The following is a 56566-nucleotide window of genomic DNA, read 5'->3' as shown; positions in this document are numbered from 1 at the left end:
CACTCTGCCGGCGGCAAGAGCCCTGACTCGCCCGCCAAGCCGTACCCGGGCCCCACAAGAAAACAAGCAACATCGTGTACATAGCCCAAACAGCACTGGAGAGTAGAAATGGTTTGGACTTGTTGAACGGTGGTTTCGTTTTTCTTGGGACGCTTCAGACAGGTTTTGAGCTTGGTTTGAGTACGTGGGTCATAGGCGAGGTGACTGGAGTTGAGGAAAAAGGGGGTGGGGATTAAGTAGCTTTTTTACGATGCTGGAGGAGGCTTTAAGGTTTTGGGGCGCTACTCTTTTGGCTTTGGCTTTGGCTTTGGCTTTGGCTTTGGCTTTGGTTGTTGTTGTTGTTGTTGTTGTTGTTGTTGTTGTTGTTGTTGTTGTTGGCCACTTCTGGCGCCATAGCTTTCACTCCTTAAACAGGGCGTAAAAGCAGCAAACCTCATATCGCATTGAGCCATTCAGTTGGGCTCTTGAAAAGAAGGGAGCAGAGCAATGTGAGTCTGCCGGTTGGTGCAGGTGTAGGGGTGTTCGGGCGATTCAGAGTACTTGCCGCGGTCAGTTTGGGAATTCGGGATGCAAGCCCTGTGCTGTTTGAGCGGGGCGTTTGTACTTGGTCCGGGGGACCAAGTACCCCGCGAGTTCACAGGGCGCCCGGATTCCCAAACTGACAAGGGCACCGGTGCGTAGCACCGGCAAGTGCTCAGCCCGAACACCCCTACACCTGCACTAACCGGCTCCCTGCTCCTGCTCCCTTCTTTTTACGAGCTGGCTCGCTATCAAGCATTGAGTCTCCCCAAGGCAACTCCACGAAGAAAGCCTCCCCTCAGCAATACCTACGCACCTACGCAGCCCAAAAAAAACAGCCCCTGAAACCAGGGGCTGTAATTCCAACAATTACTGATCAGAGCGAATATTGTTATCCCGCACAATCTGTTCCCAGCGAGCGTTACGCTGCTGCACCCATTGGGCTGGAGAAACCTTGGATGAGTCGTAGGCTTGAATATCCAGCATCCGCAAAGTCTCGGCGGTGGACGGACGCTTCACGATATCGCTGAGCAAATCGTTCCATGCCTTGATCTTCTCTGGAGGCGAACCCTTGGTGGTGAAAACCAGATACGAGAAGCTCTCGTTAAAGTTTTCCAATCCAGGCAGCTTTGCTTCGGCCAAAGTAGGAACCTCAGGCACTAAAGGATTGCGCTTGCCGCCAGAAGTCGCCAAGGGAGTCAGCAAACCTTCCTTGATCGGACCCAGGACACCGGCAATCGTCAAAAAGCCGCTGTCCAGACGCTCGCCATACATATCATTGACCACAGCGCTATTGCTGCGATACGGAATGTGATCCAGCTTGATACCGCTATCTTGCGTCAAGGCCGACATCATCAAATGCCCAGGCGAACCCATACCGGCCGAGCCGTAATTCATGGGCTTGGCGCGGGCGCGCTCCAGAAACTCGGCAGGTGTTGTGATGCCGGTCTTGCTGGGAACCACCAGAACCTGGTCAAAAGTACCCAGCAAAGACACCAGATCCAGGGACTCCCCGATCTTGAACTTGCTGTTGACGTAAATATGCGGGTTGGCTGTAGCAACCGTATCCAGTGTCAGCAGCAAGGTATTGCCATCTGGCTTGGCCCGGCCCACTGCCTCTGCAGCAATCGTACCGGCTGCACCCGCCCGGTTCTCCACCACAATCGTTTGGCCCGTGGTTTCAGTGGCTTCGCGGGCCAACATGCGACCCAGGACATCTAGCGGGCCTCCTGCCACGGAACTGACCACAATGGTGGCCACCTCGGCACTCTGGACTGGTGTAGCCAAAGGTAAGATCAGCGCACAAATGCTTACTTTGCGCAGCAAGGAAAGGGTGGGCATAGATGTCTCCAGATAGGGGTAATTAACAGTGTTCAGCTCACGCTATCGCCAAAGGCAAGGGACTGGTTTCGCTGTGAGCCATCATGGTATCGATCAATTGACACAAAAGCGTTGTTTTTAACGCTTGCGCGTCAGGTTCATTCCACAAATTATGTTGTTCCAGCGGATCGGCTTGCAGATCGTACAGCTCGCCAATTTGACCGCCTTCATACAGGCTCAGACGGTGCTGCTGCGTGACCAGCGAACGCAGCTTGGTGCGAATAGGCGTATTGAACAGCTTGCGCTGGTTTTCCTCTTCGATCAGTACGCCTTTGCGCCATTCCACAGGCTCCTTGTGCATCACTTTCAGCAAGGAGCGACCCTGGATGCCGTTGTAGGGCAGCTGGCCGGCACGCTCCAGCACTGTAGGCGCGACGTCAATGGTAGAGCAGACCGCCTCACTTGTGCCTTGAGTTTTCGCATCCTTGGGGTCAAACCAGATAAAGGGGCTGCGAATAATGCTTTGGTAATGCACAGGGCCCTTCAGCATCAATTGATGGTCGCCCATGAAGTCGCCATGATCACTCATGAAAATGACGATGGTGTTCTCCGCCTGGCCAGTGCGCTCCAGATGGTCCAGAATGCGCCCGATCTCGGCATCAATATGCGTGATGGAACCGTAGTTCAGCGCAATCGCCTCGCGGGCCTCGCGCTCGGAACAGGCAAACAGCGTAGGAGTGTGCTTGATGGCTTTGCCTTCATCGCGCAGCTGATGCAGCAATTGCAGATGGGCAGGCAGGGGATGCGGGCCCAGGTGGAAGGAGTCGGGCAGGCTGACCTCTTCAGGCTTGTACATATCCCAGTACTGACTGTGCGGAGTGAAGGGATGATGCGGGTCCGGGAAGGAGCACTGAATAAAGAAGGGCTGTTGTTCCTGGGCATATTTGTCCAGCACAGCGCGGGTCCGTTCACCAATCCAGGCCGTGGTGCTGTACTCTTCTGGCACACGGGTACGCCAGGCCTGGCCAATGCGGCTTAACTCGTAGTCCGGAGTCGGGATGGCGTTTTCAGGGCCGGACAGGGCGGCGATTTCAGGATGTTCATCCTGCAGCCAGCGGCCATAGTCGCCCCAGACCTGATCGCCGTGATCAATGGCCAGGTCCACGTGCTCGTAGCCGTAAAAAGGTAGCTGAACACCGTGATCGGCGCGATCGCGCCACCATTGGCCACATTCCTGGCCGTAATCGTTGGTAGGCAGAGGAGGGCGAGCTTCTCCCTTGGTTGGAGGATCATCCGGCCGTGGGTAGAGCGGGGGCGTATCCGTTATATTTTGCAGGTGCGCCTTGCCGACCAAGGCTGTGCTCCAGCCTGCCTGGCGCAGTACATCGACAAAGGTGCTGGAGTCCAGTGGCAGGGGCACACCATTGTGACGGGCGCCGTGCACCGAGGGCATGCGACCAGTCATCAGGGACGCACGGTTGGGCATACAGATGGGGGTGGCGACGTAAAATCGGTCAGCACTCCAACCGCGAGCGGCTAACGCATCCAGATTGGGCGTTTTAACTTCTTTATTGCCGTAACAAGCCAAATGGTCTGCGCGGAGTTGATCCGCAATGATCAATAAAAAATTGGGTACTGACTGAGACATGAAGTGCCTATTTTGTAGCTTTGGGTATCCCCATTATGGAAGCAGTAGCCATAATGTTAAATTGAATAACTTGCAGGTATATATACCTCTTTCATATAGGTAAGTCATGAGCTGGAGTGAACGCATTCGCTTGAAGCATCTGCAGGTTTTAATTCGTTTGTGCGAAGAAAAAAGCATGAGCGATGTGGCCCGGCAGTCCAATATGACTCAGCCTGCCTTGTCAAAATGGCTCAAGGATTTTGAAGACAATATAGGCATGCCCTTGTTCGAGCGTCATGCTCGCGGCATTGAGCCTTTGCCAGCCGCCCTGGCGCTGGTTTCCCAGGCCCAGGGGGTGTTGAATCGCCTTGACCGCATGAATGCAACTCTGGAGCAATACAGGCAGGGTTTTCGCCAGCAATTTACTTTGGGTATTTCGCCCATGGTGGCTGCGGTTTATTTGCCGCAGTTGCTGGTGTATTTGCACGAGCGCGATCCACAATGCCATATCCGTATTCAAGAAGGCACGCTGGATATTTTGAGTCGTAATCTGGAACAGGGTGAACTGGATCTGGTCATTGGCCGTGTGGATGAGGCAGGCCGTAACCCGGCGATGGCGTATTTGCCTTTGGGTATGGTGCCTTTGGGGGTAGCGGCTTGCCGCAAGCATCCTTTGGCACAGCAAGATGAAGTGACCTGGGAGCAGACGCTGGAGTATCCCTGGATATTGCCACCACGAAACAGCCCGATGCGGCGCAGTTTTGAACTGGGTCTGGATGCCAAGGGCCTGCCGTATCCCACCTGCGCCATTGAGTCCGCCTACGCACATACCAATGCCCGTGTGGCGGTCAATAGCGACTTTTTAGTGCCCATGACACGCAGCATGGTGCCGGTCTACCCGGAGCTGTGTATCTTGAACCTGGACTGGAGCGACCCGCGCTTGCATGGTCAACTGGGTCTGTTGTGGCGCCCGCAGGATTCGGGCGAACCGATGTTGGAAGAGGTAATTAGCTGGATGAGTAAGCAACCTCAAGTGGTGTGATTGTAAGTCGGGGTCAGCGCGGGCTGACCCTGAAAGAACTGACAGCTTGTTTTTCAAACTCATGTAACTAAAAATTGCCGTTATGTTACTTTGTTTCTTCTTAGCGAATTGATTGATGGGAACAATTCTGGAAGGCTGGAAAAACTTGCAAGCGATCAGTATTAGCTCGGTGCGCGACACACTGAGCGGGAAATATCATTCTCGTGACTTCATTCATGCCCGAATGGAGTATTTGCGCAGCCGTGTCATTCTGGTCGGCTTGTTATTTGCTTTGTTGACCCCCCTTTGGACTTTGATGGACTGGCTGGTCTTGCCCAGTTGGCCCGCGCATTTGATGGCGATACGGGTTTTAAGCCTGGGGGGACTGATCTTGTGTGTATGGCTGGCTTTCAATGGCCACCAGCGCATTACCCGCATTTATGTTTTAAGCGGCCTGGTCTTTATTTTGCCGGCCTCTTTTTACGCCTATATGCTGCTGACCCTGTCCGGGGCCGGCCAGTACGTTGTACTGGGGTATGGCTTTATTCCTTTTCTGTTGGTGGCCACCTTAAGCATTTTTCCTTTCACTTTGCTGGAATCAGCCTTGGTGGGGGGCGCGTTAATTGCTTTGCAGGTTTTGGCCAGTGTCAGTTCGGGAACCTGGCTAAGCATGAAAGGTTTACAGGATCTTTGGCTTTTGACAGCCTTGCTGGTCGTCGCTTTAACAGCCAATTATTTCCACCTGGGACTTTTGCTGCGTTTATATCGGCAAGCCACACACGATACCTTGACCGGCTTGTTGAACCGGGGTGCGATTAGCCGTCAGCTGGGACAGGGGCCAGTGCATGAAAGGCTGCATGTGCTGATGGTGGATCTGGATCATTTCAAGCAGATCAACGATACCCACGGTCACTCGGTAGGGGATGACGTGCTGACGCGTACTGCCTCTTTATTCAAGGCGCAGCTGGGGCCGGATGATCTGGCGGCCCGTTATGGTGGCGAGGAGTTTGTGCTGATTCTGGCCGGACGTAGTGATGCACAGGCCTTGAGTTTTGCCGATCTGCTTTTGAGCCAGGTACAGGCACAAACCTTTTATAACCACGACCGCGAGGCTTTTCAGATTACGGCCAGTATGGGTTTGGCGGTATGCCAGCCCGGTCAGGTGATTGAGGATGTCCTGATGCAGGCTGACCAGCGCTTGTATCAAGCCAAGCGCGCTGGTCGTAACCAGGTGGTAGCGAGGGATTAAGCCTGCCGGGTGAAGCACAAGGAAACGGGGCCTGGAGCGTGTACCGCTCCAGGCCCCGTTTGCTATTGACGGCTTAGTAGCGCAGGGTTTGGCTATCCTGGCTGGCCTTGTCGATGTCCTGAGCGCTGATGGCATCGCTCTTGCACTTGAAGGCAGCAAACATCTCCAACTGATCCGAGTGATGGGCGCTGGCTTCGCCTTCAGGATTGATGAAACCGCTTTGACCGGGAGCCATAACCGAGCACATGCGCACGCCGGTGGGGTCCAGCACATACTGGAATCGGGCGCTGCCGGTGTTCAGATAAGGCATGATGCGGCGCTCGTGTGCAGGGTCAGACCAAGGCACCCCAATCGCATTGCGTGCGGCGAACAGCATGGATACGGCTGGAGCACGCCATTGCTGGGCTTGTGCACCCTGTGATTTCTGTAGCGAGGCAGCAGCTTGCTCCAGTGCGTCCAGCACCAGTTCCTGGGCCGGGCGACCTTGCAGGAAATCAATTGTTTGTGGCACACCAGCAGCCGGGCCCTGAATGGCATTCCAGATCAGCTTGGCGGCCGCAGCGGGCTGGGCACTGCGCGGATCATCCATGGCCGGGTACAGGCTTTGTGTGTAGGTGTTGTAGACGCTGTCAGGCAAACGACCTTTCAGGAATACGGGCACTGCGGCTTGCATCCAGGCCTGCATCACGGCTGGGGCGCTGCCTTCGTACTGTTTGCCATTGCTGGCCACGTGCAGCTTGTAGTCCCAGCCTTTCAGTTGTTCGGCAGCCTGACGTGCCAGTGCACTGGCACGTGGCAGCTTGGCAGCTTCCTGGATGATGGGGGCGAAGTAGCGCGCATTCAGATCAGAGCGGGCACCCAGGGAGTCAATGCCCCAGATTTCTTCGTCACTCAGGCGCTGCTTGGCCTGTAGCGGTGCCAGCAGTTCCTGCACACGGTCCACATAGGAGAAGTTGGAGTTGTCTGCCAGCAAGGCACCGTAAGCCTTGTTATTCCAGCTGGCGATATAGCCTTGCTGCGGGTTCAGCACTTTGGGGTTGTGATCAAAGCTCAGGAAGCCTTGCCATTCCATACTGCCGTCGCCCGCTGCAGGGAACTGGATCGCCTGATTGGCTGGGCGCTTGGGCAAGAGGCCCAAGGCTGCCGCACCGATATTGTTCTGGGTGTCGGCATAGAACCAGGTAATGGAAGCGCTGACGCGCGAGGCCTGAGCCATGAATTGATCCCAGTTCTTGGCCTTGGCCGCATGGGCCCAGCCCAGCAAGGTTTCAATTTCCCGGCCTTCCCAGGTGCGACGGTTGGCGTAGGCGGTGTTGTTCTTTTTGTCCCAACTGCTGACATAACCTTGAGCTGCGCGGTAAACGTCCAGCGTCACATCGTCCTGACCACGCACCTTGATGCGTACCTGCTTGTGCTCCATGGGGTGCCAGGCATTGTTGTACCAGTAACTATGCGGGTCACCGTCTTTCAAGCGCAATTGGTAGACGTCATTGGTGTCCAGTGAACCCACGGTGGAGCCCCAGGCAATCTGGCCATTGGTGCCGAACAAAATAGCGGGCAGAGCAACGGCCGTGCTGCCGGTCAGGTCGTAGCCGGCACCGTGCAGGCCGACGCTATAGGTAATGGACGGGGTGTACCAGCCTTGTTGCGGGCCGTTGTACAGCACGGCATGACCGTGGCTTGTCTTTTCGGGGCCCAGCAACCAGGCATTGCTGGCAGTAGGTGTGCCTGCGGCCACGGTGGGGCCCAAGGCCACGGCTTGCTTGTGCAGGTAGTCCTGCGCCGCTTGTGCGGACAGAGCCTGCAAATGCGTAGGCAAATCGGCTAGCGCTGCCTTGGCGTCAGGCTGCGGAATAATGGTGGGGGCAGTCGGGTCGTTCAGCCAGCGTAGTTGTTTGTAAAGTTGTTCGCCACGTTCCGCGCCCTGGTCTGCTTTCAGGGTTTCCAGCAGACTCAGGTTGGCCACTTCGGCCGTGCCAGCAAAGAAGCGGTTCAGAATCAGGCCCACCCAGACCATGGCAATGTCTTCAGGCTGCCACTCAGAAGGCTCAAACCCTTTGTCCAGAAACTCCTTGGGCATCAAGGTGTCGCGCTGGGCTTTCACCTCGCGAACGCGTTGGGTGAAACCAGCGGCATAGCCCTCGAACATGGCGCGGTCCTCTTTGGACAGAGCGGCCAATTGTTTGCGGATAGAGTCCGGATCGATATTATTGTGAGTGACTTTATCCAGCTCCAGGAAGTCCGGTCCCAGAACTTCTGCCACGGTTCCCCAGCCAGAGCGCTTGGCAATTTCCATCTGGTATAGACGGTCTGTAGCCACGGCATAGGCATAGCCATAGAACAGGCCATAAGTGCTGTCGGCATAGATATGAGGAGTGCCGTAGCTGTCGCGCTTGATGGTGACGCTGCGCTCACTTAAGGGGGCGCTGGCACAGGCGGCCAGCAAGACGCTGGTGGTCAACACGCCAAGAGTCAGTCGGGATGGAAAGCGACGGGGAAAAGTCAAAATCTTGTCTCCAAAAGAATAGCCTGGAAGGCTACGTTTTTTTATCTCTTGAGAATATAACGTCAAAATTCTTTAGGCATTGATATTTCCAGGTGAAACCTTCTAGAGGATTTCCCCAGTAGAAGCGGGGTTTGGGAACGAAACTTGCTGGTTCTTTGGTGAACACATTTATTGGGGAGCCTTGTTATGGAACGCATTATTGCGGCGGAATTCGATACGTTTGATCAGGCCCAACAAGCTGCGCGAGTCCTGCAGGGGCTGGGCTTGGAAAGTCAGGATCTGCAGATTTTCTACCTTAAACCAGGAGGTCAGCATGCGCAGTATCCGATTGGAGGTGACAGAACTTTGGACAAGGCTGCCCGAGGAGGTGGTTTGGGTGCCATCCTGGGTGTCGTTCTAGGGGCCGTCTTGGGGATCGCCCTGGGCTGGTGGCTATTGAGCATGACAAGCTGGCCTCAGCTGCTGTTGCTTGCCTTTGCGGCTTTGGGGGCTTACATCGGTGCCATGGTGGGCGGGATCGTGAAGCTGGGTGGCCATAAGCCTGAAAAAGAGCCTTTAAATCGTGTTTCGGGCGTCATGTTGGCGGCGCGTCTGGGGTCGGCCGAGGAAGCGGTACTAGTGCGCGAATTGCAGCGCAATGGGGGCTACGCGATTGAATGGGCCAACGGCAATTGGAGTGATGGCCAATGGCAGGACTTCAACCCAACGCGCACCCCTCAGTTATACGATTTACCCTCGGCGGGGCAGAAAGTTCACGAGACTCGCAGTGGCTGATTGCCACTTTGGCGCGGTGACTCCAGAGCAGTAGCTCATAAGCCTTTCTAGCGTTTTTAGCCGTTTGCTTCCCCTTTGCCGGATATGATGGAGCAGTTTATGAAAACCATGATTCGGCGCGTGCAGGAACCAGGCGGGGTGGTTGCGTTTTAATCTTTGGGCTTATTAAGTGTAGTCACTGTATATCGGTAATTATCTTCTTTTCAGGCTATCTACTTTTTGTGCTCATTTCTTCTTGATCTCCTTGCTGTAACGGCTTTCTGCCTGGTTTGTTGTGTTTTATGTTTAAAGTGTTCAAGGGTATATCCCTAGGTCTTGGCCGATTTACTCCAAAAAATACCATGTGTACACTTTAAATCACTAAAACAAGACAAGTTGCTGAGTCGTGTTTCGCCTCACAAGCCCACGGAGAAGACAATGAACAAGACATTTGCAGGGGTAGCACTGGCAGGAACGATGATGTTGCAAACCTTGGGGGCCACCGCTGCCGCCGAGGGGGTGATCAAGATCGGGGAGCTGAACAGCTATAAATCCCAGCCCGCGTTTTTGGGGCCCTATCGAAACGGGATGGAACTGGCGGTTGAGCAGATCAATCAGGCCGGGGGGATTCACGGCAAGCAGCTGCAATTGATCATCAAGGATGACAACTCCAATCCCGGCGATGCGGTACGTGCGGCCGAGGAATTGATCTCGCGTGAAAAAGTGGATGTGCTGACCGGGACCTTCCTGTCCAATATCGGCCTGGCCATTACCGACTTTGCCAAACACAAAAAAGTATTCTTTCTGGCCAGCGAGCCTTTGACCGACAAGATCGTCTGGGCCGATGGCAACCGCTATACCTTCCGCCTGCGCAACTCTACCTATATGCAGGTAGCCATGCTGGTGCCCGAAGCCGTCAAGCTGAACAAGAAGCGTTGGGCCATTGTGTACCCCAACTACGAGTACGGTCAGTCCGCTGTTGCCACCTTCAAGAGCTTGATGAAAGAAGCCCAGCCCGATATCGAGTTCGTGGCTGAACAGGCTACTCCTCTGGGTAAGGTCGATGCTGGTGCCGTAGTGCAGGCTTTGTCCGAAGCCAAGCCTGATGCGGTGTTCAACGTGCTGTTTGCGTCCGACCTGGCTCGTTTGGTTCGTGCCGGTAATCAGCGCCAGTTCTTCAGCCCTGCCTTGCCGGTAGTCAGCATGTTGACTGGCGAGCCGGAGTACCTGGACCCCTTGGGTGAAGAAACGCCAGAAGGCTGGATTGTGACAGGCTACCCCTGGTACGCCATCGACACGCCCGAGCACAATGCCTTCCTGAAAGCCTATCAGGACAAGTACAAAGAGCACCCACGCCTGGGCACGATTATTGGCTACAGCACCATTGTGTCGATTGCCGCCGGTATTGAAAAAGCCGGTTCTACCGACACGGAAGCCATGATCAAAGCCTTCCGTGGTCTGGATGTGGTCACACCTTTCGGCCCCATCACTTACCGTACGCAAGATCAGCAATCCACCCAGGGGGCGTATGTGGGTGTGCTGGCCAAGCAAGACGGCAAGGGCATCATGACCAATATCCGTTACGCCGATGGCAAAGATGTACAGCCTACGGATGAGCAAGTCAGCCAGTGGCGTCCTGCCGCGGCCAATCAATAATTCCAGGAACGCAGTATTTCGTAGATCGGCGCGCCCTCTGGCGCGCCACTTCTGACGCGAGGCAGTAATGGCCTTATCGGGTTTATGGGTGCAGTTCCTTAACGGGCTGGCCGAGGCATCGTCTTTGTTCCTGGTGGCGGCGGGTTTGTCCCTGATCTTCGGGGTGACACGCATCGTCAACTTTGCACACGGTTCCCTGTATATGCTGGGCATCTACATGGCGTACTCCACCGTGCAGTTCATGGGGGGCTCGGCGCTGGGGTTCTGGGCAGGCTTGATTGTGGCGGCCTTGCTGGTCGGCGCTTTGGGAGCCTTGCTGGAGATCGTGCTGCTGCGGCGTATTTATAAAGCGCCCGAGCTGTTCCAGTTATTGGCCACTTTTGCCCTGGTGCTGGTGATTAATGATGGCGCTTTGGCCGTGTGGGGGCCGGAAGATCTGTTGGGGCCGCTGGCTCCGGGTTTGAACGGTTCTATTTCCATTGCAGGGCGCTTCTTCCCGGTCTATGACCTGGTGCTGATCGTGATCGGTCCGGTAGTGCTGGGCTTGCTGTGGCTCTTGCTGACCCGTACCCGATGGGGTGTGCTGGTGCGCGCCGCGACCCACGACAGACAGATGCTGGGTGCGCTGGGCGTGAATCAGGCCTGGCTGTTTACGGGTGTCTTTGCCTTGGGTGCCTTCCTGGCGGGTTTGGGTGGTGCTGTGCAATTGCCGCGTCAGCCCGCCAATCTGCTGCTGGACTTGAGCGTGATTGGGGATGCCTTTGTGATTGTGGTGGTCGGTGGCATGGGCTCCATCCCCGGCGCTTACGTGGCTGCCCTGATCGTCGCTGAATTGAAAGCCCTGTGTATTGCGCTGGGCACGGTCACCTTCTTTGGGGTGGACTTTGCCTTTCCGAAGTTGACGCTGGTGGTGGAGTTCATCTTCATGGCCGTGGTGCTGGTGTTCCGGCCCTGGGGCTTGTTTGGACGTGCTCAAGCCGTCAGCCGTAACTCGGCCCCTATCGAAGCGCCTCTTCGTGCTGGTAGTGGAGCGTTCCAGGTCATGGTGCTGGTGGTTCTGGGTGTGATGGCAGCCTTGCCTTTGATGAGCGACTGGTTCCCGTATGCGCCCGTGCTGGCTCTGGATATTCTGGTTTTGTCCCTGTTCTCCTTGAGCCTGCATTTCATGATGGGGCCAGGGGGCATGAACTCCTTTGGTCATGCTGCTTACTTTGGTCTAGGCGCTTATGCGGCTGCCCTGTTGTTCAAGGCGGCGGCCTTGTCCATGGGCTGGTCCCTGGTTCTGGCTCCAGCTGTCGCAGGCTTGGGGGCGCTGATCTTTGGCTGGTTCTGCGTGCGTCTGTCCGGTGTTTACCTGGCTATGCTGACCCTGGCTTTCGCACAGATTATCTGGTCGATTGTGTATCAGTGGGACAGCTTTACGGGTGGCTCCAATGGCGTGGTCGGTATCTGGCCTGCGGAGTGGCTGTCGGGTGATCGCTACTATTACTTTGCCTTGCTGCTGGTGGTGGCAGCGGCCTTCCTGTTGCGTCGCATCTTGTTCTCCCCCTTTGGTTACGCCATGCGTGCCAGCCGGGATTCGGCCTTGCGGGCTGAGGCCATTGGTATCCCCGTCAAGCGTGTGCAGTGGCTGACCTTTATTCTGGCAGGTACGTTTGCCGGTCTGGCCGGTGCCTTGTTTGTCTTTTCCAAAGGTAGCGTCTCGCCTGAAGTGATTGCAGTGAACAAGTCCGTGGATGGCTTGGTCATGGTCTTGCTAGGTGGTTTGCAAACTCTGGTTGGGCCAGTGGTGGGTGCAGCCGTATTCACGTTGCTGCAGGACTTCTTCCTGGGCATCACGCAGTATTGGCGTGCCTTGTTCGGTGGCGTGATTTTGCTGCTGGTTCTGGCTTTCCCGCAGGGTATTGCCGGCTTTTTCAAACGCTGGGCACATCGCCGCGTAGCACCGGAGGCATCGTCATGAGTTTGCTGCAAGTACGAGGTCTTAAAAAAGCGTTTGGCGGCAATCTGGCCGTAGACGGTATCGAGTTTGATGTGCAGGCCGGAGAGTTTCTGGCCTTGATCGGCCCCAATGGGGCTGGCAAAACCACCACCTTCAATATGGTGGGCGGGCAATTGACGCCTACAGCCGGGTCAGTGCGTTTGGGCGATCAGGAACTGGTAGGGCTGGCCCCGCGCAAGATTGCTGCCTTGGGGGTGGGCCGTACCTTTCAGATCGCCGCAACTTTTGCGTCCCTGACGGTGGTGGAAAACGTGCAGATGGCCTTGCTGGCACATCAGAAGAAACTGTTTTCCTTCTGGCGTCGGGCGGCTCAGTTCGAACGGGCTCGTGCGCTGGATTTGCTGGATCAGGTGGGTATGCTGGCGCAGGCTGAACGCCCTTGTAGCGAGCTGGCTTACGGGGACGTGAAGCGGGTGGAGCTGGCGATTGCATTGGCCAACGATCCCCGTCTTTTGCTGATGGATGAGCCCACGGCAGGCATGGCACCCAAAGAGCGTAATGAGTTGATGCGCCTGACCAAAAAGCTGGTGATCGAACGCAATATGGGTGTGCTCTTTACCGAGCACAGCATGGACGTGGTGTTCGAGCACTCGGACCGCATGTTGGTGCTGGCCCGTGGTCGGCTGGTGGCAGAAGGGGATGCGGACTATATCCGTCAGCATCCCAAGGTGCAGGAGGTGTACTTTGGTACAGGCAAAACATTCGAGAACAAGGAGCCAGCATGACGCAGGATTTAGTAGCCGGTTCTGAGCGGGTTGCCACAGGCGTGGCCGACAAGCAGCCTTTGCTAAGTGTGGATGGCTTGAATGCCTGGTACGGTGCCGCGCATATCTTGTTTGACCTGTCACTGACCGTGCAACGTGGTGAAGTGGTCGCCTTGATGGGGCGTAACGGTGCGGGCAAGTCCACTACCTTGAAATCCATTATGGGTTTGGTGGAGCGCTGCGACGGTCATATTGAATTCATGGGCCAGGCCATTCACGACAAGCAGCCCTTTGAAATCGCACGTGCGGGTTTGGGCTTTGTGCCCGAAGACCGGCGTATCTTTACCGACCTGAGCGTCACGGAAAATCTGGAAGTGGGACGTCAGCCAGCACGGCGCTGGCCCGATGGTACAGCAGCTCCCCACTGGCAGCCCGAGCGCTTGTACAGCCTGTTTCCGAATCTGGGTCAAATGCAGGACAGGCCCGGTGGGCAGATGAGCGGGGGCGAGCAACAAATGCTGACCGTCGCGCGTACCTTGATGGGCAATCCTTATTTAGTCTTGCTGGACGAACCATCCGAGGGTGTGGCTCCCGTGATTGTGGAGCAGATGGTGCACATGATTCTGGAGCTGAAGCAGGCCGGTGTCAGCATCTTGCTGTCCGAGCAGAATTTGCACTTTGCCGAGCTGGTGTCGGATCGGGCTTATGTGCTGGAAAAGGGGCAAATACGGTACAGTGGCGCCATGCAGGAATTAAGTGCCAACGAGCAAGTGCGGCGCACTTACCTGTCCGTCTAACTTCGGGCCTCCCAGTATTGGAGGCCAGACCGGCTCCAGGAGAACACCATGGCAGATGCACGTCCCAATCCTCAGGCAGTGATTGATTTCTGGATTGAATCAGGGCCAGAGAAATGGTTTCGCAAGTCCGATGACTTTGACCGGGAATTTCGCGAACGGTTTTTGGACTGGCACGAACGTGCTGCCAGGGGCGAGCTGGATGATTGGGCACAGACGGCAGAAGGAGCCTATGCCTTGCTGATTCTGCTGGATCAGTTTCCGCGCAACTCTTTTCGCAATACCACGCGCATGTATGCGACCGATGAGAAGGGGTTGGCGATTGCCAAGGAGATGGTGGCCAAGGGGCTGGATAAACAGATTCCGGTGGAGCGTCGGGTGTTTTGCTACTTGCCATATTCCCATGCAGAGAACCTGGCCGATCAGCAAGAGGCCGTGCGTCTGAATCAGGAAATTGGCCGTCCCTGGCTGGACCACGCTGAGGAGCATCTGGATGTGGTGGAGCGCTTTGGTCGCTTCCCGCACCGTAATTCGATCCTGGGGCGTACTACCACGGCGGAAGAGCAGAAGTTCCTGGAGGCCGGTGGTTTTTCCGGCTGATGGGTTTTGAGTCCGGGCCAGGCTGGGATCTTGGGCTTGGCCTGGGCCAAGTCTGAAGGCGATGCACCATGAAACAGAGGCGGCCAAGTGAAAACTTGAAGCCGCCTTTGGTTCGTTTACCCCTTATCTAAACACTATCTGCGGACCAGCCCGGTCTACAAGTGTCCCTTTTGCTCCCGTATGGTTGCAATCTTGTCTTTCAGTCCTGTCCAGGCTGGTTTGTCCGGAGCAAAACGCGCCCGCATATAGTTGAGCAAATCTTCCATCTGCTCGTCATTCATGCTGTTCTTGAAACCGGGCATGGAGCCCAGAGCAGGCTGTGCCGGACGGGTAATGCCGTGCATCAATACCTGAATCGTATTGTCCGGATGCTCGCTGTGCAGATTGCTGTTCAAGGCCAGGGACGGGCGGGCACCAAATAGCACCGGCCCACCGCGCGGGTCGTGACAGACAGCACAAGCGCCGTTGAACAGGTTTTCACCCGGCATCAACATCACTTCCTTATTGCTGCGGCTGTTCTGCTCCAAAAGCGCGGCCTGGGCGGCGTGCGTTTGTTCTTGTTCGCTCTCGACCGGGTTCAGGCTGCTTAGATAATGCGCCATGGCGCGGACATCGGATTCAGGCAGTTCTGCCAAACCCGCCACGACCGGTCCCATTGGTCCTGCTGCCACGCCATGACGGGGCGAATAGCCGGTACGCAAGTACTGGTATAGCTCCTGCTCTGTCCAGGGGATGGGGGCTTTGGACAAGCTATTGAGTGCAGGCGCTTCCCAGTTGTCCGCAAAACCACCGGCCAGGAAATTCGCTTCACCCCCTTTCTCGGCACCCAGCATATTGCGCGGGCTATGGCAGGCCGCACAGTGTCCGCTGCTGTTAACCAGATACGCGCCCCGATTCCATTGCACGGTTTGCGTGGGGTCCGGCACGTAGGCATTCGGATCACGGTGAAACAGCAGGTTCCAGCCCGCTACCAAAGGCCGCATATTCATGGGGAAGGGCAGTTTGGTTTCAGGCACTTCGGATTTCACCGGCTCTTGCGTCATCAAGTAGGCATAGAGGGACTGCATGTCCTCATCGCTGATCTTGGCAAAGGCCGTGTAAGGGAAGGCCGGGTACAGGTGGCGACCGTCCTGATGAATACCTTCGCGCATGGCACGTTCAAAGGCTTTGTAGCTCCAGCTGCCTATGCCGGTTTCTTTGTCCGGGGTGATGTTGGTGGTATAGATCGTGCCAAACGGCGTATCCAAACCCAGACCGCCCGCATTGGGTGTGCCGCCTTCAGCGGTGTGGCAGACCATGCAGTCGCCCGCAATCGCAACCAGGCGGCCGCGTTCGATGGCCAGCTCTGAAAAGATGGAGGTATCCACTTGGCCGACCGGTGCAATGGCAGGTCGCCAGGGCAGGGCACTCAAGACTGTGCCGGTGGCGACCGCGGCCAAGGCACCCCACCAGGCTTTGCGTTTTTTGCTGCTGCCTGTCTTATCGGCCTGATAGCCCAGTGTCAAAGACTGTTCGCTAAAGGGCGCACTGGTCAGGCGTATGCCACTGGCATTGAAAATTGCATTGGCAATGGCGGCAGCGGCAGGCAGTTCCACGCCCTGATTCCAGGCCAAAGGCTGGCCTACGGCAGACTCCCGTTTGACCAGTTGAACGGCTGGCTTGTCGGCTGTTCCTCTGACGGGACGGTCGCTGCTACCTTCGCCACCTTTGCCCACGCCGTTGTTTAGCAGTTGCTGTGCCCAACGGCCTAGTCGGTCGGCCAAGGCGGGTGCAGACTCTGGGGCCTGCTCGGCATTGCCCAGTTCGGTGCTGTCGTGGCCAATGGTCAGCTTGTCTATGCTGAGTGTGCCTTGGCGGGTATCGACGCTGACATCGACAGCCCAGGCGGACCACTGCTCGCGTGCAGCTTGCCCGGGGACGTGTTCAACAATATGGCTGTAGGCCAGCCCGCGACCCTTGCGTAAAGGGCCTTGATGGGCGGGCAAGGGTTCGGACCAGTCCGACTGTTCGGCAACCCGTTGCAGCAGATCTCGACCTTGGGGACTACTGACTTGTTCCAGTCGTGCCGCCAAGGGGTCCAGTCCCAGGCTGTGGCAGTCTTGATCGAACTGCGACTCTTGAGCAAAGATCGTGGCCTGGGCCAGGCTGTCGGGGTCGCTGCTGGCGGCCGCGCCATCATAGTTAGGTGTAGGGGCGGAGAAGTAATCACTTTTTACGGCCGGGCCGCTGCTGGGCAAACCTGGCTGACCGCAAAGAATGGCCGCCAGAGAAGGGCGCGCACCGGACAAGGTATTCAGTTGCCAGCGGGTGGCCCGCAAATGGGCATTCAGATCGTTTGGCTCTGCAGTGCCTTTAAAGACACTCAGGCGAATGATGTCTGCACTGTGGCTGGCACGAACTTGTACGGCCTGGGGGCGCCCAAAGGCCATGACTGCCGCATCCATGGCACAGTCGTAAGCATCGGCCTGATTGCCGGCAATATCCTGCAAATGGATCTGTTCGCTGGGCAGGCCGCTCAAGGCTTGCAGCTCAATCAGCAGGGCCGCGGGGCGCTGCGTATGCGCCCAAACATAAAGCTGTTTGTCGTGATAACAGGCACGGGCCCAGGCAGTTTCCTGATGCTCGGCGGCAGATTGCCATTCATAGCTTTGATCGGGGGTGCTAAGCGTAGCAGCAACTTCCTCATTCGCTGGAAGCGTAGCCTGGTTTGCCGCTACGGGCGTAGCCCAACGTGCATCCAGCAAAGCAGCGCCTTGTTGAGCCTGTTCGGCTTGTACCGCCAGCACACCCAGAAAATTGCCCATATGCACACAGGCCACGACACCAGGCACTTGCAGGGCGGCCTGCTGGTTTACGGTCTGTAATTCAGCACCCAGATACTGCCCGTTCTCGTACGACCAGTAAGGAGGCCGCACAACAGCGCCATGCAGCAGGCTGGTGCCAGCAGGCAGTTCCGGCCATAACGCTCGGGAAAGGTCTTGTACTGAATGACTCATTGCCGGGCCTTTGCGACGCGTACAGCGGCTTGCATGATTTCTACGTGTGTGCCACAACGGCACAGGTTATAGCGCAGCTCGTCCCGAATTTGCTCTTCGGTGGCTTGCGGATTGCGTTCCAGAAGGGCCTGCACAGTCATGACCATGCCATTGAGGCAATAGCCGCATTGTGCGGCCTGGCAGTCAATAAATGCCTGCTGAACATCATTAGGCTGGCCGTTCCGGGCCAAGCCTTCCAAGGTAGTGATCTGACGGTTTTCTACCAGGCTGACAGGCACAACACAGGAGCGGGCGGCCACACCATCGACCAGCACCGTACAGGCGCCACATTCACCCAGGCCACAGCCGAATTTGGGGCCATTCAGTTCCAGGTCGTTACGCAATACATAAAGCAGCGGCGTATCGGGTTCCACCTCGATGATGTGGGTCTCTTGATTGACCCGCAAAGTATGCGGGCGAGTACAAGGGTTCATGGGTTTCACCTTTGGTAGATCGCACCTTGTTGTCGGACAGCGTGTGCGGTGCTTTTATCAGCTCGGTATTGATATGCTTAAATTAAGTGTATACACTTTAATTTATCGAGTAAATAGATTCTACTACTCCCTTGAGGTATCAATCAAAGCCCTCTTGGGAAGCCGTTCGAAATTCGGTCTAATCTTATTTAATATAGGGTTTACACTGATTATTAAGCCCTTGATTTTCTCTTTATAGTAGTTGCGATAAATGGGTTGAAGCGCACTGCATTTGTTTTTATTAGGGCGTGTACGCTAGTAATCAATGTTTTGCCAGGGGGCGTTTCAGGCAGGTTTTCAGGGATGGAGCCCTGATGGCCGGTTTCCAGCCCCTTATATAAAGCCCAGCCAGGAGAGTGTGATGTCTTACGATGCGCCGCGCCACCAGCAGCAAGACTTGCTCAGGGCGTCTGGCACCTTGCTGATTTTAGCGGCACCGGCGCGGCCTCCCAAGCCTTCGCCCGGCCAGCCCGGCGTGGTGTCCGAGTATTTGCAGGCGCACGACGATGTCTTTGTCGCCGTGTCCGAACAGGGCTGGGTGCGCGCTTTTAATGGGCACGTGGATCTGGGTACCGGCATTCAAACTGCACTGAGTCAGATTGTGGCCGACGAGCTGGATGTGCCCATGGCACGCGTGCAAATGGTGCTGGGTCATACCGATGCGGTGCCCAATCAAGGCCCCACCATCGCCAGTGCTTCCATTCAGATTCATGCTGTGCCGCTGCGTAAGGCGGCGGCTCAGGCACGTCAATTGCTGCTGGCACAGGCCGCAGAACGCTGGACACTGCCTGCCGAACAATTACGCGTGGAAGACGGTACCATCATTGCCCCGGACGGGCGTAGCCTGACGTACTGGCAATTGCTGGAGGGTCTGGAACTGCGGGCCTATCTGGATAAAGAAACTCCCACCAAACCGGCCGAACAATTGCGCATTGTAGGGACAGCCCAGGCGCGTGTCGATATTCCGGGCAAGGTCGCAGGGCAGTGGGTGTATGTGCACGATGTGCGCGTGCCCGGTATGTTGCATGGCCGCGTTGTGCGTCCTCCTTATATAGGGCGTGATAGCGGCGACTTCATCGGTCGCAGTCTGGAATCCGTGGACGAGGAGTCCATCCGTCATATTGGCGACGATGTGCGAGTCGTGGTGATTGGCGACTTTATTGGTGTGGTCGCGCGTCGTGAAGAACACGCTATGCGTGCTGCCCGCGAATTGAAAGTGCGCTGGAAAGCGATTCCTCCGCTGGAGGATATGAGCAATCTGGAGCAGCTGATTCGTCGTCAGCCCATGACAGAGCGTTTGCTGGCCGATAAAGGGCCGGGTTTTGACGAGCTGCCGCCAGAAAGCAAACGCTTGAAGCGTAGCTATGTCTGGCCTTTTCAACTCCATGCCTCTATTGGTCCGTCTTGCGCGGTGGCGGACTATCAGCCCGGTCATAGCCGGATCTGGTCAGGCTCGCAGAACCCGCATATGTTGCGCGTTCATTTGAGCCAGTTGCTGGACGAGGACGAGGCCGGTCTGGAGATCATCCGTCACGAAGCGGCCGGTTGCTATGGCCGTAATTGTGCTGACGATGTGTGTGCGGATGCCTTGCTCTTGTCCCGAGCCGTAGGTGCGCCGGTGCGTGTGCAACTGACGCGAGAACAAGAGCACGGCTGGGAGCCTAAAGGCGCTGCTCAGTTGATGGATGTCGAAGGCTCCATTGATGCCCAAGGGCAACTGCGTCATTACGATTTTGTGACCCATTACCCCTCCAATGATGCGCCGAACCTGGCGCTCTTGTTGACGGGGCGGGAGTCGGCGGCCCCCCGTCAGTTGGAAATGGGGGATCGCACGGCAGTACCGCCTTACAGCTATCCCAAGCAGCGTATTGTGTGTCAGGACATGCCCGCGATTGTGCGCGCTTCCTGGTTGCGCGGCGTGTCGGCCATGCCCAACTCTTTTGCGCATGACTGCTTTCTGGATGAGCTGGCAGTGGAAGCGGGTGTGGACCCCTTGACCTATCGCCTGCGTTATCTGGATCAGGATGAACGGGCTCAGGAACTGCTGCAGGCGGTGGCGGATAAGGGGCACTGGCAGATTGGGCAGCGTGGTTCGCGCGGGCAGCCGGATGAGCAGGGCTATTTGTATGGCCGTGGTCTTTCGTATGCCCGTTATATACACAGCAAGTTCCCTGGTTTCGGGGCGGCCTGGTCAGCCTGGTTACTGGATTTGCGGGTCCATATAGAAACGGGCGTGATCGACGTGCAGAAGATTTATGTGGGTCAGGATACCGGGCAGATGGTGAACCCGGCCGGTGTGCGTCACCAGATTCACGGCAATGTGATTCAGTCCTTGAGCCGCACGTTGTATGAACAGGTGCGCTTTAACGCACAGGGCGTAGTCAGTGCGGAGTGGGGTGCCTATCCCATTGTGGATTTCCCGCGTATCCCGCCCATAGAGGTGATTTTGATGGACAGGCAGTCCGAGCCGCCTATGGGGTCGGGCGAATCCGCCTCCGTACCCTGTGCCTCGGCCATTGCCAATGCTTTGTTTGATGCAACTGGCCGACGTTTTCGGCAGGTGCCTTTTACACCGGATGTGGTCCGGGCCGCGCTGGCTGCTACGCCTCAAATGGCCTAGGCAGCAGCAGTTTTCATGGGTCGGGCTTAGGGCCTGACGGTTTCAATCCAAGGACAGATTAATGAGTACCTTTCTTTACGGCGGCCATGTTCATGCCAATGGCATTCGTCAGCATTACTTGCGTTACGGTGGTTCCAGCGAGGGTCGCGATCAGCGCCCAGCCGTCATCATTGTTCCTGGTATCACCAGTCCGGCTGTGACCTGGGGCTTTGTGGGCGAGCAGTTCGGCAAGCACTTTGATACCTACATTCAGGACGTACGTGGTCGCGGCTTGAGCGAAGCGGCTGAAGGTATGGATTACAGCCTGGATGCGCAGGCGGATGACTTGATTGCACTGGCTCAGGCGCTGGGCCTGAAGGACTACATCGTGGTCGGTCACTCCATGGGTGCCCGCATTGGTTTGCGTGCCGCTCACAAGAACAGCGATGGCCTGAACCGTCTGGTGATGGTTGATCCGCCAGTGTCCGGCCCAGGTCGTCGCGCTTATCCCTCCAAGTTGCCCTGGTACGTGGATTCCATGGCGATGGCTCGCAAGGGTTGCACGGCTGAGGATATGCGTGCCTTCTGCCCGACCTGGACGCAAGAGCAGTTGCAGTTGCGTGCCCAGTGGCTGCACACCTGCCACGAGCCTGCGATTCTGGCCAGCTTTGAAGGTTTCCACACCGACGATATTCATGTCGATTTCCCGCACTTGAACGTCCCCGCCTTGCTGATGACAGCAGAGCGTGGTGACGTGGTGCGTGATGAAGATGTGGCCGAGATTCAGCAACTGGCCCCTGGCGTTCAGCACGTTCGCGTGCCTGATGCCGGTCACATGATTCCTTGGGATAACGAAGCAGGCTTTTACGAAGCTTTCGGTGACTTCCTGGGCCAGCGCTTGGTGTGATGTTGAAAGGGCCGCATGGGCGGCCCGTCGTGATGCAAAGGTTCCGCGTCAGTGTCGGAACCTTTCACAAGGAGAGACAAGATGGCAGTTAGTGATTACCAACTTATCGAGGCATGGCAAGAAGTGCTACGCCTGTCCAAGCTGCAGGCCGGTCAAACCGTGACCTTGCTGACCAGCTCGACCACGCACCCGCAAACCATGCAGTGTGCGCAGATTGCCGCTCAGTCCATGGGTGCAATTGTGAATCGCCTGGACTTGTTGCCGGTCAACGCGGAAAAAGCCTTGAGCCGTGACTCGCTGGCCTACCTGGGTACGACCCCGCTGACGGGTAACGAAGCAGCGATTGCAGCCCTGAAGGCTAGTGATCTGGTGCTGGACTTGATGACCCTGTTGTTCTCGCCCGAGCAGATCGACATTCTGAAGTCGGGCACGAAGATTCTGCTGGCCGTGGAGCCACCAGAAATTCTGGTTCGCACGGTGCCAACGGAAGCGGATCGTACACGCGTGACTGCGGCGGCCGCTTTGATCAAGGCCGCCAAGGAAATGAGTATTACCTCTCCTGCCGGTACGAACCTGCGTTGCCCGCTGGGTGAATTCCCTGCGATTCGTGAATACGGTTTTGTGGATGAGCCCGGTCGTTGGGACCACTGGCCCAGCGGTTTTGTGCTGACCTGGCCGAACGAGCTGGGCACTAACGGCACCATCGTGATCGACAAGGGCGACATCCTGTTGCCACAGAAGAAATACTCTACCGAGCAGATCATTCTGACCGTGGAAAACGGCTATGCCACCAAGATTGAAGGTGGTATCGAAGCCGAGCTGCTGGACGAATACATGAAGACCTTCAACGATCCCGAAGGTTATGCCATTTCCCACATTGGTTGGGGTTTGCAGCCGCGCGCTCACTGGTCCACCTTGGGTCTGTACTCGCGTGAGAACACCATTGGCATGGATGCGCGTGCGTTCGAGGGTAACTTCCTGTTCTCCCTGGGCCCGAACAATGAAGCTGGCGGCAAGCGCACAACCGCATGCCACATTGATATTCCTTTGCGCAATTGCACGGTCAGCCTGGATGGCCGCGCTGTCGTGCGTGACGGCAAAGTACTGGACGGAGGCGTTGGTGAGTACGAATGAAGGAGCGGTGTACGCTCAACAAGGGTTTGGGTCGACATTGGAGCCTAAAGCTCCTTACGGTTTGTTGATTATTGATCTGGTGAATGGCTTTGCGGATCCTGCCGTGTTTGGTGGCGGCAATATCCCTGAAGCCATCGAGAACACGCAGAAGTTGTTGGCAACGGCGCGTGAACAGGGCTGGCCGGTGGCTCACACCCGCATTGTGTATGCCGATGATGGCGCTGATAACAATATCTTCAGCATCAAAGTCCCCGGCATGCTGGGTCTGACCGAAGACGCGCACAACAGCCACATCGTGCCGGAACTGGCTCCTGTGCCCGGTGAGTTCATCGTTCGCAAGAACGTGCCTTCGGCCTTCTTTGGTACGCCCTTGGCGGCGTGGCTAACGCAACGTGGTGTGCAAACACTGCTGGTTGCCGGTGCTGTCACCAGTGGTTGTGTGCGTTCCAGCGTGGTCGATGCGATGCAACTGGGTTTCCGTCCCTTGGTGGTATCGGATTGCGTGGGCGACCGTGCGATTGGCCCTCACGAGGCGAACCTGTTCGATATGCGTCAGAAGTACGCCACCGTGGCAACGCGTGAAGAAGCGATGAAGTTGATCGGACTTTGATCGAGTATCGGTAGTCTGCCGCTTGGGGGCAGGCTGTCGGACCTGTGCCCCTGGGAGTCGAACGACTCTCGGGGGCTTTTTTATAGTTGCTGTTCAGGTCCGTGTGAGGCCATCTGTTTTTAAAACGCCCAGCGCAGATTCATCTGTCCTTGCAGCGATGAATACCCGCCGCCGAACTGTGAACTGATGCTGGTGCCAATCGACAGACGCTCACTGCGTTGCCAGGTCAGGCCAGTTCGCAGGCTCATCGTGTCGCGGGGCAGTACGCTATTGCGGGTATTGAACGTCGTATCCGTGGATGCAATGGCGAAACGGGCAGCTTGAGTCAGGTCGCGATCCAGCCATTCGTGATTCCAGCCAATGTCAACGTTCACGGCCAAGTTGCTGCCATCAGCCAGGGCGCGCTTCCATTCCGCCGTCAGCCCCAGGCTGGAGCGCAGGGCGTCTACGCGCTTGCTGTCCAGGTGAAGTCGAGTGGCCGCATTGCCAGATTCGTCGACCGATGGGCGGGACACCAGGGCATAGTTCATGCTGGCAAAGGGTCCGACAGAAAAGGATGGGTTCAACTGCCACAGGTAGCCTGTGCCGGCGTCAATCGACAGATTGCGTCCTGTCCAGTCAGACGAGTGCGTGGCCTGGTAGTCTCCAATGGCAATTTGCCTGCGCATATCGGCTTGTTCCAGACCCAGGCGCAGCCCGCTGAATGCAAAAAGACCTTCCCGAGCACCGGGGCGGTATTGCAGATGGGCTGCAAGGCCGAACGCGGTGGCTTTGCTCTTGCCGGAGTACGGGGCATCCGGCTTGACCGACAGGTCTGAAATATCCAGCTGCGCTCCCACGGCGAAGTCGGGGGCCGTTTCCAGGGCGCGTCCAGCTCCAACGATCAGGCCATAGCTGTTGGCATCGTAGCCAAGCATGGACCCGCGCGTGTTTTGATCGCCACTGGCACCGAATACCAAGGCGTAGCCCTGCCAGTCAGTACCGGGCCGCAGCATACTTTGGCTCAGGCCTTGGCGGGCGGTTTGCATGATCGAGCGCTCATGCATCAGGGAACCGGCCATTGCAGCGCTGTAGCCTGCCGGTGAGATCTGGTCCAGGGCGGCGGATATTTGTGAACCGTCGGTAGCGGAGAAGTCGAGCGTCTGGAACAGGCCTTGTGTGGCTGCTGGCCCGGCGGCGGCTAGTTTGAACAAGGCTTGGCCGGCTTCTTGCTGGTTCTCGTCGCGGCCATACTGGCTATAGGCATTGTTGGCTCGCGTGGCCGACAAGCGATAGCGTTCATTACCCAAGGGAGCTGCGTCAAATTGCAAGGTGGGCGATACGGAAGCGATTTGAGTGGTGCCGAAGCTGCCGCTGTAGCTGGTTGCTTCAACAAACGAGCCTGTGTCGACGGACCAGGAGTTTTGATACCAGTCGGCGGCAGGCGTCAGTTGCAGCGTGCCGGCCAGGTCAGCATGGCCACTGACGGCAAGGGTGTCGTGGCCGCCTTTGCCATCAAACTCGGCTAACAGGCGGCCCGTTGCTGTTTGTTGAAAGTCGCCATTTACATTGATACGCCCGATGGAGTTGCCAGGCGCCAGGGTGCCAGCATTAATCAGAGCATTGCCGCTGGCCAGATCGAAGCTGGCATTCCCGCCCAAGGTTGCCGCTTCCTTGATGGTGGCGCTGTGAACCTGCAAGGTGCCGTTCAGTTGCGTTGTGCCGCCGTCAAATGACAGGGCCAGATTGTCTTTGCCGGTGATGTTGCCGGCGTAGCTCAAGTGGAATGTGGCATCGGGCTGATTAATGCTGCGGCCCATCTTGTTGGCAGCCTGACCAAAGGACAGCGTAGTCAGACGCAGCTTGTTGTTGTCGTCGCGTTCTGCATAATGCGACACTATATCGCCTTCAATTTGTGCGCCTTGCATCAGGTTGATGCGCCCAACGTAGGCATTGTCAGAGATCAGGATGGCCGCTTCTTGACCTGCAACTCGCCCGCTGATGTCGGCTTGTTGAACCAGGGGGCCGTTCAGTTCGGGGAGCAGGGCTTCATTGCTGCCCTCGCTGCTACGGATGTAGGATCCACGTCGCTCGGTCTCGTTGCCTAGTGAGTTGGTGCCAAAATCGAAACGCAGGCCTACACCCTGAGGGCCAGTAGCCTGGATATCGCCACGATGAACCAATGCGTGTCCGCGTCCGTAGGCAAATTGAATGCCTCGCCCGTTCAAGCCATCTGCGTAGATTCTGACGCCTGGGTCGATGACAAGGGTGTTGTTCTCGCCATCGACCCGTATGCCTGCACCGCCTGATCCTGCTGCCAGCAGGTCAGCGGCTTGTCGGACCTGATTATTGCTGCCATAGATATGCAGGCCCAAGCCTAAAGTGGATTGGTTGTACTGACCTGGAAGGTAGTGGGTGCCCTGGGCATTGCGGGCAAAGAAGCCTTGTGTGTTCACCAGTTCCAGGCCATCGCCGTAGATTGAGCGCCCGAAGAAGTTGGCCCGGTCAATGGTGTAGCCCAGGTCTTGCAGAACGGCCAGTTCAGCTTCCATGAAGCCCGAATAGTTACGGAAATTCTGGTGGCTCATGACGCTGTTTCGAAGTTCGATGTGGCTCATGAAGTTGTCATCTACGTCGCCGTTTTCCCCCAGTATCTTGACGGGCACGCCCTGCAGGCCTCCAGCCAGGACTTGCTCGATATTGGCACCGACCAGGAAACCCTTGTCCTGGCGCAGATCGAAGGCATCAGGGTCGTAAGAGGTGTTGCAGCCATTGCACAGAACTTTCTGTCCTGCCTGTGCTGGATTACCGTTGTCGTCCCTTAGCAGTTGCGTCCAGCTACTCAGCTGGCTTGCGAAATACGGTTGTATGTCCTGTTTATTGCCTCTGTTTTCTACGCTGCTCAAAATACCCAGCCCATGAGCAACCTCGTGAATGGTCGTCAGGAGTACGCTGTCTTTACCGGTCTGGGGTGTTTGTGTAAACGCCGGACTTGTTGCGTAGTCGTCTGTGCCCAGGCCAAACAAACCATGTCCACCTAACGGTAGCGAGCCGGCGGCAGGCGACAGGCCGAAGATATTTTGCTGCATTTGCGTGAACGGACTTTGGCCGTCATTGGCTTCGGGTGAGCCACCGTAGGCGTTGCCCGACACATTACTCGTACCGATATTGACGATGGTTGGGGGATTGTTACCTTGGGTCTGGAGTATTTCAGCCCAATAGCCCAAGCCGTCAACGATCTCGTTTTTGTAAGCTTCATGACCTTGCCAGCTCCAGGAGGACGTAGTGCCCTCGTCGTCGAATGGACCATCGTCAATTTCAAAAAAACGCGCGATAAAGACGGGGCGTCCCGAGGCGTTTTCTATGATTCTGTCTTCCAGGGCTTGAGCAGACAGTGGGGCAATGACAAGCGCCAGGGCGGCACACAGTTTTGTTGGTTTCATTGTTAAGCAGGTGTTGAAAGCGCGAGATATTGTTTGCACTGGATGGCCCCTGAGGTAGAGGAAACAGTTTGATTAGAGTTGGGCGTTCATTATTGCTGCATCGGGGCAGGGCTGATGAAGGGTGTTACCTTGGCCTGTGTCGGAAAAATATAGCAGACGGTGTCAAATTGATATTGTTGGTTTTAAACCCTTGGTCTTGGTTTTTAAACGGCGTGTATCTGCTTTTTTGAGCTTTGAGCTTTGAGTTTTGGGTTTAAGGGTTGCGGGTTGCCGGGGAGTCGTTTTTTTTGGGGTGGCTTTCTTCTGGACGTGCCGTTTGGGCTTTGCGTGAGGCCGGTGGATGGTTTTCTTGTGCGGCCCGGGTACGGCTTGTCTTGGCGGGTCCCTTGCCCACGCTGCGTGTGGGTGCCCTTGTCAGAGTGCCGGGGCGGGCGGGTCGTGAACTCGGAGCGCGGTTTGTCCCCCGGACAAACCGCAAGCGTGCTCCTCAAACAGCACGCCCCTTGCATCCCACCCCAGCACTCTGCCGGCGGCAAGAGCCCTGACTCGCCCGCCAAGCCATACCCGGGCCGCACAAGAAAACATGTGACACTGCTTAAAGCCCAAACGGCACTGGGGCGGAGGAAAAGAAACGAGGAGGGTGGGAATTGGAGGGGAAAGTAGTCAGATAGTCAGGAGCGAGTCTGCCTGCCAAGGCCAGGATTGGGAAACTGAGGAGGCCGCAATAGTGACGCTGCTAAGAGATGATATTTGCTGGTGGCCGGGTATCTGAATAGAGGATGCTGGGGGCTGCTAATTTTGGAGAGCTGTTCGGCTCAGTGTTCCCACGGGTTGAGGAGGGTGACAGGGGTACCTTTGAAGTCTTTGGTGTTGCGCGTGACGACGGTCATGTTGTGAACCAGGGCTGTTGCCGCGATCAAGGCGTCCCGTTCGCCCTTCTTGTTTGGAACATGCAATTGGGCACATTGTCGTGCTACCGCTGCATCAATGTTCAAGGTGGCTTGGGAGAATGCGGGTAGCACCTGATTTTCAAACCAATTGCGCAATATGGTTCCCTGGGCGGCATCTTCCCGCTCTTTGCTCAGGATGCCTTGTTCCAGTTCCAGGACGGTAATGACGGATATGTACAGGGTGGCGGCGTTGACGCTGTGAATCCAGGCGGTGACATTTGCATCGGCTTTGCCTGATTTCATTTTCCGTATTTCGGAGACGACGTTGGTGTCCAGAAGGTACATGGTCAGAAATCAACGGGGCGAGTGTTGATGTTGCTATGAGCAGGTTCAAAGTCGATGTCGGCGTCATCGTCTGACATGGCCAATTCATCAATGATGTTGCGGCGCTGCTCGGTCAGTTGCAGGTAATTCTGGAATGTCATTAGCACGTGTGAGGGGCGGCCACGATCGGTAATGATGACGGGACCATTGCTCGCGGCTTTTTTGGCCTCACTGGTGGCCTGGTTGAATTCTCGGCTTGAAAGAGTGGTGATAGTCATGATGCACCCTCCTGCGGTTTGTGAATGTAGTTATGTTACTACATTGGGTGCTGCTTGGTTTCTTCGTGCTTGTTTCTATCAATAAATTTATCCTGTAGGCAGGGGCGTGAAAAGACATGGTGTGACAGAGAAGTCACGTGAGACTGGAGAGGTGAATCAATGGCAGGGCAGCAGCATGTATCTGGGGTGACGGGCATTATTCTGGCGGCAGGCTTGGGGCGGCGGTTTGACCCGTCGGGCCAGCAGTTGAAGCTGTTGGCCAAGACTGAAGAGGGCAGAACGATGGTGCGCTGTGTCTGTGAGACGGCCTTGTCTGTGCTCGATGAAGTGCTGCTTGTTTGTGATGTTCATGAGCAGATTTTGCGTCAGGAGCTGGGTGACTTGCCGATCGGCTTCGTTCAGGCACCTGATGCTATCCGCGGCATGGGCGTCAGTTTGAAGGCCGGGATACAGGCGTGCAGTCCCCGTTATGGCTATGTGGTTTTGCTGGCGGACATGCCTTGGTTGCGGCCAAGCACCGTAGCGGCAGTGGCCCAGGCTGTGCAGGATGGGGCCGGAATTGTACGCCCCGTTTTTAATGGCCAGCCTGGCAATCCGGTTGGCTTTGGATTGGAGTGGCATCAACCGCTTTTGGAGCTAGCAGACGAGCAGGGTGCGCGCGACTTGTTGCAAGCCAACAAGGATCAGACCTTGTTTGTGCCTTTAGTGGATGAGGGGATCTTGCGCGATGTGGACACCCCCGGTGATTTGGGGATGTCCCAAGCATCCAATTAGCCGTGACCGCGCTGTTTGGCGATCTGCTGGCGCTCCAGACGGCCGATGTAGTGTTGAATTGCCATCTGCGTGGAGGCAGAAAGATCAATGAAGGTACAGCCCAAACGTTGAATCTGTTTGCCATTAGGCAGTTGCTGCGTTTCCGTACGCGCTACTTGTAGCGCCACAACAAAAGAACCGGCTTGCGGCAGTTCCAGCAGGGATTCGGTTTTATGCGTGCCGATCACCTCTGCCAGGGTTTGCGATTCGTCCACCAAAGACAAGCCGCCACCACTGATGTCGTGCAGCAGAAAGCTTTTGGACTCGTTATTCAAGCGCAAGATCACCATGGCCGGTTCGCTGACGGGTACGTTGACGCGGAAGAACTCACGTCGCTGCAAGCGGCGAATGGATTCGGGAATCGGGATCGCCAAGGCTGGCTGACCTTCGTAGGACACGACCTCTGGGGTGGGGCCCTGAAACGTCACCTTGATCTTGTCCAGCGAGGTCTCGAAATGGGTGTGTTCGGACTGCAGCAGATTGCGGGTTTTTTCTTCTTTGTTGGCGGTATCAATCACCACCACGTTATTGTCCAGATCAATATCCAGAATGGTGGTGACAATCCGGTCATTGCCCTGATTGGCTTCCATGTGCAGTAACAGGCCCCCTTTTTCGATAGCCCGTAAAACACGCAGAATTTCAAACTTGGACTGGATCTGATACGGATCGTCTTCGGTGGGAGGGAGCGTAGAAGTCATGGGTAGGGCGGCAAAAAGAGATCGGTAAGTGACTGTAAGGGATTGTATGCGCCAGAGTAACACTCTGGGCGCGCTTTGGCGTGTGAAGTCAGCTAGTTAACAGCCTAAGTATTTAGGCTTGGTTTAAATGATGCAGGGCGCAACGTGCTGCTGCCAAATCCCACGCAGCCGAGCCTACTGATTTGAAGAACAAGGGCTTGTCTTTGGGGGCTGGGGTACGCAGCGCCTGGTGAATGCTGTGGACTTGCTCCCAGTCCACGCCGGCCTGGATCAGGTCGCCTGCTTCCTGGCGGGCGCCGGCGACATCATCGGCATATAGACGGCTGGCCAGCAAGGTGTGGGCCTCGAACTCGGCCATATCTGGTTGAAAGGCTCCCAAGCCAATCAGCAAGCGATCAAGGCGTGCGGGTTCGTGATACACGGGTGTCAGGCTGGAGGTCAGGGCGATCAGTACATCCGTTTTTTCCGGAACAGCCGTGGTGGCCTGGACCCGGTCCCCGAATCTGGCTTGCAAGGATGTGGCCACAGCCTGTGCACGGTCTGGGTTACGGCCCGTCAGGGTGACGCGTGCTTTGGGGTACAGCGTCATGATGGCATCGCAATGCGCGACAGCCTGTTGTCCGTACCCCAGCAAAGTGATGTGCTCCGGCCCTTGGGGCCACAGGGCTTGAATACCCAGCATGGATACCGCTGCAGTACGGCGTTCGGATAGGGTGGGTGCATCCAGAATCAGTAGCGGCAAACCGTTCTGGGCGTCGTAGACGCTGACCAGGCCCTGGATACTGCCCAGTTCCTGCTGCTGGTTGTCCAGCATCACATTAGCCAGTTTATGAACACCTATATCGTGTGAAACCGCTGGCATGGACAGCATTTGCCCCGTTTGGGGATAGTCCAGAACCTGACGGGTTGGGGCGACGATAGTGCCAGCAGCATACTGGGCCATGGCCTTGCCTAGCTGGGCGACCAGTTCAGGATAAGGCAGGGCACGAGCAGTCTCTTCAGAGGACAGGACGGTATAGGAAGCTTGCGTCATTCCAGGGTCTCCATGGAGTCGGTCTGTGGGGGATGCCGGACTATTGAGAAACCAGTGTAGCGTAGGCCCAGCTCAGGGCAATAGGGCCTTTCCGCCAGTGATCTATTGACCCACCTTGACAATTAATCCGCCCCGCCTGGCGGCCTGTCGCGGCATAATGAGGCCTGATATCAGCACCTGCCCACGCGCGGGGCCGTGCATTGGGGAGAAAAATAATGAGTTTGCTTAATTCTGTTGTGTCGGCCTTGTCGGCTACGGATTCCAAATCCAAAGAGCAGGGCGCTTTGTTGCCCGCCCTGATTCAAGTCATCAGCAGCTATCCAGGCGGTTTGAGCGGCCTGATCGAGCGTTTTCGCTCGGGTGGTTTTGGTGATGTGGTGTCGTCCTGGATTTCGCAGGGCAGCAATCAGGAAATCGGCCAGCAGGATTTGCTGGGCGTGATGGGGCAACCGGCCATCAAGCAATTGGTGGACCTGTCGGGTTTGAATCAGCAAAGCGTGCTGGATAATCTGAAGATCATGCTGCCGTCCCTGATCAATCAAGCCAGCCCCAACGGTCAGTTTGACCCATCCCACATTACCGATGCCAGCAGCCTGCTGGGTGGTTTGACGCAGTTGTTTCGCAAGTCCTGATTCACTTGCGTCCGTGACGCGGTCTGCCTGAAGGCCGAATTACCAAGAATGAAAAAAGCCTGGAGTCGGTGCAATACCGATTCCAGGCTTTTTTAGCTTGATGCAGAAAAACCTGTACAGCAATTCCGGCCTGTACAGGTTTTTTGGTCTTAGCCGCGTGCTGCTGCTTCCAGAGCTTGTTCCAGATCGGCCAGAATGTCGTCGATGTGCTCCAGACCAATGGACAGACGCACCATGTCTTCGCTCACGCCCACAGCGGCCAGTTCTTCGGCATTGAGCTGACGGTGAGTTGTGCTGGCAGGGTGGCAAGCCAGGGATTTGGCATCACCAATATTGACCAGACGCAGCACCAGGTTCAGCGCGTCGATAAAGCGAGTACCGGCTTCAATGCCGCCTTTGATACCAAAGGACAAAATCGCCGCAGGCTTGCCACCCATATAGCGCTTGGCCAGTTCATGATCCGGATGGTCAGGCAAACCGGCGTACTTCACCCAAGACACTTGTGGGTGCTTGTTCAGATACTGGGCCACTTTCAGGGCGTTTTCTGTATGACGCTCCATGCGCAGAGGCAGGGTTTCGATGCCTTGCAGGATCTGGAAGGCGCTCAAGGGGGCCAGGGCAGCGCCGGTATTGCGCAGCGGAGCCACGCGGCAGCGGCCGATGAAGGCGGCTGGGCCAAAGGCTTCGGTATAGACCACGCCGTGGTAGGACGGGTCAGGCGTATTCAGGATGGCAAAGCGATCTTTGTGCTCGGCCCAGGGGAACTTACCGGAGTCCACGACCATGCCCGCAATGGTGGTGCCGTGACCGCCCATGTATTTGGTCAGCGAGTGCACGACAATGTCGGCACCGTGCTCGATAGGACGGCACAGGGCAGGCGAGGCTACGGTATTGTCTACAATCAGGGGTACGCCATGACGGTGAGCGGCATCGGCCAGTGCACGGATATCGATGATGTTGCCAGCCGGGTTGCCGATGGTTTCGCAGAATACGGCACGAGTGCGGTCGTCGATCAGGGCTTCCAGTGCTTCGATATCATTGGGTTGGGCAAATTTGACGGTAATGCCCTGGCGCGGGAAGGAGTGCGCGAACAGGTTGTAGGTGCCGCCGTACAGTTTACTGACGGACACAATGTTGTCGCCGGCCTCTGCAATCGTTTGGATAGCATACGTGATGGCTGCCATGCCAGAGGCTACTGCCAAGCCCGCAATCCCGCCTTCCAATGCTGCAACACGCTCTTCAAGCACGGCATTGGTGGGGTTCATGATGCGGGTGTAAATATTGCCGGGCACCTTCAGGTCAAACAGATCCGCGCCGTGTTGCGTGTTGTCGAAAGCGTAGGAAGTGGTCTGGTAAATCGGAACAGCAACGGCTTTTGTGGTCGGGTCTGGCTGGTAGCCAGCATGAATGGCAAGAGTCTCTAGTTTCATGGTTAATTCTGGAATTGATGATCAAGTGGCTTATATAAGACAAAGCAAGCATAACCCCTGTATGTAGAGAAAAGCATCTAAGGGCGCAGACATTAATACTATGCCTTTATTTCTTTTGGTAATAATGGCGAATTACTGACAACAGGCTCTGCTTTTTAAAGTGCGGGTGGATATTTCTTATTTTCGTTACTTCGCAATGGCCCGACATGGGTTAGCATTTCGTATCCGGGCAGATGGCGTGTTGCATCCTGCCCCGAGGTCCTAGAGGCTTACATGAAAGTATGGTTTAAGCGGGGCTTATTCAGCCTCGTCGTTTTAGCTATTGTCACGGTGGTAGGCGGGGCGATTTTCCTGCTGACATTCAATCCCAATTCGTACAAGCAGAAGCTGGCTGACATCGTCCAGCAAAAGTATCAGCGTACGCTCAAGATTGACGGTGATATCGAACTTTCTTTATTTCCCCGCATTGGCCTGTCCGTGCAGGGGCTGTCCCTGTCTGACCGTAATTCGGAAGATCCTTTCGCTTCTTTGGAAAGCGCCCGGTTTGCGGTGGCCTTGTGGCCTTTGATCAATAACCGCCTGGTAGTGGACCACGTTGCTGTTACCGGCTTCAAAGCCTGGATTGTGCGCGATGAAGAAGGCAAGCTGAATTTTGACGACTTGCTGCAAGCCCCGCCGGCTGGCCCTCACCTTCCCCTTGCCCGCTCGGGCGTATCCTTGTTGCCCGCAGCACAAGCTGCCGAGGCTCCTCAGACAGCCGAGCCTGCACCCGAATCCTTGCCTGTTCCTGAATTGATTGCCAAGCGCTCGGGCAGTGAAACGGATTTCCAGATTGATATTGCAGGTCTGAGCCTGAAGGGTGGTGAGATTCATTACTTCAGCAAACGCAGCAATGTAATTGGCCGTTTGTTGCAGCTGGAAGTGAACACGGGCCGCATGACGTTTGGTCAGCCTTTTGATGTAGCTTTCAAGAGCCGCTTGTCGGGGGACTATCCCGTGGCGGATGGTGTGCTGGAAGGGCAAGGGCAACTGAGTCTGGACCCTGCTTCCAAATCCTACGGTGCGCAAAAGCTGAACTTGAGTTTTATCGGTGATCTGGACCAGCTGCAGGCACAAAGCCTGACACTTAAGGGCAATGTGGCCTACAAGTCGGCCCAACGCCAGTTCAGCGCCACCAATCTGGATACCCAATTGCAAGGTCAGTGGTTGGGCGCTTACCCGGTCAGCGATCTGAATGCCACGCTAAATACGCCCAAGATGGAAATCGACAGCGTCAGCGACCTGGTGTCTTTCGAGAAGCTGGCGCTGCGTGTTCGTGGCAAAAATGAAGATCAGAATCTGGATCTGGCCCTGGATGTGCCTCGTATCCAGGTATCGCCTGCCCAGGCTGAAGGCTCGCCTGTCGTTGCCAGCCTGAAAGTCAGCGGCCCCAAGGTCCTGGGTTTGGGTTTGACGCTGCAAGGCTTGTCCGGTAATAGCCAGGAATTGATATTTGAGCAGGCCAAGCTGGACGGCGCCATCAAGCAAGGCAGCCGTGTGGCGCAATTGAAGGCCAGTTCTCCCATGCAGTGGCAACCATCGAATGAGTGGCTGCGTCTGCCCGAGATTCAAGCCAATATCCGCGTGGAAGACGAGGCCGACGCAGGTAGCCGCTTCGAGATGCCGCTGACGGGCCAGGCAGACCTGAACAAAGGCAAACAAGAATACAGTGCGCAGCTAAGCAGTAGCACCGAGCAGGCTCAAGGCAGTCTGGATGTAAGCTTGCAAGATAAGGGTAAAGGGCCGTTGCTGAACGCGGTACTCAAAGCGGACAAGCTGGACCTGGACGAACTGCGTTCGATTTTCTGGGTGACAGCCCCCGAAGTGGTGACCCCACCGGAGCCGGAGCCAGAGGCTGAAGTGCCGGAAGCCGCTGCCGAGCAGGAGCCGGGCGCAGAGGAAGCTGAACAAGTCGAGCAGCCCAAGGCAGAGCAGGCAGAGGCGGCTCCCGCAGCCGAAGAAGTGGTTGAGGAAGCTTCCTCTTACGCTTGGCTGGATACGCTCAGCTTTGATCTGCGTTTTGAAATCGAAAAGCTGCGCAGCCTGGGTGTGGTGATGGATCAGGTGAAAGCTCAGGTCAAGAACCAGGGCCAGTTGATCAATTTGTCGCAGTTCAATGCGCAGGCGTATGAAGGTCAGCTTCAGGCCAAGGCCAAGGTTGAGCCCGGCAAGCGCTTCGAATTGGGCCTGAAGCTGCAGCAAATGCAGGTCGGTTCGCTCTTGCTGGATGCGTTCGGCAATGACTACCTGGCAGGCAAGGGCAATGTGGATCTGAACCTGAAGGCTCAAGGTGCCACAAGCCAGGAGCGTCTGAATGCTCTGGAAGGCGGCCTGACGGTCGATTTGCATGACGGCAGCTGGCGCAGCGTTGATCTGGACCAGAGCGTGCGCGATATCAACGAAGCCGTGCGCAATGCCTTTGGCGGTCAGATTCCTTTGCTGCTGCCCCAGTCCGATCCTTTGCGCCGCACGGTGTTGAACCGTTTGCAGGGCAGTCTGGATATCAAGAAAGGGCAAGCGACTTTCCGTAATTTACGGGCCACCACCCCGATTCTGACGGTGACAGCGGCTAAAGGCGCCACGCTGGACCTGGTAAATCAGCAAGCAGATGTGACTTTGCAGGCTCGCCTGAACCACAACAATCTGGCCGTGGAAGAGCGCAAGTCCTTCCAGGACCTGCGCAATGTGCTGATTCCTATCCATATCTCCGGCCCCTGGACAGGGCTGTCCTACCAGATTCAGTGGAAAGACATTGCCAGCAACTCCATCAAGAAGGCACTGCAAGACGGTTTGCTGGATTTGTTGAGCCAGCAAGCGTCAGAAGCTAAAGCAGAGTCCACCCCCGATGTGAAGTCCGAGGTGAAGCAGATCATCAAGGAAGAGTTGGGGGCCAAGGTTCCACAAACCGTGGGCGAAGCCATGAAGCAGTGGTTCAAGCCATGAGCACAAGTTCAGCGTTAAGTTCGCCTGACCAGACGGTTTGCCTGTTGCAAGGCGGCCCGTCCCTTAGTGACGGCAAGGCACTGGCCTGCAAGGGGCGATGGGTGCTGGGGAACGATCAGGGGCAGGTTCTGGCCGCCGATGCGCTGCCTGCTTTGGCCGAGCTCAGTATGGAACTGCGTTTTGGCCAGCTGGTGTTGCGCGCTCCCGGTATGTTGCGCCTGGATATTGAAGTGGATGTTATTGAAGACGATCCGGATTCCTTTTCCCTGTGGCAGGAAAATGGGCAATCCGTGCAATTGGTAGACGAAGGGGATTTGCCTGCCCAGTGGTTCAGCCGCTATACAGGCCAGTCGCTGCGTCTGTTAAAGCGTTTGCCCCAGGCTGAGTAAGCTGTCTGCGCGGTGATCCATATAGAACAAGCCCTGCTCATGGCAGGGCTTTTTTTATTCTATTTATGTCGTAGGTTCGGACTGTAGCCGGTGATAGCGGGCAAGCAGCGTTTCCTGGCTTTCCTGGTGCCGGGGGTGAACCTCGATACATTCGACCGGGCACACTACCACACACTGCGGCTCATCAAAGTGGCCGACGCATTCTGTACACAGGTTGGGATTGATCTCGTAGATCTCCTCGCCCATGTAAATAGCCAGGTTAGGGCACTGCGGCTCACAAACGTCGCAGTTAATGCATTCTTCAGTAATGTGCAGTGCCATAGCGCAGTGTCCTGATAAGCGTGGTCCTTGGATTTGACCAGTCGGTCACCCTACAGTGTAGTACGGACCGCTGCGCAGGGCGAGTTCAGGTGGCTGAAACTGTTTGCTGATTGCGTTCCTTGGCTTTGGTTTGTAGCCAACGCTCCACGGACGGGAACACAAATTTGCCTACATCACCGCCCAAAATGGCAATTTCGCGCACGATGGTGCCGGAGATGAACTGGTACTGATCCGAAGGAGTCATGAACATGGTCTCGACTTCGGGCAGCAGGTGACGGTTCATGCCCGCCATTTGAAATTCGTACTCAAAATCGGACACGGCGCGCAGGCCACGTACGATAACGCGACCATTTTGTTCGCGTACAAAGTCCTTGAGCAGGCCGGAAAAGCTTTTCACTTCCACGTTTGGATAGTGGCTGAGCACTTCGGAGGCGATCTCAACACGCTCTTCAACGGTGAAGAAAGGGCGCTTGTTCTGGCTGGAGGCCACACCGACCACAACGTGATCGAAAAGGTTGGCGGCTCGCCGGACCAAGTCTTCATGGCCTCGTGTCAGGGGGTCGAAGGTGCCGGGGTAAACAGCTGTGATCATGGTGCATCCGCGTAAGTGGTTCAAGTTGGCAGGTCGGAGTCCGGGGGGAGCGGTGCAGGCGTCCCGGAAAATTCGGCATTATTGACTGTTTTTTGCATCGCAGCAAATCGCAACAAATGATAATGTACCTGCCCTGCCTTATCCTGTCGTAGTATCCCGTATTGATCTGGGGCTTGTATAGGGGTTTCGGACTCAATGTAAACCAGTGCGTCCGGTGCCAGCACATTGGGCAGCAAGGGCCAGATACGTTCCATCCAGTCCTGCGCAAAGGGCGGGTCTATGAAGACCAGATCGTAGCGCATCTGGCTGCGCTCCAGAATATGGAGGGCGTCGCCCGCATGGATACGGACGTGGTCTGCCTTGAGTTTGGTACGCAGGCTGCGCAAATTGCTGACAGCGGGTCCGTGGCGTTCCACCATTTGTACAAAGGCGACACCGCGCGAGGCCGCTTCAAAGCCCAGGGCTCCGCTACCGGCAAACAGATCCAGCACGTTCTTGTCGCTGAATTGACCGCCCCAGAAGTGGTTAAGCCAGTTAAACAGCGTTTCGCGCACACGATCCGGGGTGGGCCGCAGACCGGGTGCATCGACGACTGAAATCGGTGTGCGGCGGTAATCACCACCTACAATACGGACAGCATGTTTTCTCATTAGCGCTTTGATCGGATAATGTGGTCATTCAACAGAATTTTCTAGTGTAAATCGTATGTTCAGTTTTTTTAAAAGAAAGAAGGCCAAGCCAGAGCCACAAGTCACTCAAACGGAGCTGACCGAGCCGCTTTCTCCTGCCCCGTCTCAGCCCCAGGCTGACGCGGCAGATGCATCCCCCGCTGTATCGCAGGAGCAAAGCACGCCGGTTCAAACGCCGGTGGCCTCGCCTGCTGTGGCTTTGGATAGCCAGGCAGCCAGCCAGGCTGAACATCGCGCTGCTTCCGAGTCTACGCCCACGCAGCCAGAGGTGCCACAACCGGCCCCGGCCAGTGTCCCGACCCCAGAGCCTGCCCGTGTCCACGAGCCGCAAGTGCAGCCTGTACCTGAACCCGTTCGTATTCCCGAGCCGGAGGTGCAGCCTGTGCCGGAGCCAAGCCGTGCTCCGGAGCCCGAGGTGCAGCCGATTCCCGCGCCGGTACCGCAACCGGAACCCGAGATACAGCCGACTCCTGAACCGGAGCCAGAGATTGTTCCAGTTCCTGCGCCACAGCCTGACCCAGCACCTGCCCCGACGCCAGAGCCAGAAGCCGCCGCACCTGTGGTGAAAACTTCCTGGATGGCACGCTTGAAACAGGGCTTGTCGCGTACCGGTCAGAGCTTGAGCAGCCTGTTCGTCGGTGCCAAGGTTGATGAAACGCTGTTCGAGGAACTGGAAGACGCCTTGCTGATGGCAGACGCGGGTGTTGAGGCTACCGAGAAACTGATTACCGCTTTGCGTGCTCGTGTTCGTAAGGAAAAAATCAGTGATGCAACCCAAGTCAAACAAGCCCTGTGCGACATCCTGACCGATCATTTGAAGCCCCTGGAGAAATCCTTTCCTCTGGAATCGAGCAAACCACTGGTAGTCATGATTGCCGGGGTGAATGGTGCAGGTAAAACCACGTCTATCGGTAAGTTGGCCCACACCTTCCAGGAGCAGGGCGCAAAAGTCTTGTTGGCCGCCGGTGATACCTTCCGTGCTGCCGCTCGTGAACAGCTGATTGAGTGGGGCACCCGCAATAACGTCAGTGTTATTGCTCAGGACGGTGGTGACCCCGCCGCGGTGGCGTTTGATGCTGTGCATGCAGGGCGTGCCCGCGATATGGGCGTGGTCATGGTGGATACCGCCGGCCGCTTGCCAACCCAGCTTCACCTGATGGAAGAGCTCAAGAAGATCAAGCGCGTCATCGGCAAGGCCGATGGTCAGGCTCCTCATGAAATTCTCTTGGTTGTGGACGGCAATACCGGCCAGAACGCCATTTCGCAGATCCGTGCCTTTGATGCAGCCTTGGGTCTGACTGGCCTGGTTGTGACCAAGCTGGACGGCACGGCCAAAGGCGGTACGCTGGCTGCCGTTGCTGCCTGTGCGCAAGGCGTACGTCCTATTCCGGTTTACTGGATTGGCGTGGGCGAGGGCATGCAGGATCTGCAGGCCTTTGTGGCCCGTGAGTTTGCGTCGGCCTTGTTGGGCATGACCGCTTAAATCCAAGTTTGGCTGTCAAAAAAGCGGCGATGTCTTTACAGGCATCGCCGTTTTTTTATTCCTGGGCCTTCCAGGAAAAGAGCGCTACGTAGTGGCAAGCAAAGGCTCAGTGCACAGTGGGCTTTTCAGTACTTTTGGCGTTCAGCGTCGCAGAAGCTCTGTTTGCGGCTGATGCTGATCCAAGGCATTGAGCGCATGCTGTGCATGGGCGGCACGACCTTGGCGGGCATGCGTCAGCCAGTCCCGCGCAAACTGCGCTTGCTCGGGGTTGGCCGCATGTTGGGCATACCAATCCAGCGCCACGTCCACGTCGGTGACTGCACCAATCAAGGCCTGACATTCGCGCAGCACTTTGTGCAGCCCTTGCTTGTCGGCTGCGCTGGGCAAAAACTCCAGGCAGTAACGCAAGCTCTTGATCCGGTTACGCAAACGATGCTGCTTGTCCTGGCTGATCTGCGCAAAGCGTTGGCTGCGTAGTTGAATTGTCTGGAACCAGCGGCTGATACGGGCTTCGATCAAATGTTCGGGCTGAGGCACACCATTCAGTTCCAGCGTAGGGCCGCAAATCAGGCTTTGCAGATTACTTAACAGCAGGGACTGAAACTCGGCTGCACTGGCCAGTTGGACCGGGTCGTGCTCCAGATGGGCAGGAGTAGGCTCAGGTGCGGGGCCGGGCATTCCCGCTTGCAGCAGCAAGGGGGTGATTTCCAGGTGTACCAGGTCATGGTCGCGTGCCTGACCAAACAGACCAAAATAATGTGTCAGGCGCGTATTGGCATACCCTTCGCTAGCCGATAGCCACATTTTGAACAGCTTGCGGCAGGAGCGCAGACGGCGCAGACCCACGCGCATCAAGGCCAGATAGTCGGCCTGACGGGAAGAGTCCGGACGTATGCCATCCACGCCGGCCAGCAAGGCGGCATTGCGAATGACCTGCTCCAGGCTCATGGTGGCACTCAGGCTATAAAACTGTTCCAGATCTTCGGTGTCAACAAAATGCGGTTTGGGCAGGTCGTAGGCTTTGCGGGTCAGGGCCGCAGCTACCTGTTCGGGCGTCAGATCCAGACTTTCCGATTTGGCCCGGCGGCGGTCCGCCAGACTGGCCAGGGCATCACCACGCTCGGACTTGCTGCGCATCTCCAGAATCAGGCCATGTTTGTACAGCCAGCGCTGGCCAACCTCAAACATGGTCAGGCTCTCGCCCTTGATCAGCTCAATTTCCAGCTCGTTGACCAGCAGCTTCAAACCATTGGATTCGATATGACCCGCATCGTAGGCTAGCTCCAGTTCAGACTGGCCTTGCTTGATCAGGGCCAGCTCGCGCTGGATGCGGGTTTGATAACGGGCTTGGATTTGATCCGCGTAACGAGCCAGCGCAGCGTGGGCGGGTGTGTCCTGATACAGGCTCAGGTCCAGTTCCGGGCCGGGACGGGGGTGATTGATTTCAATGCGGGACAGGGTATCAGGACCGGGCAGTTTGACGGTCTGAACCCATTGCTCGCCTTCCTTGCGCAGACGCAAGGCGATACTCGAGCGCGCCAAATCGCGTTCGGGCGTATCAAAGTAAATGGCATTTAAGGTAATGCTACCCGTGCGTACGGCGTCAAAGGCGGTCAATAAACCGGGACGGGCACTCTCGGGTACAAAAAATTTCAATTCTTGTTCTAGCACAGCATCGCACTCGAGAAATCACCCACAACAGGTGGGCGGATAAAACGATTATTTTGCATGTAAACCAGCCAAACTTGAAGTGTCGACACCCGTATAAGTGTGTGTAGTCATGTCAAGTTTTATAAAGGGGGAGTGCCTAGTGGCTCGCGCCAGCCCAACTGGTGTGAAATGCTGTTGGCGCACTGTCGCAACTGAGCCAGGATGGGGCTGTTGATACTGGCATCAAACAGCGTACTGGGGCCCAGACTGGTCAGGGCCAGCACAATCTGGCCGGAGTGATCAAATACGGGGACGGACAGGGCATCAATACCGGGCAAGGGGTTGCCCAGTGCCTGTGCCACGCCTTGTTCACGGATTTTTTCCAGCATGGCAGCCAGTTCTTTGGGGCTGGGGCGCAGCGGACTGATACTGGTGACAACCGCGCTGTCACCTGCCTCGCGCTCAATGTAGTGGCGCGCCACTTCAGGGGGCAGCCAGGCGGCAAAGACGTGGCCGGTGGCCGTGTGCAGCATGGACATGACCGTGCCGCAGCGCATGTTCACATGGACCGGGTAGCTGGCCTCGCTGATATGAACCATGGTGGGTCCGTGTGAGCCCAGCACCGCCAAGCCCAGGGTGTGCCCAATGCGCGAGGCCCAGGCTTGAACCAGGGGCAGGGCAATCTTCACCGGGTTCTGGCTTTGCAAGCTGACCAAACCCATCTGCAAGGCAAACGGCCCCAGCTCGTACAGGCCGGTAGCCGGAGCCTGCTGCACCAGTCCTACGTTGGTAAAGCTGACCAGATACGGGTGGGCTTTGGCCGAACTCATCCCAGCCTGCGTGGCCAGATCTCGCAACATCATGGGTTGTCCGCTATCTACCAGCACTTTCAACAGGCCAAAACCCGTTTCAATGGATTGGATACGGCGACGCTTTTCGTCCAGAGCAGGCAAAATGGGTTCGGTCATAGGGGTTTGGGGCGGTTTGGCACGGTCTTCAAGTGTACCGACTAATGAAGCTGCCCGCCGGGCCTTGGGTGTCGTAAAATGGCCTTAATTATTATCTGTCTGAGCAAAGAGCACGATGAATCAAGAAATTCAGTCCGACGCTGGTCAACTGGGCGCCAGTCCAATCGCTCCCGTTCCAGAGATTGTTGAAGAGCTGCGCGCCGGTCGCATGGTTATTCTGGTTGACGAAGAGGACCGCGAAAACGAAGGCGATCTGGTCATGGCCGCCGAATTCGTAAATGCCGAGGCGATCAACTTCATGGTGACGCATGGCCGCGGTCTGGTTTGCCTGACGCTGACCGAAGAGCGCTGCCGTCAGCTGGACCTGCCTTTGATGGCCACCCGCAACGGTACCCGCTTTGGCACCAACTTCACGGTGTCGATTGAAGCGGCTGAGGGCGTGGAGACCGGCATTTCCGCTGCTGACCGCGCCCGTACTGTGCAAGCGGCCGTGGCCCGTGATGCACGTCCGATTGATCTGGTGCAGCCTGGCCACATTTTTCCCTTGAAGGCGGCCAAAGGTGGTGTGCTGGTGCGTGCCGGTCACACCGAAGCGGGCTGCGATTTGACGGCGATGGCAGGCTTGACCCCGGCTGCTGTCATTTGTGAAGTGCTCAATCCTGATGGCACCATGGCGCGCTTGCCCGATTTGTTGGTGTTCGCCCGCGAACACGGCATCAAGGTTGGCACCATTGCGGACCTGATCCAGTACCGCAGCGAACACGAGTCCATGATCGAGCGTTTGCACAAGAAGTCCGTCAAGACTCCTTATGGCGAATTTGAATGCCACGCTTACCGCGATCTGTCTTCCGGTGGCTTGCATCTGGCACTGGTGCACGGTGAAATCAGCCCGGAAGTGGAAACCCTGGTGCGTGTACATGAACCGACTACCGTGCTGGATGTTCTGATCGAGGGGGATGTGGGCCACAGTTGGACCCTGCCCACTGCGTTGCGTACCGTGGCCAAATCCGACAGCGGTGTTGTCTTGCTGATGAACTGCCAGAGCTCCGAAGAAGAGAGTTTCGAGCAGATTCAGGCTTGGGCTGCAGACAGCCCGGCCCAGGCGCCACGCGGTCGCCCTAGCCGCAACGATCTGCGCACCTACGGAATTGGTGCACAAATTTTGCGTGACCTCAATGTTGGTAAAGCCCGTTTGATGTCGCGACCACGTAAAATGCCAAGCATGGCCGGGTTTGCATTGACCGTGACGGGTTACCATAGCGAACCAGACTCTCAATCCTAAGCGGAGCTTCCAACATGAATCCTTACATTGTTACCCCTGACCTGAATGGGGAAGGTCTGCACATTGGTATTGTGCGTGCGCGTTTTAATGAATCCATCGGTCTGACCGAGTTGGAAGCCTGCTTGAAAGAGCTGGAAGCTTTGGGTGTAGACGAGCGCGACGTGACCGTTCTGTCCGTCCCCGGCGCGCTGGAACTGGGCATCACCCTGGGCCAGATGGCTGAAACCGGCGAATTTGATGCCCTGATCGCTCTGGGTGCTGTTATCCGCGGTGACACCTACCACTTTGAAGTGGTCAGCAATGAAAGCGCTTCGGCCATTACTCAAGTCTCCCTGGCAACCGGTATTCCTGTTGCCAACGGTGTACTGACCACCAACACAGATGAACAAGCCGAGATTCGCGCTGCTGAAAAAGGTCGCGATTGCGCCCGTACAGCGGTCGAGCTGGGCAATCTTATCGCCGTCCTCGAACCCGAGCTGGACGACGATGAGGACGAAGATTACGAGGACGAAGATCTTGACGACGACAAATAAAGTCCCGGCCAGCAAGGCCAACGGACGATCCGCGCGCCGCCGCTCGCGCGAATTTGCCCTGCAGGGCATCTACTCCTGGCTGTTGCGAGGTGCTGATGGCCTGCAGGAAGCCACCTCCATCGACGCCCATATCCGGGGCGACGAGGAGTTTGGCGAAGCCGACGCAGCCTGGTTCAAAACCTTGCTGTTCGGCGTCATGCGCGAAGCCCCTGTGCTGCGCGAACGCTTTTTGCCGTATGTGGATCGTCCTTTGGAAGAGCTCTCTCCCATCGAACACGGCATCTTGCTGATTGGCAGCTACGAACTGGTGCATCACGTTGAAGTGCCTTACCGCGTAGCCATTAACGAAGCCGTTGAACTGGCCAAGTCCTTTGGCGGTACCGACGGTTTCAAATTCGTGAACGGCGTGCTGGACAAACTGGCCGCCGACGTACGCGCACCTGAAGTTGCCAAGCAGGCCCGCCGCTAAAACGGGGCGTGCCGTGCTGAACGAGTTCGGTCTTATCCAGCAGTATTTCAATCGTCCCGCTCCCGAAGGCTATTTGGGAGTGGGCGACGACTGCGCCCTTTTTACTCCAACACCCGGCTGGCAACTGGCCAGCAGCGTGGATCTATTGATCGAAGGGCAACATTTCTTTCCCGATGTGGACCCCTTTCTCTTGGGGCACAAGGCGCTGGCCGTGAACCTGTCGGACCTGGGCGCCATGGGGGCCAAGCCACGAGCCTGCCTTCTGGCTTTGTCCATGCCCGAAGTCCGGCCCGAGTGGCTGGCCGCATTCTCCAAAGGTTTGTTTGAACTGGCCGACCAGGCGCAATGCCCCTTGATCGGTGGCGATACCACGCGCAGCAAGCAGGGGGTGGTCATCAGCATTACGGTGCTGGGTGAAGTCCCAGCGGGACAGGCCTTGCAACGCAGCGCGGCTCAAGCTGGTGACGACATCTGGTTGACGGGTACCTTGGGGGCGGCAGACATTGCCTTGCGCCTCCTGCAGGGTCGACTGGCCGCGGACCCGGATCGTCTGGCTGCCAGCCGCCCAGCCTTGGAACAGCCCTGGCCGCCTTATCGCCTGGGCCATGCCCTGGCAGGTTTGGCTCATGCTGCCATTGATGTGTCTGATGGCCTGGTTCAAGACCTGGGTCATATCGCCAAAGCCAGCCAATGTGCCGCCCATCTGGATTGGGACGCCTTGCCGCTGGATCTTTCCTTAAAGGGTTTGCCTGCCGAGCTGCAACGCGAAGCGGTTCTGGTTGGTGGTGACGTTTTTCAATTGTGTTTTACGGGGGCTCCCCAACAACGGGAGTCCATCATGGCGCTGGCCCAGCGCGAAGGCGTGCAGCTTAGCCGTATTGGCTCCATGCACGCTGGTAGCGGGGTGTACGTGCGTGATCAACAGGGTCTGCATCCTGCCCCTGCCCAGGGCGGTTTCGATCATTTTGGTGGCTGAGTCTGTGTCATGAGCACATTTCCTGATCCTTCCTTGAATCCCATTCAACGTCCTACCCTGGATTGGGTGGTGAAAAAGCCTTGGCGCCTGATTGCCTTTGGCGGCGGTACCGGCGTATTGCGTCCGGGGCCGGGTACCTGGGGCACGGTGCTGGCCTGGGTCTTGTGGGTCTTGGGTCTGCATGTGCTGACCGACACGCAAATGGCCATTTTCTTGCCGCTCACCTTTTTCATTGGCTGCTGGGCTTGCCACCGCACGGGCTACGACCTGGGCGTGTCCGATCACAGCGGCATGAATTGGGATGAGATGGTCGCCTTCTGGCTGGTGCTGTGGCTGATTCCGCAGACCTGGCTGGCACAGGGCATCGCATTCGTTTTATTTCGTTTCTTTGATATTCTCAAACCACCGCCAATCCGCTATTTTGATCGTCGTCTGCATAATGGTTTTGGCGTTATGTGGGACGATCTCCTGGCGGCAGGCTATACCTTGTTGCTGATGGCTGTCTTGGTACGTTTTGGAGTTTTCTCATGAGCGATTACGAGCACGGCAATGCCGCCCTGGCCCTGGGGCGAGCCCTTAAAGATCGCGGCTGGATGGTGGCCTGCGCCGAGTCATGTACGGGTGGCCTGCTGGCTGCTGCCCTGACGGACCTGCCCGGCTCCAGCGCCTGGTTCGAGCGCGGTCTGGTCACTTACAGCAATAAGGCCAAGGTTCAGGAACTGGGCGTGAACCAGGACACCCTGGATCGTTTTGGCGCGGTCAGCGAGGAAACCGCCATGGAAATGGCGGCGGGTGCGCTGGAAGCCACTGCAGATGCGGAACTGGCTATTGCCACGACCGGCATTGCCGGTCCGGATGGAGCCACGGCGGGCAAGCCGGTTGGCCTGGTGTGCTTCGGTTTTGCACAGCGCCGGGGTGATGGCATTGTGACCCGCGCCTCTGCTCGTATCTTTGATGGAGACCGGGCCCAAATCCGTCAGCTGGCCGTGGAATACGCCTTGGCCAGTGCGCTGACCATGCTCAATCCCGCCTGATTGCTCAGGCCGGCAACATCAAACCCAGCTGCCTGGCGCTCGAACGTAGTTCGGGCAGGCAGCGCTGGATCAATTTCTCTTCCGTATCCTGCCAGTCCTTGATGCTGATGCTCATCCCGGCCACGACGCGCCCGCTGGCACTGCGCACGGGTACGCCAATGGCCGTTAGACCCAGTTCCAGTTCTTCCTTGATCAAGGAATAATCCTTTTCCTGTACCTGCTTTAATTCGCGCAGCAAAGCCTCGCGAGTATGGGCGGTGTATTGCGTCATGATCTTGAAGGGAGCCAGCTCCAGGTAGGCATCCAGCCTGCTTTGCGGCAACTGCGACAGCATCATTCGCCCGATAGAGGTGCAGTGAGCAGGCAGGCGGCTACCCAAGCCTAAAGACACAGTCAGTACACGCTGTCGTTGGGCGCGAGCCAGATACAGAATTTCGTCTCCATCCAGCAAGGCCAGTGCACAGGTTTCACCGACGCGGTCACTCAGGTCGTCCAGTATGGGCTGGGCCAGACTGACGATGGAGGTCGAAGAAAAGTAGGCATGGCCCAGCTGCAAAATCGCCGGACGCAGCTTCCAGAATGGACCTTCCTGCTCTGCATAGCCCAGGGCTTGCAGCGTGTAGAGGCAGCGCTGCACCACCGCCCGTGCCAGACCCGTTTTCAGGGCAATTTCTGCGGCCCGCAATGGCCGTCTTCTATCTGAAAAAGCCGTAATCACCTGCAGGCCACGGGCTAACGATTGCATGTAATCCGGGTCGCCTTTGTAGCTGCTGGTGGCGGGGCCTGTTTCTTTATTTGTTGTCATGGCTCAGGAAGTGGCAAGGTCTAGTTTTGTTCGATTAGCGAACTTGATGGGATTAGCAAGAATTATCGATGATAAATTGTAAAAAAAACAAGACTTAGCAATTTAATAATCAAGTTCGATTATCGGACAAAATAAGTTTGGAGTGATTCATGAAAAAAATTCTAGCCCGTAAAGTGGCTCCTCTTCTGGCCGGAATGGGTTTGTTGTTTTGTTCCTTGGGCGCGCAAGCCGCGTATCCGGACAAGCCTATCCGTCTGGTTGTGCCCTTTACGCCGGGCGGTGTGACTGACGTGATTGCCCGAGGTGTCGCGCAGCAACTGTCCAAGGATCTGGGCCAGATCATCATTGTGGAAAACAAGCCCGGCGCCAGCGGCATTATCGCCACGGACTTCGTCGCGAAGTCTGCTCCCGATGGCTATACCGTCTTGCTGGCCGCGGTTGGTCAGGCCGTGGTGAACAACCATCTCTACAAGAAACTGCCTTACGATCCGGCGCAGGATCTGGCCGCTGTTTCTCTGGTGGCGGAAGGGCAGAACGTGCTGGTGGTGAACGCCAAGCAAAGCCCATTCAATACGGGCGAGGAGCTGATCAATCATGCTCGCGCCAAGCCCGACGATCTGACTTACGCTTCCTTTGGTAATGGCTCGTCCTCGCACCTGTCGGCCGCCGCCTTTACCACGATGGCCAATATCGACGTCATCCACGCTCCTTACCGTGGCAGCGCACCTGCCATGACTGATCTGCTGGGTGGCCACATCTCCTTCATGTTCGACAGCATGGGCACCGCAATTACGCACATCAACGCCAATACTGTACGTCCCCTGGCTGTGTCCGGTCCGGAGCGTTCCTCCTTGTTGCCAGAGGTTCCAACCTTTGCAGAGCTGGGCCTGGATCAGGGCTATAACGTGACAGCCTGGTTTGGTTTCCACGTCAGCAGCGGCACGCCTACTGAAATTATTGATCGCCTGAGCCAGGCCATGAAAACCGTCAGCGAGAACAGCGAGTTTGTTGAAACCTTCCGTCGTCAGGGCGTGGACATCATTTCCTCCACCCCTGCCGAGTACGCCGAGTTCCTGCGTCAGGAAGACGAGAAATTGGGCAGCCTGATCAAGCAAGCCAATATCACGCTGGACTAATTGTTTTTGAATGGAGCACTGTAACGTGAGCGATCAGCACGCCTCGCAGGCGACGCGTCCTGCCCCTTTGGATGGCATCCGGGTTCTGGATCTGACACGCATTCTGGCTGGCCCATGGTGCACACAGAACCTGGCCGACCTGGGGGCCAATGTCTACAAGATAGAGCGACCCGAAACCGGCGACGATACCCGCGCCTGGGGCCCGCCCTTTTTGCAGACACCTGAAAAGGAAGATACGGCTGAAGCGGCCTATTACTTGTCGGCCAACCGTAACAAGCAGTCGATCAGCCTGGATATTGCCAGCCAGGAAGGGGCGGATGTGGTGCGTGCCATGGCACGGGAATGCGACATTCTGGTGGAGAACTTCAAGGTGGGTGGTCTGGCTAAATACGGCCTGGACTACGCCAGCTTGAAAGAGATCAACCCTCGCCTGATTTATTGCTCGATTACCGGCTTTGGTCAGACAGGCCCTTATGCCGAGCGTCCGGGTTATGACTTCATGATCCAGGCCATGGGCGGCATGATGAGTCTGACGGGCGAACGTGATGACAAGCCCGGCGGTGGTCCTCAGAAAGCGGGGGTTGCCGTCGCGGACTTGATGACGGGCATGTATGCCACCAGCAGCATTCTGGCCGCCTTGTTTGAACGCTCACGCAGTGGTTTGGGGCAGCATATTGACATTGCCTTGCTGGACTGTCAGGTAGCCATGCTGGCGAATCAGAACATGAACTATCTGGTCAGTGGGCAGGCACCGAAGCGGGCCGGTAATGCACACCAGAATCTGGTGCCGTATCAGGTGTTCCCGACGGCAGATGGCCACATCATTGTGGCTATCGGCAATAACCGTCAGTTCGCGGCTTATTGCGAAGCAATTGGGCACCCGGAAATTGTTGAGGATTCGCGTTTCAACATTAACAGTCAGCGGGTCAAGCACCGGGATGAGCTGGAGCAGATTCTGAGCGCCGCGATGCAACAGCATCCTAGCGCTTACTGGCTGGAAACGCTGGACAAGATTGGCGTGCCAGCCGGGCCTATCAATGATCTACATGGTGTGTTCTCGCACCCGCAGGTTCGGGCCCGGAATATGCGTATCGAGCTGGACCACAGCCAGGCTGGCAAGGTCAGCATGACGGCCAGTCCCATGCGCTTTTCAGATAGTCCGGTGTCCTACCGTATGGCTCCGCCACAATTGGGCGAGCATACCGAGCAGGCGCTGGAGAGTTTGCTGGGAGCGGATAACCCGGAGCTGAAGCAGTGGCGCAACCGGAACCAGGCGTGACTAGGGTCAAAAGCCAAAGCAAAACCAGAATTTGAACCAGTGTCAGCGTCGAGGCGCAGGCCTAGTTTAGCGTTTGGACTTGTGGCAGAAGTAGTGTCTGATTGACACCGCCCCTGCTACCTGAAATACCGGTCAGACCCTGGCCTAGGCCTCGTGACTCAGTAGGGGGGGAAGCTGCTCCCACGCTTAAGGCTCAACTGAGCCTGAGCGGGTCCTATCGGTCATAGCTTAATAAATAAGAAGCCCCACTCACTTTGGATTGAATCCAAGTGAGTGGGGCTTTCTTGTATCTACACTAATTGCTGTCGCTGTCGCTGTCGCTGTCGCTGTCGCTGTCGCTGTCGCTGTCGCTGTCGCGATCCCCGGGCTTGTTCGACAAGCCGGGAGGGCCATCAATCAACGCTGCTTGTTGCGCGCATCATTAATCGCATTGCGCGTAGCAATCGCTGCAGCTTGTGCCGCATCACGCCAGTCATCGCCTCGGCTGGCGTACAGAATGGCACGCGAAGAGTTGATCATCATGCCGTTACCTTGCGAGTCCATACCAGCAGCAACGGTGGCGACCACATCGCCACCTTGTGCGCCAATGCCGGGCACCAGCAAAGGCATATCGCCAATACGGGCACGTACCTTGCCAATTTCCTCGGGGAAGGTTGCGCCCACCACCAAAGCACATTGGCCGTTCGTATTCCATTTCTCTGCCACCAGGCTGGCTACGTGCAGGTACAGCGGCGTACCGTCGGCCATTTCCATGAATTGCAGGTCCGAGCCACCAGGGTTGGAGGTGCGGCACAGCACGATCACGCCCTTGTCCTTGTGCTCCAGGTACGGCTCTACCGAATCAAAGCCCATGTAGGGGCTGACGGTGACGGCATCTGCGCGATAGCGCTCAAAGGCTTCGCGTGCGTACTGCTCGGCTGTCGAACCCACGTCCCCACGCTTGGCATCCAGAACGATGGGCAGGTGAGGGTAACGGCTGCGAATGTAGTCGCACAGGTCTTGCAACTGATCCTCGGCACCCTGAGCGGCAAAGTAGGCAATCTGTGGCTTGATGCCACAGGTGTAGTCGGCGGTGACGTCCACAATCGCTTTGCAGAACTCATAAATCGCGCCGGGTTTGCTGGCCAGCTCCAAAGGCAGGCGGGCAGGGTCTGGGTCCAGACCCACCATCAGCATGGATTGGTTGTCCGTCCAGGCACGGTTCAGTTTTTCTATGAATGTCATGGGAATCAGGAAAGTAAACGGCTATACAAAAAGCTGAGCCAGACGGCACCAGCAAAAATAAGGGACAGCAGCACGGCAGCACTGGCCAGATCCTTGGCCCGCCCGATCAAGGGGTGGTGCTCCAGGGTAATCGTGTCGGCCAGGGCCTCCAGGGCCGAGTTCAGCAGCTCCACCACCAGCACAAAGACCAGTGTGCCCAGCAGGACCAGAATCTCCGCCGGGGTTTGCCCCAGCCAGAATGCCAGTGGCGTCAGGATGACAGCCAGCGCCAGTTCCTGGCGAAAGGCAGCTTCATGGCGCAGGGCAGCGGCCAGGCCCTGGCTGGAGTAGCGCAGGGCATTGAACAGGCGGCCAACACCGCCTTTGCTTTTGAATGGAGAGTCTGACATGAGGGACGCTGCAGATTGAAGTGCCCTGATTATAGGGGTTTGCTTGGGCGAAAAAAAACCGGATAGAAAAATCCATCCGGTTTTTGTACTAAAAGCGTGGCGATCAGGGCAGAAGTGATCAATTTCCGCCCGGATCGGGGTGCTGATAAGTGGCTTAGAAGCCGCCCATACCACCCATGCCGCCCATGCCACCCATGTCAGGCATGGCTGGAGCAGGTTTGTCTTCCACGATTTCGGTCACGGCCACTTCGGTGGTCAGCAACAGGCTGGCGATCGAAGCTGCGTTTTGCAGGGCAGTGCGAGTCACCTTGGTTGGGTCCAGAACGCCTTGCTCGACCAGGTCACCGTATTCGCCAGTAGCAGCGTTGTAACCGTAGGTGCCGGTGCCGCTGGCCACTTGGTTAACAACCACGCTGGCTTCTTCGCCGGCGTTGGAAACGATGGTGCGCAAAGGAGCTTCGATAGCACGCAGGATCAGCTTGATACCGGCGTCTTGGTCGGTGTTGTCGCCTTTCAGTTGGGCAACAGCTGCGCGGGCACGAATCAGTGCAACGCCACCGCCAGGAACGATACCTTCTTCGACGGCTGCGCGAGTAGCGTGCAGGGCGTCTTCAACGCGGGCTTTCTTCTCTTTCATTTCGACTTCGGTGGCAGCGCCAACGCGAATCACGGCAACACCGCCAGCCAGCTTGGCCACGCGCTCTTGCAGTTTTTCACGGTCGTAGTCGGAAGTGGACTCGTCGATCTGAACGCGGATTTGTTTCACGCGAGCTTCGATGTCGGTGCCGTTGCCGGCGCCGTCGATGATCGTGGTGTTTTCTTTGGCCACTTCAATGCGCTTGGCCTGACCCAGGTCGTCCAGAGTCGCTTTTTCCAGGGACATACCGGTTTCTTCGGAGATCACGGTACCGCCAGTCAGGATAGCGATGTCTTCCAGCATGGCTTTGCGACGATCGCCAAAGCCAGGAGCTTTAACGGCGGTAGTCTTCAGAATGCCACGGATGTTGTTCACAACCAGAGTAGCCAGGGCTTCGCCTTCCACGTCTTCAGCAACGATCAGCAAAGGACGGCTGGTCTTGGCAACTTGCTCCAGTACGGGCAGCAGGTCACGGATGTTGGAGATTTTCTTGTCGAAAATCAGAACAAACGGATCGTCCAGAACAGCAACTTGCTTGTCAGCGTTGTTGATGAAGTAAGGGGACAGGTAGCCGCGGTCAAACTGCATACCTTCGACCACGTCCAGTTCGTTTTCCAGGGATTTGCCGTCTTCAACGGTAATCACGCCTTCTTTGCCCACTTTGTCCATGGCATTGGCGATGATCTCACCAATGGAGTGGTCGCTGTTGGCGGAAATGGAACCGACCTGAGCAATTTCTTTGCTGGTGGTGCAAGGACGGGACAGTTGACGCAGTTCGTCAACCACAACGCCAACGGCCTTGTCGATACCGCGCTTCAGGTCCATTGGGTTGATGCCAGCGGCAACAAACTTCAGGCCTTCTTCAACGATGGCTTGGGCCAGCACAGTAGCGGTAGTAGTACCGTCACCGGCGTTGTCGGAAGTTTTGGAAGCAACTTCTTTAACCAGTTGAGCACCGATGTTCTCGAACTTGTCTTTCAGTTCGATTTCTTTGGCAACGGACACACCGTCTTTAGTAACGGTAGGAGCGCCGAAAGAGCGGTCCAGAACAACGTTACGGCCTTTGGGGCCCATGGTGGTCTTAACAGCGTTGGCCAGAACGTTGACGCCGCGCACGATGCGGGTACGTGCGTCGTCGCCGAAGTAAACTTGTTTTGCGGTCATGGTTTGAATCCTATTGAATTTTCGTTGGCGGTACTTATTCGATCACGGCGAAGATTTCTTCTTCGCGGATCACCAGCAGCTCTTCGCCGTCGATCTTGACGGCCTGGCCGGAGTATTTGCCAAACAGAACTTTGTCGCCGACCTTCAGATCCAGCGCCAGAACCTTGCCGTCCTCGGTTTTCTTACCGGGGCCAACGGCCAGGATTTCGCCTTGATCGGGCTTTTCAGTCGCGCTCTCGGGGATAACGATACCGGAAGCGGTGGTGCGTTCGTTGTCCAGACGCTTGACGATCACACGATCGTTCAAAGGACGCAGTGCCATGGAGAAACTCCTGTTTAAAGATGACTTTAGTTGTTGGTCCGATTGTGGGGGCGAGGCGTTTTAGCACTCAACCCCTTCGAGTGCTAATTATAGGGACGACTTTTCTAATTTCAAGAGCACCAGGGTCAGGCTGTTACATATTTGTCCTGGGGCGTGAAGTAGGGGGGAGGGAAACGCCGGGTTCTGGTGCGTGTCTGGACTTGGACTCACATTAATAAGGCAAGCTCAGTTAAGCTGGGCGCTTTCGATCATGAGCGGTCGGGCATGATTGAACGCCAGGCTTTCTTTTGTCTAAAGAGATTTCCACGAAAACCAGCGCAATGTCCAACTTCAACCTATTCAATGTCTTTCTCCAACGCTGGGGGGCTCAGGCCGCTGGCAAGCCTTTCAGCACCGCGACCAGCGATCTGATGCCCGTGCGGCTGACCGGGAAGTTGGAGGGGCAGCCGGCGATGATCAAAATCACACGAGATCTTGATGAGCGCATCGGCGGCCAAGTGCTGCAATGGTGGGCTGGCGATGGCGCGGCGCATGTATATGCGCTGGACCCAGACTCTGGAGCGTTGCTGATGGAGCGTGCAACGGGCTCCAGGGACTTATTGCGCATGGCTTTAGAAGGGGAAGATGATGCAGCGACGACCTGTATCTGCCGTGCCCTTGAGCAATTGCATTTAAACCGACCTTCGGCCCCACCTGACAATTTGCGCCCCCTGAGCGATTTTTTTGAATCGCTGGCACCGATGGCGCAGCAAGAGGGCGGTCTGATGGCTGAATGCGCACTAGTGGCCAATGAGCTGCTGCGTGATCAGCGTGATCAGGTCGTTCTGCACGGTGATGCGCACCATAGCAACATTCTCGATTTCGATCAGCGTGGATGGTTGGCAATAGATCCCAAGCGCGTCACTGGTGAGCGCTATTACGACTATGTAAATGTGCTGTGCAACCCTGATCTTAAAACGAGCACCGATCCAGCGCGCTTTGCACGGCAGTTGTCGGTAGTCATCGAGGTTGCAGGGCTGGAGCGTCAACGCTTGCTCAGATGGGTCATGGCGCATGCGGCCTTGTCAGCTGCCTGGTTTCTGGAGGATGGATTGCGCACCGAAGCCAATAAAGAGTTGGCCGTTGCGGCGCTGGCTCGACGGGCCTTAGCTTGAGGGGTTCATCACTATTTCATTACCCGTACTCAAGGCGATCAGCTTGCTCATGGTGTTGAAGTTGCGTGTCGTCGCAACGACCTTGAGCTTTCTCTCGATGAAATTATTGTTGGCTTTCAGGTCTCGATACCGGGTTGCGCACACAATATAGGCGATGTCATCAATGACGCGGACCTGATCCGGTGCGTGCTCCAGGGCGTGGAAGGCATGCAGCAAGACGCTATCTGCTGGGGAGCGCAGCAGGGTGAAATATAGCTGGCTGGGGCTTTCGTCCTTGAAAGGATTGTTCGCCATCACCCGCATGAAATAAGTCGGTGTTCGGGCGATAACCTGAATATCTCCGCCCAGCTTGTTCTTGATAGTGTGGTGAACCAGTTGCTCCAACTCCGGCTGTTCCAGCTCTGTGGACACAATCACATTGCCGCTTTGTATATAAGTCCGGACCTCTTTCAGACCCGCTGCTTCCAGGGCTGCGCGTAGTGGTGCCATCAAGACCTTGTTCTTGCCGGTGGGCATGACGCCGCGCAATAAAAGAATCTGTGTATTCATGGTGTGTGCTGGCCGTGAAGTTGGGGTGTTGCCGTGCAGGCGGGAGTTTCAGTGCGCCATTTTATGCTGTGTTAAAAAACAGTAGTGAGTTTAGTTTTCAAGGCTCGTCAGTCTGCACTGTGTGAGCATCACGGCTGGTTGGTGCAGATGTGGCGTCGGCGGTTTGGCGGTAATACGGACCCGGGCGCATGACGCCTTCGTGAGGAGCCTCATCAAAAAAACAGGCCGATTTCCCTAGGAATTCGGCCTGTTTCTTGTTGGGCTGATGGCATTTGGATGTGGCGAGTTATTCAGCCTGGTGCAGTAGCCTGCAGATTGCTTAATCCGTCTTTACGTCGTTTAAGCCCGTTTGCCCAAATCCGGTGCCGGTGTCGTTGGCAGCAAAGGATCAATCGCACGACACAGAGCCAGCAACTGATCATCTGCACCGATATCGGCCTCAATCAATATCCCCACTGGCAGACCACCCGACAGGCCGATAGGCAAGGAAATGCCCGGTGCGCCCAGGTTCGAACCCAGGTCGGTACGCGAGATGTAAGTGTTGAAGGTAGGTACTGCCTTGCCGTTCATCATGGTGGTTTCATCATCGCCAATCGGGCAGGCGGTCAGCGGGCTGGTCGGGAAGATCAAGCCACTGACATTGGACTGGCGCAGCAGGTCTGCATAGGCCTGTTGCATCAGGGGGCGGTCTACATTCAGCGCTTCTTCGTAGGCTTCCTGGCTGATGGTGTAGTCGCCCGTAATGGCGTCGAAAATCTCTTTCACATCGGGGCTGTGAATGCCAGCAATCAACTCGTCCAAGCTAATGTCGTACTTGTTTTCGGCCAGGTACAAAGGCAGGTTCTGCAAGGTTTCATACAGCACAATCGGCATGCCGACGCGGGCATTGATCTTCAGAACCGGAGACAGGTCTACATCGACCAGCGTGACACCGGCTTTTTGCAAATCATCCAGAAATGCCAGGGTCACGTCGGCCACACCGGCATCCATATCCTTCCAGAAGCTGTCACGGGGTACGCCCAGACGCAGTTCCTTCAAGGAAGGAGTGGCAATCACAGTAGGGGCCTTCTGGCAGAGCAGGCTGTCCAGCAAGCTGATGTCAGCCAGACTGCGAGTCATGGGGCCTGCTGTATCGCGGGTAGGGGACAAAGGCACAATGCCCTGGCCTGAATAACGGCCCACTGTAGGACGGAAACCGTACAGGCCGCAAAGCGCGGCAGGTAAACGCACCGAAGCGCCCGTATCCGTGCCCAGGCCAGCCGGGAACTGACGAGCTGCCACAACCGTTGCAGTGCCACCGGAAGAGCCGCCGGGAATACGGCTTGGATCATAAGGGTTGCGACTGGGGCCCGTAGTGGCGTTATTGGTCGTAATCCCAAAAGCCAGTTCGTGCATCACGGACTTGGCGGGCAGCACGGCACCGGCCTTGCGCAATTGTGCGACTACATCTGCATCTTTCAGCGGCACGCGACCTTGCAGGGCGCCGGTGCTGGACGTGGTGGGCATGTCC

The 56566-nt window shown here is 56.7% G+C and carries 50 protein-coding genes (1 of these 50 only partly in view); 27 read left to right on the top strand and 23 right to left on the bottom strand.

The window, feature by feature from the left end:
• Positions 1-250 precede the first annotated feature (250 nt).
• Positions 251-421 (top strand): hypothetical protein, encoded by a 171-nt coding sequence (locus OSH04_RS14215; RefSeq protein ID WP_266108728.1) that lies wholly within the window; start codon positions 251-253, stop codon positions 419-421.
• A 467-nt stretch (positions 422-888) separates the two neighbouring features.
• Here OSH04_RS14215 and OSH04_RS14210 read toward each other — a convergent pair whose 3' ends face one another.
• Together OSH04_RS14210 and OSH04_RS14205 are read right to left on the bottom strand one after the other, a co-directional pair.
• Entirely contained in the window at positions 889-1860 is a 972-nt protein-coding gene (locus tag OSH04_RS14210; RefSeq protein ID WP_266108727.1) for a Bug family tripartite tricarboxylate transporter substrate binding protein, read from the bottom strand.
• A gap of 37 nt (positions 1861-1897) precedes the next feature.
• The gene (locus OSH04_RS14205) at positions 1898-3487 is read right to left on the bottom strand and encodes a sulfatase family protein (RefSeq protein WP_266108726.1); all 1590 of its coding nucleotides are present in this window, start codon (positions 3485-3487) and stop codon (positions 1898-1900) included.
• A 106-nt stretch (positions 3488-3593) separates the two neighbouring features.
• Between OSH04_RS14205 and OSH04_RS14200 the strand changes: the two genes are divergently transcribed.
• Both OSH04_RS14200 and OSH04_RS14195 read left to right on the top strand, forming a co-directional pair.
• Positions 3594-4508 (top strand): LysR family transcriptional regulator, encoded by a 915-nt coding sequence (locus OSH04_RS14200; protein ID WP_009464011.1) that lies wholly within the window; start codon positions 3594-3596, stop codon positions 4506-4508.
• A 115-nt stretch (positions 4509-4623) separates the two neighbouring features.
• Positions 4624-5736, top strand: a complete 1113-nt coding sequence (locus OSH04_RS14195; protein WP_009464009.1) for a GGDEF domain-containing protein — start codon at positions 4624-4626, stop codon at positions 5734-5736.
• A gap of 73 nt (positions 5737-5809) precedes the next feature.
• On the opposite strand, the gene OSH04_RS14190 is transcribed toward OSH04_RS14195, so the two are convergent.
• Positions 5810-8242: a penicillin acylase family protein gene (locus tag OSH04_RS14190; protein ID WP_083054511.1), complete on the bottom strand. Its 2433-nt coding sequence runs from the start codon at positions 8240-8242 to the stop codon at positions 5810-5812.
• Between the two features lie 186 nt (positions 8243-8428).
• Here OSH04_RS14190 and OSH04_RS14185 point away from each other — a divergent pair, with 186 nt between their 5' ends.
• The 6 genes from OSH04_RS14185 to OSH04_RS14160 all read left to right on the top strand — a co-directional run bounded on the left by OSH04_RS14185 (position 8429) and on the right by OSH04_RS14160 (position 14751).
• Positions 8429-9016: a hypothetical protein gene (locus tag OSH04_RS14185; RefSeq protein WP_009464005.1), complete on the top strand. Its 588-nt coding sequence runs from the start codon at positions 8429-8431 to the stop codon at positions 9014-9016.
• A 417-nt stretch (positions 9017-9433) separates the two neighbouring features.
• Entirely contained in the window at positions 9434-10651 is a 1218-nt protein-coding gene (locus OSH04_RS14180; RefSeq protein WP_115634371.1) for an ABC transporter substrate-binding protein, read from the top strand.
• 67 nt (positions 10652-10718) lie between these two features.
• Positions 10719-12614: an ABC transporter permease gene (locus tag OSH04_RS14175; protein ID WP_247966469.1), complete on the top strand. Its 1896-nt coding sequence runs from the start codon at positions 10719-10721 to the stop codon at positions 12612-12614.
• Positions 12611-13378, top strand: a complete 768-nt coding sequence (locus OSH04_RS14170) for an ABC transporter ATP-binding protein (protein WP_035273692.1) — start codon at positions 12611-12613, stop codon at positions 13376-13378. The genes OSH04_RS14175 and OSH04_RS14170 overlap by 4 nt, the downstream gene beginning before the upstream one ends.
• Positions 13375-14154: an ABC transporter ATP-binding protein gene (locus tag OSH04_RS14165; RefSeq protein ID WP_266108724.1), complete on the top strand. Its 780-nt coding sequence runs from the start codon at positions 13375-13377 to the stop codon at positions 14152-14154. The genes OSH04_RS14170 and OSH04_RS14165 overlap by 4 nt, the downstream gene beginning before the upstream one ends.
• Positions 14155-14202: 48 nt before the next feature.
• The gene (locus OSH04_RS14160) at positions 14203-14751 is read left to right on the top strand and encodes a DUF924 family protein (protein ID WP_254002223.1); all 549 of its coding nucleotides are present in this window, start codon (positions 14203-14205) and stop codon (positions 14749-14751) included.
• 155 nt (positions 14752-14906) lie between these two features.
• Here OSH04_RS14160 and OSH04_RS14155 read toward each other — a convergent pair whose 3' ends face one another.
• Together OSH04_RS14155 and OSH04_RS14150 are read right to left on the bottom strand one after the other, a co-directional pair.
• Positions 14907-17747: a c-type cytochrome gene (locus OSH04_RS14155; RefSeq protein ID WP_266108722.1), complete on the bottom strand. Its 2841-nt coding sequence runs from the start codon at positions 17745-17747 to the stop codon at positions 14907-14909.
• Positions 17744-18220 (bottom strand): (2Fe-2S)-binding protein, encoded by a 477-nt coding sequence (locus OSH04_RS14150; RefSeq protein ID WP_035273699.1) that lies wholly within the window; start codon positions 18218-18220, stop codon positions 17744-17746. The genes OSH04_RS14155 and OSH04_RS14150 overlap by 4 nt, the downstream gene beginning before the upstream one ends.
• A gap of 400 nt (positions 18221-18620) precedes the next feature.
• On the opposite strand from OSH04_RS14150, the gene OSH04_RS14145 reads away from it, so the two are divergent.
• The 4 genes from OSH04_RS14145 to OSH04_RS14130 all read left to right on the top strand — a co-directional run bounded on the left by OSH04_RS14145 (position 18621) and on the right by OSH04_RS14130 (position 23509).
• The gene (locus tag OSH04_RS14145; RefSeq protein ID WP_266108721.1) at positions 18621-20879 is read left to right on the top strand and encodes a xanthine dehydrogenase family protein molybdopterin-binding subunit; all 2259 of its coding nucleotides are present in this window, start codon (positions 18621-18623) and stop codon (positions 20877-20879) included.
• A 61-nt stretch (positions 20880-20940) separates the two neighbouring features.
• Positions 20941-21765: an alpha/beta fold hydrolase gene (locus OSH04_RS14140; RefSeq protein WP_266108720.1), complete on the top strand. Its 825-nt coding sequence runs from the start codon at positions 20941-20943 to the stop codon at positions 21763-21765.
• Between the two features lie 81 nt (positions 21766-21846).
• Positions 21847-22899: a M29 family metallopeptidase gene (locus OSH04_RS14135; protein ID WP_226349805.1), complete on the top strand. Its 1053-nt coding sequence runs from the start codon at positions 21847-21849 to the stop codon at positions 22897-22899.
• 7 nt (positions 22900-22906) lie between these two features.
• Positions 22907-23509, top strand: coding sequence for an N-carbamoylsarcosine amidohydrolase (locus tag OSH04_RS14130; RefSeq protein WP_009454755.1), 603 nt, complete (start codon positions 22907-22909; stop codon positions 23507-23509).
• A 119-nt stretch (positions 23510-23628) separates the two neighbouring features.
• On the opposite strand, the gene OSH04_RS14125 is transcribed toward OSH04_RS14130, so the two are convergent.
• The 3 genes from OSH04_RS14125 to OSH04_RS14115 all read right to left on the bottom strand — a co-directional run bounded on the left by OSH04_RS14125 (position 23629) and on the right by OSH04_RS14115 (position 28423).
• Entirely contained in the window at positions 23629-26931 is a 3303-nt protein-coding gene (locus OSH04_RS14125) for an autotransporter outer membrane beta-barrel domain-containing protein (RefSeq protein WP_266108719.1), read from the bottom strand.
• 815 nt (positions 26932-27746) lie between these two features.
• The gene (locus OSH04_RS14120) at positions 27747-28166 is read right to left on the bottom strand and encodes a type II toxin-antitoxin system VapC family toxin (protein WP_266108718.1); all 420 of its coding nucleotides are present in this window, start codon (positions 28164-28166) and stop codon (positions 27747-27749) included.
• 2 nt (positions 28167-28168) lie between these two features.
• Positions 28169-28423 carry a type II toxin-antitoxin system prevent-host-death family antitoxin gene (locus OSH04_RS14115; RefSeq protein WP_083054489.1) on the bottom strand — a complete coding sequence of 85 codons (255 nt, stop codon included), beginning with the start codon at positions 28421-28423 and terminating at the stop codon, positions 28169-28171.
• 159 nt (positions 28424-28582) lie between these two features.
• Here OSH04_RS14115 and OSH04_RS14110 point away from each other — a divergent pair, with 159 nt between their 5' ends.
• Positions 28583-29197 (top strand): nucleotidyltransferase family protein, encoded by a 615-nt coding sequence (locus OSH04_RS14110; RefSeq protein WP_266108717.1) that lies wholly within the window; start codon positions 28583-28585, stop codon positions 29195-29197.
• On the opposite strand, the gene OSH04_RS14105 is transcribed toward OSH04_RS14110, so the two are convergent.
• Positions 29194-29934: a flagellar brake protein gene (locus tag OSH04_RS14105; RefSeq protein ID WP_035273382.1), complete on the bottom strand. Its 741-nt coding sequence runs from the start codon at positions 29932-29934 to the stop codon at positions 29194-29196. The two genes, OSH04_RS14110 and OSH04_RS14105, sit on opposite strands and share 4 nt — an antisense overlap.
• A gap of 112 nt (positions 29935-30046) precedes the next feature.
• A complete protein-coding gene (locus OSH04_RS14100; protein ID WP_083054485.1) occupies positions 30047-30967 on the bottom strand; it encodes a delta(1)-pyrroline-2-carboxylate reductase family protein in 921 nt (306 codons plus the stop codon).
• A 215-nt stretch (positions 30968-31182) separates the two neighbouring features.
• Here OSH04_RS14100 and OSH04_RS14095 point away from each other — a divergent pair, with 215 nt between their 5' ends.
• Positions 31183-31599 (top strand): YidB family protein, encoded by a 417-nt coding sequence (locus OSH04_RS14095; protein ID WP_022983226.1) that lies wholly within the window; start codon positions 31183-31185, stop codon positions 31597-31599.
• Between the two features lie 149 nt (positions 31600-31748).
• Here OSH04_RS14095 and OSH04_RS14090 read toward each other — a convergent pair whose 3' ends face one another.
• A complete protein-coding gene (locus OSH04_RS14090) occupies positions 31749-33029 on the bottom strand; it encodes a bifunctional O-acetylhomoserine aminocarboxypropyltransferase/cysteine synthase (RefSeq protein WP_060186600.1) in 1281 nt (426 codons plus the stop codon).
• Between the two features lie 273 nt (positions 33030-33302).
• Here OSH04_RS14090 and OSH04_RS14085 point away from each other — a divergent pair, with 273 nt between their 5' ends.
• Together OSH04_RS14085 and OSH04_RS14080 are read left to right on the top strand one after the other, a co-directional pair.
• The gene (locus OSH04_RS14085) at positions 33303-36011 is read left to right on the top strand and encodes an AsmA family protein (RefSeq protein ID WP_115634359.1); all 2709 of its coding nucleotides are present in this window, start codon (positions 33303-33305) and stop codon (positions 36009-36011) included.
• Complete coding sequence (locus tag OSH04_RS14080; RefSeq protein ID WP_115634358.1) at positions 36008-36400, top strand: MOSC N-terminal beta barrel domain-containing protein; 393 nt, start codon at positions 36008-36010, stop codon at positions 36398-36400. Before OSH04_RS14085 ends, OSH04_RS14080 begins: the two co-directional genes overlap by 4 nt.
• Before the next feature lie 63 nt (positions 36401-36463).
• Here the strand turns inward: OSH04_RS14080 and OSH04_RS14075 are convergent, their stop codons facing one another.
• From OSH04_RS14075 to rsmD, 3 genes are all read right to left on the bottom strand, one after another.
• The gene (locus OSH04_RS14075; protein WP_266108716.1) at positions 36464-36721 is read right to left on the bottom strand and encodes a YfhL family 4Fe-4S dicluster ferredoxin; all 258 of its coding nucleotides are present in this window, start codon (positions 36719-36721) and stop codon (positions 36464-36466) included.
• Between the two features lie 85 nt (positions 36722-36806).
• Positions 36807-37313 carry a pantetheine-phosphate adenylyltransferase gene (gene coaD, locus OSH04_RS14070; protein ID WP_009454773.1) on the bottom strand — a complete coding sequence of 169 codons (507 nt, stop codon included), beginning with the start codon at positions 37311-37313 and terminating at the stop codon, positions 36807-36809.
• A 20-nt stretch (positions 37314-37333) separates the two neighbouring features.
• Positions 37334-37963 carry a 16S rRNA (guanine(966)-N(2))-methyltransferase RsmD gene (rsmD, locus tag OSH04_RS14065; protein WP_009454775.1) on the bottom strand — a complete coding sequence of 210 codons (630 nt, stop codon included), beginning with the start codon at positions 37961-37963 and terminating at the stop codon, positions 37334-37336.
• Positions 37964-38018: 55 nt separating this feature from the next.
• Here rsmD and ftsY point away from each other — a divergent pair, with 55 nt between their 5' ends.
• Positions 38019-39485, top strand: a complete 1467-nt coding sequence (gene ftsY / locus OSH04_RS14060) for a signal recognition particle-docking protein FtsY (protein WP_266108715.1) — start codon at positions 38019-38021, stop codon at positions 39483-39485.
• Between the two features lie 141 nt (positions 39486-39626).
• Here the strand turns inward: ftsY and OSH04_RS14055 are convergent, their stop codons facing one another.
• Both OSH04_RS14055 and OSH04_RS14050 read right to left on the bottom strand, forming a co-directional pair.
• A complete protein-coding gene (locus OSH04_RS14055) occupies positions 39627-41141 on the bottom strand; it encodes a CYTH and CHAD domain-containing protein (protein WP_266108714.1) in 1515 nt (504 codons plus the stop codon).
• Between the two features lie 134 nt (positions 41142-41275).
• Positions 41276-42103: an IclR family transcriptional regulator gene (locus OSH04_RS14050; RefSeq protein ID WP_042488803.1), complete on the bottom strand. Its 828-nt coding sequence runs from the start codon at positions 42101-42103 to the stop codon at positions 41276-41278.
• Positions 42104-42218: 115 nt separating this feature from the next.
• Between OSH04_RS14050 and ribBA the strand changes: the two genes are divergently transcribed.
• The 6 genes from ribBA to OSH04_RS14020 are packed head-to-tail and all read left to right on the top strand — an operon-like array spanning position 42219 to position 46397.
• Positions 42219-43385 carry a bifunctional 3,4-dihydroxy-2-butanone-4-phosphate synthase/GTP cyclohydrolase II gene (gene ribBA / locus OSH04_RS14045; protein ID WP_009454780.1) on the top strand — a complete coding sequence of 389 codons (1167 nt, stop codon included), beginning with the start codon at positions 42219-42221 and terminating at the stop codon, positions 43383-43385.
• A 14-nt stretch (positions 43386-43399) separates the two neighbouring features.
• Positions 43400-43918, top strand: coding sequence for a 6,7-dimethyl-8-ribityllumazine synthase (gene ribH, locus OSH04_RS14040; RefSeq protein WP_009454781.1), 519 nt, complete (start codon positions 43400-43402; stop codon positions 43916-43918).
• Positions 43872-44387 (top strand): transcription antitermination factor NusB, encoded by a 516-nt coding sequence (gene nusB, locus OSH04_RS14035; RefSeq protein WP_042488795.1) that lies wholly within the window; start codon positions 43872-43874, stop codon positions 44385-44387. The genes ribH and nusB overlap by 47 nt, the downstream gene beginning before the upstream one ends.
• A gap of 13 nt (positions 44388-44400) precedes the next feature.
• Positions 44401-45363: a thiamine-phosphate kinase gene (thiL, locus tag OSH04_RS14030; RefSeq protein WP_266108713.1), complete on the top strand. Its 963-nt coding sequence runs from the start codon at positions 44401-44403 to the stop codon at positions 45361-45363.
• 9 nt (positions 45364-45372) lie between these two features.
• Complete coding sequence (locus tag OSH04_RS14025; protein WP_009454786.1) at positions 45373-45894, top strand: phosphatidylglycerophosphatase A family protein; 522 nt, start codon at positions 45373-45375, stop codon at positions 45892-45894.
• Complete coding sequence (locus OSH04_RS14020) at positions 45891-46397, top strand: CinA family protein (protein ID WP_266108712.1); 507 nt, start codon at positions 45891-45893, stop codon at positions 46395-46397. The genes OSH04_RS14025 and OSH04_RS14020 overlap by 4 nt, the downstream gene beginning before the upstream one ends.
• A gap of 4 nt (positions 46398-46401) precedes the next feature.
• On the opposite strand, the gene OSH04_RS14015 is transcribed toward OSH04_RS14020, so the two are convergent.
• The gene (locus OSH04_RS14015; protein WP_022983221.1) at positions 46402-47202 is read right to left on the bottom strand and encodes an IclR family transcriptional regulator domain-containing protein; all 801 of its coding nucleotides are present in this window, start codon (positions 47200-47202) and stop codon (positions 46402-46404) included.
• 149 nt (positions 47203-47351) lie between these two features.
• On the opposite strand from OSH04_RS14015, the gene OSH04_RS14010 reads away from it, so the two are divergent.
• On the top strand, positions 47352-48338 hold the full coding sequence (locus tag OSH04_RS14010; RefSeq protein ID WP_115634356.1) for a Bug family tripartite tricarboxylate transporter substrate binding protein: 987 nt from the start codon (positions 47352-47354) through the stop codon (positions 48336-48338).
• A gap of 25 nt (positions 48339-48363) precedes the next feature.
• Entirely contained in the window at positions 48364-49617 is a 1254-nt protein-coding gene (locus tag OSH04_RS14005) for a CaiB/BaiF CoA transferase family protein (RefSeq protein ID WP_258866241.1), read from the top strand.
• 396 nt (positions 49618-50013) lie between these two features.
• Here the strand turns inward: OSH04_RS14005 and pyrF are convergent, their stop codons facing one another.
• The 4 genes from pyrF to OSH04_RS13985 all read right to left on the bottom strand — a co-directional run bounded on the left by pyrF (position 50014) and on the right by OSH04_RS13985 (position 53353).
• A complete protein-coding gene (gene pyrF / locus OSH04_RS14000) occupies positions 50014-50841 on the bottom strand; it encodes an orotidine-5'-phosphate decarboxylase (RefSeq protein WP_026485466.1) in 828 nt (275 codons plus the stop codon).
• A 5-nt stretch (positions 50842-50846) separates the two neighbouring features.
• A complete protein-coding gene (locus tag OSH04_RS13995; RefSeq protein WP_009454798.1) occupies positions 50847-51230 on the bottom strand; it encodes a diacylglycerol kinase in 384 nt (127 codons plus the stop codon).
• 154 nt (positions 51231-51384) lie between these two features.
• Positions 51385-53031, bottom strand: coding sequence for a chaperonin GroEL (gene groL / locus OSH04_RS13990; RefSeq protein WP_026485468.1), 1647 nt, complete (start codon positions 53029-53031; stop codon positions 51385-51387).
• Between the two features lie 34 nt (positions 53032-53065).
• Positions 53066-53353: a co-chaperone GroES gene (locus OSH04_RS13985; RefSeq protein ID WP_009454802.1), complete on the bottom strand. Its 288-nt coding sequence runs from the start codon at positions 53351-53353 to the stop codon at positions 53066-53068.
• Positions 53354-53673: 320 nt separating this feature from the next.
• On the opposite strand from OSH04_RS13985, the gene OSH04_RS13980 reads away from it, so the two are divergent.
• Entirely contained in the window at positions 53674-54507 is an 834-nt protein-coding gene (locus OSH04_RS13980; protein ID WP_266108710.1) for an aminoglycoside phosphotransferase family protein, read from the top strand.
• On the opposite strand, the gene OSH04_RS13975 is transcribed toward OSH04_RS13980, so the two are convergent.
• Both OSH04_RS13975 and iaaH read right to left on the bottom strand, forming a co-directional pair.
• Positions 54499-55056, bottom strand: coding sequence for a DUF1697 domain-containing protein (locus tag OSH04_RS13975; RefSeq protein ID WP_266108709.1), 558 nt, complete (start codon positions 55054-55056; stop codon positions 54499-54501). The two genes, OSH04_RS13980 and OSH04_RS13975, sit on opposite strands and share 9 nt — an antisense overlap.
• A gap of 339 nt (positions 55057-55395) precedes the next feature.
• Positions 55396-56566, bottom strand: the 3' portion of a protein-coding gene (gene iaaH / locus OSH04_RS13970; protein WP_266108708.1) for an indoleacetamide hydrolase. It continues 248 nt past the right edge of the window; only the last 1171 of its 1419 coding nucleotides appear in the window; its start codon lies beyond the right edge, outside the window — the gene reads right to left on this strand; its stop codon occupies positions 55396-55398.

This window comes from Alcaligenes nematophilus (assembly GCF_026344155.1).
Taxonomy (GTDB): Bacteria; Pseudomonadota; Gammaproteobacteria; order Burkholderiales; family Burkholderiaceae_B; genus Alcaligenes; species Alcaligenes phenolicus.
This window is presented reverse-complemented; position numbering and strand designations above follow the sequence as displayed.

Excerpts from the sequence above, each read along its gene's own strand:
- rsmD (WP_009454775.1), bottom strand. The coding sequence starts at position 37,963 with ATGAGAAAACATGCTGTCCGTATTGTAGGTGGTGATTACCGCCGCACA.
- OSH04_RS14010 (WP_115634356.1), top strand. The coding sequence starts at position 47,352 with ATGAAAAAAATTCTAGCCCGTAAAGTGGCTCCTCTTCTGGCCGGAATG.
- OSH04_RS14100 (WP_083054485.1), bottom strand. The coding sequence starts at position 30,967 with ATGACGCAAGCTTCCTATACCGTCCTGTCCTCTGAAGAGACTGCTCGT.
- OSH04_RS14085 (WP_115634359.1), top strand. The coding sequence starts at position 33,303 with ATGAAAGTATGGTTTAAGCGGGGCTTATTCAGCCTCGTCGTTTTAGCT.
- ftsY (WP_266108715.1), top strand. The coding sequence starts at position 38,019 with ATGTTCAGTTTTTTTAAAAGAAAGAAGGCCAAGCCAGAGCCACAAGTC.
- OSH04_RS14155 (WP_266108722.1), bottom strand. The coding sequence starts at position 17,747 with ATGAGTCATTCAGTACAAGACCTTTCCCGAGCGTTATGGCCGGAACTG.
- OSH04_RS14145 (WP_266108721.1), top strand. The coding sequence starts at position 18,621 with ATGTCTTACGATGCGCCGCGCCACCAGCAGCAAGACTTGCTCAGGGCG.
- OSH04_RS14210 (WP_266108727.1), bottom strand. The coding sequence starts at position 1,860 with ATGCCCACCCTTTCCTTGCTGCGCAAAGTAAGCATTTGTGCGCTGATC.
- OSH04_RS14050 (WP_042488803.1), bottom strand. The coding sequence starts at position 42,103 with ATGACCGAACCCATTTTGCCTGCTCTGGACGAAAAGCGTCGCCGTATC.
- OSH04_RS13975 (WP_266108709.1), bottom strand. The coding sequence starts at position 55,056 with ATGAATACACAGATTCTTTTATTGCGCGGCGTCATGCCCACCGGCAAG.
- OSH04_RS13980 (WP_266108710.1), top strand. The coding sequence starts at position 53,674 with ATGTCCAACTTCAACCTATTCAATGTCTTTCTCCAACGCTGGGGGGCT.
- ribBA (WP_009454780.1), top strand. The coding sequence starts at position 42,219 with ATGAATCAAGAAATTCAGTCCGACGCTGGTCAACTGGGCGCCAGTCCA.
- OSH04_RS14150 (WP_035273699.1), bottom strand. The coding sequence starts at position 18,220 with ATGAACCCTTGTACTCGCCCGCATACTTTGCGGGTCAATCAAGAGACC.
- OSH04_RS14125 (WP_266108719.1), bottom strand. The coding sequence starts at position 26,931 with ATGAAACCAACAAAACTGTGTGCCGCCCTGGCGCTTGTCATTGCCCCA.
- OSH04_RS14165 (WP_266108724.1), top strand. The coding sequence starts at position 13,375 with ATGACGCAGGATTTAGTAGCCGGTTCTGAGCGGGTTGCCACAGGCGTG.
- OSH04_RS14020 (WP_266108712.1), top strand. The coding sequence starts at position 45,891 with ATGAGCGATTACGAGCACGGCAATGCCGCCCTGGCCCTGGGGCGAGCC.
- OSH04_RS14095 (WP_022983226.1), top strand. The coding sequence starts at position 31,183 with ATGAGTTTGCTTAATTCTGTTGTGTCGGCCTTGTCGGCTACGGATTCC.
- OSH04_RS14135 (WP_226349805.1), top strand. The coding sequence starts at position 21,847 with ATGGCAGTTAGTGATTACCAACTTATCGAGGCATGGCAAGAAGTGCTA.
- nusB (WP_042488795.1), top strand. The coding sequence starts at position 43,872 with ATGAGGACGAAGATTACGAGGACGAAGATCTTGACGACGACAAATAAA.
- OSH04_RS14205 (WP_266108726.1), bottom strand. The coding sequence starts at position 3,487 with ATGTCTCAGTCAGTACCCAATTTTTTATTGATCATTGCGGATCAACTC.
- pyrF (WP_026485466.1), bottom strand. The coding sequence starts at position 50,841 with ATGACATTCATAGAAAAACTGAACCGTGCCTGGACGGACAACCAATCC.
- ribH (WP_009454781.1), top strand. The coding sequence starts at position 43,400 with ATGAATCCTTACATTGTTACCCCTGACCTGAATGGGGAAGGTCTGCAC.
- OSH04_RS14215 (WP_266108728.1), top strand. The coding sequence starts at position 251 with ATGCTGGAGGAGGCTTTAAGGTTTTGGGGCGCTACTCTTTTGGCTTTG.
- OSH04_RS14185 (WP_009464005.1), top strand. The coding sequence starts at position 8,429 with ATGGAACGCATTATTGCGGCGGAATTCGATACGTTTGATCAGGCCCAA.
- groL (WP_026485468.1), bottom strand. The coding sequence starts at position 53,031 with ATGACCGCAAAACAAGTTTACTTCGGCGACGACGCACGTACCCGCATC.
- OSH04_RS13985 (WP_009454802.1), bottom strand. The coding sequence starts at position 53,353 with ATGGCACTGCGTCCTTTGAACGATCGTGTGATCGTCAAGCGTCTGGAC.
- OSH04_RS14110 (WP_266108717.1), top strand. The coding sequence starts at position 28,583 with ATGGCAGGGCAGCAGCATGTATCTGGGGTGACGGGCATTATTCTGGCG.
- OSH04_RS14160 (WP_254002223.1), top strand. The coding sequence starts at position 14,203 with ATGGCAGATGCACGTCCCAATCCTCAGGCAGTGATTGATTTCTGGATT.
- OSH04_RS14105 (WP_035273382.1), bottom strand. The coding sequence starts at position 29,934 with ATGACTTCTACGCTCCCTCCCACCGAAGACGATCCGTATCAGATCCAG.
- OSH04_RS14120 (WP_266108718.1), bottom strand. The coding sequence starts at position 28,166 with ATGTACCTTCTGGACACCAACGTCGTCTCCGAAATACGGAAAATGAAA.
- OSH04_RS14180 (WP_115634371.1), top strand. The coding sequence starts at position 9,434 with ATGAACAAGACATTTGCAGGGGTAGCACTGGCAGGAACGATGATGTTG.
- OSH04_RS14080 (WP_115634358.1), top strand. The coding sequence starts at position 36,008 with ATGAGCACAAGTTCAGCGTTAAGTTCGCCTGACCAGACGGTTTGCCTG.
- OSH04_RS14200 (WP_009464011.1), top strand. The coding sequence starts at position 3,594 with ATGAGCTGGAGTGAACGCATTCGCTTGAAGCATCTGCAGGTTTTAATT.
- OSH04_RS14170 (WP_035273692.1), top strand. The coding sequence starts at position 12,611 with ATGAGTTTGCTGCAAGTACGAGGTCTTAAAAAAGCGTTTGGCGGCAAT.
- OSH04_RS13995 (WP_009454798.1), bottom strand. The coding sequence starts at position 51,230 with ATGTCAGACTCTCCATTCAAAAGCAAAGGCGGTGTTGGCCGCCTGTTC.
- OSH04_RS14115 (WP_083054489.1), bottom strand. The coding sequence starts at position 28,423 with ATGACTATCACCACTCTTTCAAGCCGAGAATTCAACCAGGCCACCAGT.
- OSH04_RS14075 (WP_266108716.1), bottom strand. The coding sequence starts at position 36,721 with ATGGCACTGCACATTACTGAAGAATGCATTAACTGCGACGTTTGTGAG.
- OSH04_RS14140 (WP_266108720.1), top strand. The coding sequence starts at position 20,941 with ATGAGTACCTTTCTTTACGGCGGCCATGTTCATGCCAATGGCATTCGT.
- OSH04_RS14175 (WP_247966469.1), top strand. The coding sequence starts at position 10,719 with ATGGCCTTATCGGGTTTATGGGTGCAGTTCCTTAACGGGCTGGCCGAG.
- OSH04_RS14015 (WP_022983221.1), bottom strand. The coding sequence starts at position 47,202 with ATGACAACAAATAAAGAAACAGGCCCCGCCACCAGCAGCTACAAAGGC.
- OSH04_RS14090 (WP_060186600.1), bottom strand. The coding sequence starts at position 33,029 with ATGAAACTAGAGACTCTTGCCATTCATGCTGGCTACCAGCCAGACCCG.
- OSH04_RS14025 (WP_009454786.1), top strand. The coding sequence starts at position 45,373 with ATGAGCACATTTCCTGATCCTTCCTTGAATCCCATTCAACGTCCTACC.
- coaD (WP_009454773.1), bottom strand. The coding sequence starts at position 37,313 with ATGATCACAGCTGTTTACCCCGGCACCTTCGACCCCCTGACACGAGGC.
- OSH04_RS14195 (WP_009464009.1), top strand. The coding sequence starts at position 4,624 with ATGGGAACAATTCTGGAAGGCTGGAAAAACTTGCAAGCGATCAGTATT.